Origin of the sequence: Acinetobacter sp. WCHAc060025 (assembly GCF_004209355.1) — a bacterium.
Classification (GTDB): domain Bacteria; phylum Pseudomonadota; class Gammaproteobacteria; order Pseudomonadales; family Moraxellaceae; genus Acinetobacter; species Acinetobacter wuhouensis.
In genome coordinates, this window is sequence record NZ_SGSX01000019.1 from 1 (window position 1) to 57,671 (window position 57,671).

General features: G+C 37.0%; 64 protein-coding genes (1 of these 64 running past the window's edge). 19 read left to right on the top strand and 45 right to left on the bottom strand.

Annotation, left to right across the window (positions count from 1 at the left end):
- Positions 1-915: carboxypeptidase-like regulatory domain-containing protein (locus EXE09_RS14855; RefSeq protein WP_130117780.1), on the bottom strand; the 915-nt coding region annotated here is incomplete at its 3' end.
- Positions 916-1,191: 276 nt separating this feature from the next.
- Here EXE09_RS14855 and dsbD point away from each other — a divergent pair.
- From dsbD to EXE09_RS14875, 4 genes are all read left to right on the top strand, one after another.
- On the top strand, positions 1,192-3,204 hold the full coding sequence (gene dsbD / locus EXE09_RS14860) for a protein-disulfide reductase DsbD (RefSeq protein ID WP_130117781.1): 2,013 nt from the start codon (positions 1,192-1,194) through the stop codon (positions 3,202-3,204).
- Positions 3,201-4,031 (top strand): TlpA disulfide reductase family protein, encoded by an 831-nt coding sequence (locus EXE09_RS14865; RefSeq protein ID WP_130117782.1) that lies wholly within the window; start codon positions 3,201-3,203, stop codon positions 4,029-4,031. The genes dsbD and EXE09_RS14865 overlap by 4 nt, the downstream gene beginning before the upstream one ends.
- A 48-nt stretch (positions 4,032-4,079) precedes the next feature.
- Positions 4,080-4,841, top strand: coding sequence for a thiol:disulfide interchange protein DsbG (dsbG, locus tag EXE09_RS14870; protein WP_130117783.1), 762 nt, complete (start codon positions 4,080-4,082; stop codon positions 4,839-4,841).
- A 300-nt stretch (positions 4,842-5,141) separates the two neighbouring features.
- On the top strand, positions 5,142-7,202 hold the full coding sequence (locus tag EXE09_RS14875) for an esterase/lipase family protein (RefSeq protein ID WP_130117784.1): 2,061 nt from the start codon (positions 5,142-5,144) through the stop codon (positions 7,200-7,202).
- A gap of 272 nt (positions 7,203-7,474) precedes the next feature.
- Here the strand turns inward: EXE09_RS14875 and hpaR are convergent, their stop codons facing one another.
- The 3 genes from hpaR to EXE09_RS14890 all read right to left on the bottom strand — a co-directional run bounded on the left by hpaR (position 7,475) and on the right by EXE09_RS14890 (position 9,350).
- Positions 7,475-7,903, bottom strand: coding sequence for a homoprotocatechuate degradation operon regulator HpaR (gene hpaR / locus EXE09_RS14880; protein ID WP_068973147.1), 429 nt, complete (start codon positions 7,901-7,903; stop codon positions 7,475-7,477).
- Between the two features lie 702 nt (positions 7,904-8,605).
- Entirely contained in the window at positions 8,606-8,980 is a 375-nt protein-coding gene (locus EXE09_RS14885; protein WP_130117785.1) for a hypothetical protein, read from the bottom strand.
- A gap of 31 nt (positions 8,981-9,011) precedes the next feature.
- Positions 9,012-9,350 carry a hypothetical protein gene (locus EXE09_RS14890; RefSeq protein ID WP_087553025.1) on the bottom strand — a complete coding sequence of 113 codons (339 nt, stop codon included), beginning with the start codon at positions 9,348-9,350 and terminating at the stop codon, positions 9,012-9,014.
- Between the two features lie 137 nt (positions 9,351-9,487).
- Here EXE09_RS14890 and EXE09_RS14895 point away from each other — a divergent pair, with 137 nt between their 5' ends.
- The 5 genes from EXE09_RS14895 to EXE09_RS14915 all read left to right on the top strand — a co-directional run bounded on the left by EXE09_RS14895 (position 9,488) and on the right by EXE09_RS14915 (position 14,200).
- Entirely contained in the window at positions 9,488-10,039 is a 552-nt protein-coding gene (locus EXE09_RS14895) for a LexA family protein (RefSeq protein WP_130117786.1), read from the top strand.
- Positions 10,040-10,116: 77 nt separating this feature from the next.
- Entirely contained in the window at positions 10,117-11,310 is a 1,194-nt protein-coding gene (locus EXE09_RS14900; RefSeq protein ID WP_130117787.1) for a winged helix-turn-helix domain-containing protein, read from the top strand.
- Positions 11,311-11,400: 90 nt separating this feature from the next.
- Positions 11,401-12,483: a tRNA (uridine(54)-C5)-methyltransferase TrmA gene (trmA, locus tag EXE09_RS14905; RefSeq protein ID WP_130113320.1), complete on the top strand. Its 1,083-nt coding sequence runs from the start codon at positions 11,401-11,403 to the stop codon at positions 12,481-12,483.
- Positions 12,484-12,735: 252 nt separating this feature from the next.
- Complete coding sequence (locus tag EXE09_RS14910) at positions 12,736-12,963, top strand: hypothetical protein (protein ID WP_130117788.1); 228 nt, start codon at positions 12,736-12,738, stop codon at positions 12,961-12,963.
- 142 nt (positions 12,964-13,105) lie between these two features.
- Positions 13,106-14,200 carry a hypothetical protein gene (locus EXE09_RS14915; RefSeq protein ID WP_130117789.1) on the top strand — a complete coding sequence of 365 codons (1,095 nt, stop codon included), beginning with the start codon at positions 13,106-13,108 and terminating at the stop codon, positions 14,198-14,200.
- Positions 14,201-14,208: 8 nt separating this feature from the next.
- Here the strand turns inward: EXE09_RS14915 and EXE09_RS14920 are convergent, their stop codons facing one another.
- From EXE09_RS14920 to EXE09_RS14945, 6 genes are all read right to left on the bottom strand, one after another.
- Positions 14,209-14,562, bottom strand: coding sequence for a YnfA family protein (locus EXE09_RS14920; RefSeq protein WP_068973153.1), 354 nt, complete (start codon positions 14,560-14,562; stop codon positions 14,209-14,211).
- 119 nt (positions 14,563-14,681) lie between these two features.
- Positions 14,682-16,958: an ATP-dependent Clp protease ATP-binding subunit ClpA gene (gene clpA, locus EXE09_RS14925; protein WP_068973154.1), complete on the bottom strand. Its 2,277-nt coding sequence runs from the start codon at positions 16,956-16,958 to the stop codon at positions 14,682-14,684.
- A gap of 9 nt (positions 16,959-16,967) precedes the next feature.
- Positions 16,968-17,384, bottom strand: coding sequence for an ATP-dependent Clp protease adapter ClpS (gene clpS / locus EXE09_RS14930; protein WP_068973155.1), 417 nt, complete (start codon positions 17,382-17,384; stop codon positions 16,968-16,970).
- Positions 17,385-17,405: 21 nt separating this feature from the next.
- Positions 17,406-18,149 carry a hypothetical protein gene (locus EXE09_RS14935; protein ID WP_068973156.1) on the bottom strand — a complete coding sequence of 248 codons (744 nt, stop codon included), beginning with the start codon at positions 18,147-18,149 and terminating at the stop codon, positions 17,406-17,408.
- Positions 18,150-18,228: 79 nt separating this feature from the next.
- Positions 18,229-19,278: an N-acetyl-gamma-glutamyl-phosphate reductase gene (gene argC, locus EXE09_RS14940; protein ID WP_130117790.1), complete on the bottom strand. Its 1,050-nt coding sequence runs from the start codon at positions 19,276-19,278 to the stop codon at positions 18,229-18,231.
- A gap of 150 nt (positions 19,279-19,428) precedes the next feature.
- Complete coding sequence (locus EXE09_RS14945) at positions 19,429-20,115, bottom strand: hypothetical protein (RefSeq protein WP_130117791.1); 687 nt, start codon at positions 20,113-20,115, stop codon at positions 19,429-19,431.
- Between the two features lie 166 nt (positions 20,116-20,281).
- On the opposite strand from EXE09_RS14945, the gene EXE09_RS14950 reads away from it, so the two are divergent.
- The 3 genes from EXE09_RS14950 (at position 20,282) to EXE09_RS14960 (ending at position 22,881) form a co-directional block, all read left to right on the top strand.
- A complete protein-coding gene (locus EXE09_RS14950) occupies positions 20,282-21,034 on the top strand; it encodes an HD domain-containing protein (RefSeq protein WP_130117792.1) in 753 nt (250 codons plus the stop codon).
- Between the two features lie 10 nt (positions 21,035-21,044).
- Entirely contained in the window at positions 21,045-21,863 is an 819-nt protein-coding gene (locus EXE09_RS14955; RefSeq protein WP_130117793.1) for an alpha/beta fold hydrolase, read from the top strand.
- 91 nt (positions 21,864-21,954) lie between these two features.
- Entirely contained in the window at positions 21,955-22,881 is a 927-nt protein-coding gene (locus EXE09_RS14960; RefSeq protein ID WP_130117794.1) for a hypothetical protein, read from the top strand.
- Positions 22,882-22,890: 9 nt separating this feature from the next.
- On the opposite strand, the gene EXE09_RS14965 is transcribed toward EXE09_RS14960, so the two are convergent.
- Positions 22,891-23,562 carry a SprT family zinc-dependent metalloprotease gene (locus tag EXE09_RS14965; protein WP_130117795.1) on the bottom strand — a complete coding sequence of 224 codons (672 nt, stop codon included), beginning with the start codon at positions 23,560-23,562 and terminating at the stop codon, positions 22,891-22,893.
- A 132-nt stretch (positions 23,563-23,694) separates the two neighbouring features.
- Positions 23,695-24,366, bottom strand: coding sequence for a ribose-5-phosphate isomerase RpiA (gene rpiA, locus EXE09_RS14970; RefSeq protein ID WP_087553036.1), 672 nt, complete (start codon positions 24,364-24,366; stop codon positions 23,695-23,697).
- A gap of 115 nt (positions 24,367-24,481) precedes the next feature.
- Here rpiA and ilvA point away from each other — a divergent pair, with 115 nt between their 5' ends.
- Positions 24,482-26,020: a threonine ammonia-lyase, biosynthetic gene (gene ilvA / locus EXE09_RS14975; RefSeq protein WP_087553037.1), complete on the top strand. Its 1,539-nt coding sequence runs from the start codon at positions 24,482-24,484 to the stop codon at positions 26,018-26,020.
- Between the two features lie 73 nt (positions 26,021-26,093).
- Here the strand turns inward: ilvA and EXE09_RS14980 are convergent, their stop codons facing one another.
- Positions 26,094-26,690, bottom strand: a complete 597-nt coding sequence (locus EXE09_RS14980) for a hypothetical protein (protein WP_130117796.1) — start codon at positions 26,688-26,690, stop codon at positions 26,094-26,096.
- A gap of 62 nt (positions 26,691-26,752) precedes the next feature.
- Positions 26,753-27,298 (bottom strand): hypothetical protein, encoded by a 546-nt coding sequence (locus EXE09_RS14985; RefSeq protein ID WP_130117797.1) that lies wholly within the window; start codon positions 27,296-27,298, stop codon positions 26,753-26,755.
- 225 nt (positions 27,299-27,523) lie between these two features.
- Here EXE09_RS14985 and EXE09_RS14990 point away from each other — a divergent pair, with 225 nt between their 5' ends.
- Positions 27,524-28,174 (top strand): potassium channel family protein, encoded by a 651-nt coding sequence (locus EXE09_RS14990; RefSeq protein ID WP_068973166.1) that lies wholly within the window; start codon positions 27,524-27,526, stop codon positions 28,172-28,174.
- An 8-nt stretch (positions 28,175-28,182) separates the two neighbouring features.
- Complete coding sequence (locus EXE09_RS14995) at positions 28,183-29,535, top strand: TrkH family potassium uptake protein (RefSeq protein WP_068973167.1); 1,353 nt, start codon at positions 28,183-28,185, stop codon at positions 29,533-29,535.
- A gap of 84 nt (positions 29,536-29,619) precedes the next feature.
- Here the strand turns inward: EXE09_RS14995 and zapE are convergent, their stop codons facing one another.
- Positions 29,620-30,768: a cell division protein ZapE gene (gene zapE, locus EXE09_RS15000; protein ID WP_087553040.1), complete on the bottom strand. Its 1,149-nt coding sequence runs from the start codon at positions 30,766-30,768 to the stop codon at positions 29,620-29,622.
- 104 nt (positions 30,769-30,872) lie between these two features.
- Positions 30,873-31,883, bottom strand: a complete 1,011-nt coding sequence (locus tag EXE09_RS15005; RefSeq protein WP_068973169.1) for an AraC family transcriptional regulator — start codon at positions 31,881-31,883, stop codon at positions 30,873-30,875.
- 152 nt (positions 31,884-32,035) lie between these two features.
- Between EXE09_RS15005 and EXE09_RS15010 the strand changes: the two genes are divergently transcribed.
- Together EXE09_RS15010 and EXE09_RS15015 are read left to right on the top strand one after the other, a co-directional pair.
- Positions 32,036-33,559 (top strand): flavin-containing monooxygenase, encoded by a 1,524-nt coding sequence (locus EXE09_RS15010; RefSeq protein WP_130117798.1) that lies wholly within the window; start codon positions 32,036-32,038, stop codon positions 33,557-33,559.
- 55 nt (positions 33,560-33,614) lie between these two features.
- Positions 33,615-34,523, top strand: coding sequence for a lysine exporter LysO family protein (locus tag EXE09_RS15015; RefSeq protein ID WP_130117799.1), 909 nt, complete (start codon positions 33,615-33,617; stop codon positions 34,521-34,523).
- A 106-nt stretch (positions 34,524-34,629) separates the two neighbouring features.
- On the opposite strand, the gene EXE09_RS15020 is transcribed toward EXE09_RS15015, so the two are convergent.
- From EXE09_RS15020 to EXE09_RS15030, 3 genes are all read right to left on the bottom strand, one after another.
- A complete protein-coding gene (locus EXE09_RS15020) occupies positions 34,630-34,839 on the bottom strand; it encodes a hypothetical protein (RefSeq protein WP_228256372.1) in 210 nt (69 codons plus the stop codon).
- 162 nt (positions 34,840-35,001) lie between these two features.
- Positions 35,002-35,697 carry an orotidine-5'-phosphate decarboxylase gene (gene pyrF / locus EXE09_RS15025; RefSeq protein WP_171478502.1) on the bottom strand — a complete coding sequence of 232 codons (696 nt, stop codon included), beginning with the start codon at positions 35,695-35,697 and terminating at the stop codon, positions 35,002-35,004.
- 88 nt (positions 35,698-35,785) lie between these two features.
- Positions 35,786-36,334, bottom strand: coding sequence for a helix-turn-helix domain-containing protein (locus EXE09_RS15030; RefSeq protein WP_068973174.1), 549 nt, complete (start codon positions 36,332-36,334; stop codon positions 35,786-35,788).
- 113 nt (positions 36,335-36,447) lie between these two features.
- Here EXE09_RS15030 and EXE09_RS15035 point away from each other — a divergent pair, with 113 nt between their 5' ends.
- Together EXE09_RS15035 and EXE09_RS15040 are read left to right on the top strand one after the other, a co-directional pair.
- On the top strand, positions 36,448-37,110 hold the full coding sequence (locus EXE09_RS15035) for an AzlC family ABC transporter permease (protein WP_068973175.1): 663 nt from the start codon (positions 36,448-36,450) through the stop codon (positions 37,108-37,110).
- A gap of 1 nt (position 37,111) precedes the next feature.
- On the top strand, positions 37,112-37,444 hold the full coding sequence (locus tag EXE09_RS15040) for an AzlD domain-containing protein (RefSeq protein WP_130117800.1): 333 nt from the start codon (positions 37,112-37,114) through the stop codon (positions 37,442-37,444).
- A gap of 93 nt (positions 37,445-37,537) precedes the next feature.
- Here the strand turns inward: EXE09_RS15040 and EXE09_RS15045 are convergent, their stop codons facing one another.
- The 26 genes from EXE09_RS15045 to murU all read right to left on the bottom strand — a co-directional run.
- Positions 37,538-37,903 (bottom strand): lipopolysaccharide assembly protein LapA domain-containing protein, encoded by a 366-nt coding sequence (locus EXE09_RS15045; RefSeq protein WP_068973177.1) that lies wholly within the window; start codon positions 37,901-37,903, stop codon positions 37,538-37,540.
- A 22-nt stretch (positions 37,904-37,925) separates the two neighbouring features.
- Complete coding sequence (locus tag EXE09_RS15050; RefSeq protein WP_068973178.1) at positions 37,926-38,228, bottom strand: integration host factor subunit beta; 303 nt, start codon at positions 38,226-38,228, stop codon at positions 37,926-37,928.
- Positions 38,229-38,387: 159 nt separating this feature from the next.
- Complete coding sequence (rpsA, locus tag EXE09_RS15055; protein WP_068973179.1) at positions 38,388-40,064, bottom strand: 30S ribosomal protein S1; 1,677 nt, start codon at positions 40,062-40,064, stop codon at positions 38,388-38,390.
- Positions 40,065-40,192: 128 nt separating this feature from the next.
- Entirely contained in the window at positions 40,193-40,882 is a 690-nt protein-coding gene (gene cmk / locus EXE09_RS15060) for a (d)CMP kinase (RefSeq protein ID WP_130117801.1), read from the bottom strand.
- Between the two features lie 11 nt (positions 40,883-40,893).
- Complete coding sequence (locus EXE09_RS15065) at positions 40,894-41,325, bottom strand: SRPBCC family protein (protein ID WP_130117802.1); 432 nt, start codon at positions 41,323-41,325, stop codon at positions 40,894-40,896.
- A gap of 106 nt (positions 41,326-41,431) precedes the next feature.
- Entirely contained in the window at positions 41,432-41,974 is a 543-nt protein-coding gene (gene tadA / locus EXE09_RS15070; RefSeq protein WP_130117803.1) for a tRNA adenosine(34) deaminase TadA, read from the bottom strand.
- A 5-nt stretch (positions 41,975-41,979) separates the two neighbouring features.
- Positions 41,980-43,101: an enoyl-CoA hydratase/isomerase family protein gene (locus tag EXE09_RS15075; RefSeq protein WP_068973183.1), complete on the bottom strand. Its 1,122-nt coding sequence runs from the start codon at positions 43,099-43,101 to the stop codon at positions 41,980-41,982.
- The gene (ung, locus tag EXE09_RS15080; protein ID WP_068973184.1) at positions 43,098-43,811 is read right to left on the bottom strand and encodes a uracil-DNA glycosylase; all 714 of its coding nucleotides are present in this window, start codon (positions 43,809-43,811) and stop codon (positions 43,098-43,100) included. Before ung ends, EXE09_RS15075 begins: the two co-directional genes overlap by 4 nt.
- A 72-nt stretch (positions 43,812-43,883) precedes the next feature.
- Positions 43,884-44,480, bottom strand: coding sequence for a 6-pyruvoyl trahydropterin synthase family protein (locus EXE09_RS15085; RefSeq protein ID WP_068973185.1), 597 nt, complete (start codon positions 44,478-44,480; stop codon positions 43,884-43,886).
- A gap of 223 nt (positions 44,481-44,703) precedes the next feature.
- Entirely contained in the window at positions 44,704-45,666 is a 963-nt protein-coding gene (gene gspK, locus EXE09_RS15090; protein ID WP_130117804.1) for a type II secretion system minor pseudopilin GspK, read from the bottom strand.
- Between the two features lie 49 nt (positions 45,667-45,715).
- Positions 45,716-46,327 (bottom strand): type II secretion system minor pseudopilin GspJ, encoded by a 612-nt coding sequence (gene gspJ / locus EXE09_RS15095; protein ID WP_130117805.1) that lies wholly within the window; start codon positions 46,325-46,327, stop codon positions 45,716-45,718.
- Positions 46,328-46,374: 47 nt separating this feature from the next.
- The gene (gene gspI, locus EXE09_RS15100) at positions 46,375-46,755 is read right to left on the bottom strand and encodes a type II secretion system minor pseudopilin GspI (protein ID WP_130117806.1); all 381 of its coding nucleotides are present in this window, start codon (positions 46,753-46,755) and stop codon (positions 46,375-46,377) included.
- The gene (locus tag EXE09_RS15105; protein ID WP_130117807.1) at positions 46,742-47,308 is read right to left on the bottom strand and encodes a prepilin-type N-terminal cleavage/methylation domain-containing protein; all 567 of its coding nucleotides are present in this window, start codon (positions 47,306-47,308) and stop codon (positions 46,742-46,744) included. Before EXE09_RS15105 ends, gspI begins: the two co-directional genes overlap by 14 nt.
- 5 nt (positions 47,309-47,313) lie before the next feature.
- Entirely contained in the window at positions 47,314-47,928 is a 615-nt protein-coding gene (locus EXE09_RS15110; RefSeq protein WP_130113297.1) for a TetR/AcrR family transcriptional regulator, read from the bottom strand.
- 72 nt (positions 47,929-48,000) lie between these two features.
- Positions 48,001-48,774, bottom strand: a complete 774-nt coding sequence (locus EXE09_RS15115) for a TatD family hydrolase (protein WP_130117808.1) — start codon at positions 48,772-48,774, stop codon at positions 48,001-48,003.
- A gap of 38 nt (positions 48,775-48,812) precedes the next feature.
- Positions 48,813-49,154, bottom strand: coding sequence for a PilZ domain-containing protein (locus EXE09_RS15120; RefSeq protein WP_130117809.1), 342 nt, complete (start codon positions 49,152-49,154; stop codon positions 48,813-48,815).
- 37 nt (positions 49,155-49,191) lie between these two features.
- Positions 49,192-50,172 carry a DNA polymerase III subunit delta' gene (locus tag EXE09_RS15125; protein WP_130117810.1) on the bottom strand — a complete coding sequence of 327 codons (981 nt, stop codon included), beginning with the start codon at positions 50,170-50,172 and terminating at the stop codon, positions 49,192-49,194.
- 76 nt (positions 50,173-50,248) lie between these two features.
- Positions 50,249-51,010 carry a 3-deoxy-manno-octulosonate cytidylyltransferase gene (gene kdsB / locus EXE09_RS15130; protein WP_130117811.1) on the bottom strand — a complete coding sequence of 254 codons (762 nt, stop codon included), beginning with the start codon at positions 51,008-51,010 and terminating at the stop codon, positions 50,249-50,251.
- Complete coding sequence (gene lpxK, locus EXE09_RS15135) at positions 51,011-52,030, bottom strand: tetraacyldisaccharide 4'-kinase (RefSeq protein ID WP_130117812.1); 1,020 nt, start codon at positions 52,028-52,030, stop codon at positions 51,011-51,013. It abuts the gene before it with no gap.
- Positions 52,031-52,036: 6 nt separating this feature from the next.
- Positions 52,037-53,767, bottom strand: coding sequence for a lipid A export permease/ATP-binding protein MsbA (gene msbA / locus EXE09_RS15140; RefSeq protein WP_130117813.1), 1,731 nt, complete (start codon positions 53,765-53,767; stop codon positions 52,037-52,039).
- A 3-nt stretch (positions 53,768-53,770) separates the two neighbouring features.
- Complete coding sequence (locus EXE09_RS15145) at positions 53,771-54,193, bottom strand: ExbD/TolR family protein (protein WP_130117814.1); 423 nt, start codon at positions 54,191-54,193, stop codon at positions 53,771-53,773.
- 16 nt (positions 54,194-54,209) lie between these two features.
- The gene (locus EXE09_RS15150) at positions 54,210-54,842 is read right to left on the bottom strand and encodes a MotA/TolQ/ExbB proton channel family protein (RefSeq protein ID WP_068973198.1); all 633 of its coding nucleotides are present in this window, start codon (positions 54,840-54,842) and stop codon (positions 54,210-54,212) included.
- Positions 54,843-54,875: 33 nt separating this feature from the next.
- Positions 54,876-55,766 (bottom strand): ParB/RepB/Spo0J family partition protein, encoded by an 891-nt coding sequence (locus EXE09_RS15155; RefSeq protein ID WP_068973199.1) that lies wholly within the window; start codon positions 55,764-55,766, stop codon positions 54,876-54,878.
- On the bottom strand, positions 55,763-56,545 hold the full coding sequence (locus EXE09_RS15160) for a ParA family protein (RefSeq protein ID WP_068973200.1): 783 nt from the start codon (positions 56,543-56,545) through the stop codon (positions 55,763-55,765). Before EXE09_RS15160 ends, EXE09_RS15155 begins: the two co-directional genes overlap by 4 nt.
- A 22-nt stretch (positions 56,546-56,567) precedes the next feature.
- A complete protein-coding gene (gene rsmG, locus EXE09_RS15165; protein WP_130117815.1) occupies positions 56,568-57,200 on the bottom strand; it encodes a 16S rRNA (guanine(527)-N(7))-methyltransferase RsmG in 633 nt (210 codons plus the stop codon).
- Between the two features lie 126 nt (positions 57,201-57,326).
- Positions 57,327-57,671 carry the 3' portion of an N-acetylmuramate alpha-1-phosphate uridylyltransferase MurU gene (gene murU / locus EXE09_RS15170; protein ID WP_130117816.1) on the bottom strand. The gene runs 348 nt beyond the window's last position, so the window shows 345 of its 693 coding nt (coding positions 349-693); its start codon lies off the right edge, out of view — the gene reads right to left on this strand; its stop codon occupies positions 57,327-57,329.

Sequence of the window (57,671 nt, forward strand, 5' to 3'; positions counted from 1 at the left end):
TGTTCCTGTTCCTGTTCCTGTTCCTGTTCCTGTTCCTGTTCCTGTTCCTGTTCCTGTTCCTGTAGAAGTATGACTATATTGTCCAATAATGTTAATTATTTCAAAATCATCTGCATCATAAACATCATTTGAAGCTACTTTTAACTCGATTTGCTCATCAGCTTGGAAATTTTGCAATGAAAGACAATATTGTGCGTTTGCATATTCGCCAGTTGTTGGACTATCCACAAGGCTTTTTACAACCTTTTGACCTGACTTAGAACTTAATTCAATTGTGTCGCTACTTGTAGACGATTGCACACCTTTTGCCGACATCGAAATACAGATTTGATTGTATTTCGACTTTTTATCAGCAGAATAAATAAAACTATCTTTCCAAGTTACCCCTGAAGATTTGACTTGAAATTTTGAATTAACACTACCACCAAAAGAGTCATTGCCTAAATGGATAACCGTTAGACCATTAAAGAAGATGACATCATTTTCCTGTAATACTGAAAGTTTTGGGTTGTTGCTATTGTCATTAGTCAATAATAATTTATTTTTATAATTCAGTATTAAAGCCGCAGGTTTATATCCTTCCGCAGTAATAACACCTGAAATATATTCTGGATAAACATACTCTTGTGGTGTTTTTAAAGTATATTTCCCAGTCTGATCTGAACGGGTTGAATATTCAACATTGTCTAAAGTAATGGCTATTTTTGCATTTTTAATTGGCTGGTTATTCTGATCTAAAACAATCCCTTTGGTATCATAACTATTGCTAATATCTTGGTTGGTTCCTTGTTCAATTTTCGTTGTATCAGAAGAACCTTTTGAACCTGAATTACTGTCTTCAGATTCACCACCTCCACATGCAACTAAACTGATCATAGAGGTAAATAATAGCGTCTTAATGAATGTATTTTTCATTTTCTAATCCCCTTTAAAATTATTTTTTAAATGTTATGAGTTTTCAAAATTGAAACATATTCCCCAAATGAGGGGGTCGCAAAGATTATGGATAAATGGATTTACCACAAAGCTGATTAAAATTTTAAGTATTGTTTGATTTTTAGATAACATAAATTTTATCTGCTAGGCGTTTTATCACTACGCTTCATCAGTTAACAAAGAAAAACCGAGAATAATCCCCGCTATATCTAAAATTATGGATAATAAGAGTAAATGCAGTAAAGAAATGGAATTATGTCGTTTAAAAAATTGATCAGTATAGGGTGTTTTACACTACTGGGGCTTAGTTCAATCAGTCATGCCAATTCTGATTTTTTACCACCTGATCAAGCTTTCCAGTTGTCGGTTGAGTCTATTTCAAATCAAAAAGCGCAATTGAAATGGACAATCGCACCGCATTACTACTTATATAACGATCAATTTAAAGTCAATTTAGAGCATAAATCGGTTCCTTTACATTTACCCAAAGGTCAAATCAAAGATGACCCTACTTTTGGTAAAACAGAAGTTCATTACGAACAGGTCAGCACCCAAATCAATGTAAAACCAAATGCGGATTATCAAGTGCTCTATCAGGGCTGTTCTGCGGATGGCTTATGTTATCCATTACAACGTAAAACGATTTCAACTGATGCAAATGGCTTATTTCCTCAAAATAGTTCATCAGCAAATCGTCTTTTAAATCGACTACCCAATGATAATAATTCACTTGAGCAATCTTCATCGAATAAAGTGAAGGTGCAGGATGCAAAGCAAGATCCAATCAAAAATGATTCCATTCTTGCTTCAGTTGAAGATAAAAAGCTCCCAGATGCACCTGTAAAATTGGATAGTATCAATTCACCTGCATCGTTAGAAGCAACAGATCAAAACCCAACTTCAAATGTGATTGCAACCAATAGCAATGAATCTGCGAATGTTGCTCAATCAATTGAGAAAAACATCAATATTGACAATACAACGTCATTACAATGGAATGATGACCAATCATTTTTTAAACTTTTATCAGAAGATTCTTTATTTTTAAACCTCTTAGTATTCTTTGGGCTGGGTATATTACTGGCATTTTTACCTTGCTCATTGCCGCTTATTCCGATTCTTTCAGGAATTATTATTAAAAATGCCAAAGGCTACAAAGCTGTTGCCATTGCACTCAGTTTTGTTATTAGCATGGCAGTGATCTACGCCATCATGGGTATTGTGGTCGCTGAAATTGGTTATAGCTTCCAACGCTGGTTTCAAAGCCCTTGGATTGTTTCATTATTTGCAGTTTTATTTGTGGTCTTAGCATTGAATTTATTTGGTTTATATCAACTCAATTTGCCACAATTTATCACCAACAAACTAAGCAATTTACAGAATAATCAAAAAGCAGGCACAATTTTAGGTGCGGTCGTTATGGGCGCGCTTTCGGCTTTAATCGTTGGACCATGTATGAGTGCGCCTTTGGCAGGAGCATTGTTATTTGTCTCGCAATCTCAAAGTGCTGTTTTAGGCGGATTATATTTATTTATTTTGGGTCTAGGGATTGGACTGCCCTTATTCATTGCCAGCGTTTTCGGCTCTCGCTTATTGCCAAAACCGGGTAAATGGATGGATCGCATTAAAGTCAGCTTTGGCTTTATTATGCTCATGGTTGCATTGTATTTCATTCGTCCAATGCTATCGACCACAATCTATAGCGCTTTATTTGCGTTACTGTGCTTAGTTCTTGCGATTTACTTATTTAATGCCCTGCGTGACAGTGAGAAAGTACTCAATAAAGTCATTCTGGCATTGATTGCAGTTGTGAGTCTTGTTGCATCATTTTGGAATATCCAACAAAGCTATGCAGCCTATCAGACCCAATATAGTCAAACAGCACATTTAACATGGAATAAAGTTTCTACAGCGGAACAACTCAATACTGCTTTAAATGATGCAAAATTAATAGGTAAACCTATCATTATCGACGTCTATGCAGATTGGTGCGTTGCATGCCAACCGATTGAAAAAGAAGTTTTTCCACAAGTCGAAGTACAAACCGCATTAAAAGATTTCACCCTGATTCAACTCGATTTGACCGAATATAATGAATCTCAAGATCTAATTTTGAAGCAACATGAAATTTTAGGTCCACCAACGATGTTATTTTTAAATGCCAATGCGCAAGAAATTCGTGGTTTACGTTTTACTGGGACATTTAATGCAAAACAGCTCATTCAGCAAACTGCTAAAATAAAAACTCAATTGAATCAATCGCCATGATCACGACCCAAGCGATTCACCTCGGACCGATCATGTTGCCTTGGAGCATCATGATTCTGGTGCTTGCGATTTTAATCAGTATTTTAGTCTGCAAGTTTTCACGTTCTTATTTCAAAGTGCCTGCAACACAATGGACTGTATTCAATGATTCGATTTGGTCTGCGATTTTGATCGGTTTGATTGCAGGTCGAATCGGCTTTGTTGCATTGAATTTTAGTATTTATTTAGAACATCCCTTAGATATTATTAAAATTCAGGATAAAGGCTTTCAAATTTATTGCGCACTCTTTGCAGCTTTGGCATGGATTTATTGGAAAAATCGAGCATTAACCAAGAAATTTTTAATCCTCGCCATGACTATTTTTCTCGTGGTTTTTGTTGCTGGACGTTTTATCCATCAGCAGATTCAAATGCAATATCAACAATTTCCTGAAGCGCATTTACTTAATCTTGAACAAAATCAAGTTGAGTTAACCCAATTTCTAGGCAAACCAGTCGTCATCAATCTGTGGGCGAGTTGGTGTCCGCCATGTCGTCGCGAAATGCCTATTTTAAGTGAGGCACAGAAAAAGTATCCAAATGTGCAATTCATTTTCATCAATCAAAATGAAGATGCGAAAACTGTGCAAACTTATCTACTCACTCATCAAGTCGATTTACACAATGTATTGCTTGATGCTAACGGCACAGTTGCTCAAAAAACTGGAATGTATGGTTTACCAAGCACCCTATTTTTCGATGCTCAGGGTCAATTGGTAGATTCGCATATGGGCGAAATCAGCCATGCGATGTTACAGCAACAAATTCAAAAATTAACTTCAAAATAAGCAAGTTTAATTCTTATCTTTTGGTTTAAATATGGAGCTATATTCACGATGAACCTAAAAAAATTGAGTCTATATTCACTCACTTCTTCACTCATGTTATTGATGAGTAGTTCTGTTTTTTCTGCCAATACAGACGTAATTAAAAACAAACTTGAGAAAGAGGGTTATCGCTTTGTTCAACAAATTGATGCCCCCGAGGGTCTTGAGGGTTGGACCGGTTACCGTGATGAATACCCTTCAACAGTCTTTATTTCTAAAGATCGAAAGCATTATATCGTTGGAGATTTATATGATGCTTCAGGAAAAAATCTTTCAGAAGAAGCGATTAACACTCACGTTAAAGATGCTGTCTTAGATGAAATTTGGAAAAGCCTAGAAAAATCAGCGTGGATTCAAGATGGTGACAGCGATGCTAAGAAAATCATTTATGTGTTTAATGATCCAAATTGTCCGTATTGCCACACCTTTTGGAAGCAAGCACGTCCATTTGTAGAGTCGGGCAAAGTCCAATTACGTCATATCTTGGTTGGTGTCATTCGTCCGAGCAGCAAAGGGCAAGCTGCAACTATTTTAAATAGTGCAAATCCTGCTGAAGTGTTTAAGCAACACAATTTAAATAATGGCAAAAATAAATTGGTTGAATTGAAAAATATGCCTAAAGATCTGTCTGAAAAAATAGATAATAATAACAAACTGATGGATAAATACGGTTTTTATGCAACACCAGCCATGATTTGGAAAGATGCCAAAGGTGAAATTCAAAGCCAACAAGGTGCGCCTAAAGACATCAACAAACTTTTAAATGACTAAATTTGAAGTAGATGAGTTCAAACAACTGATTCCTAAGTGATTCATTTAAATGATTGATCTGAATGGAAGATCAATTACAGTATATCTTCCATTCATTCCACACTATAAAACGGCGATGACTTAAACCATTCAAGCGCATTCGTAGCGATGATTCATTTAAAACTCAATACTGTAATAGATCAGCGTACACTCTTTTCATTTTAAATATAAAAACTGAATTTCTCCATGAAATATTTCGATTAAGTCGCACATTCAGCTAAAATAAAGCAACTGTAACGATTTTTGGGAATGTAGATTCACATGCCTCGCTTAATTAAATCTGATTCTTTAGCAGCAACTAAAACGTATTCAGCATGCTTAAAATTAGTTGCTTTAGAAACTCATGCATTTAAATTTAGCTTAAATTCATTATTCTTACGTCTATTTACTTTAGGTTTAGTTGCCAGCTTATCTGCCTGCCAAGTGGTGCAACTACGTGTTAATCAACTCAGTACCTCGCTTTCCAATAAAACGGATAACTATCTCACCCACCATCGTCTCAGTGAGGCAACACTCAGCTCTTTATACATCGTTGGGCAAAATTCAGACCGTTGCCTAAGCCAAGCTGATGAATGTATTTCCAATATTCAGGAAAATAGAACTTTAGAAAATGAGGATCTCTATGCCACAGCAAGTGAAATTTATTTAGCCAAAGCCTTACAAATTCAAGATCAACATTTATCAGCACTTAAACCACAACAAAATTTAGATAAAAATACGCAAGATTTTTTAAAACAAGAACTTTACTTGCTCGATAAAAGCTTACGTTATAGCTATGCTTATTTATTTAAATTACCGCAAAAAGCTGAAACACGACTATTTGACCAACGGCAATCTCAAGTTCGTACATTTTATAATTATGCATTATCACGATTGATCATCAGCCAATATTTACTCCATCCATCACCAACCTTTCCTGAGCAATTTAATATTGGAAATTCACAATATTCGCTCAATTTTGACCAATATCCACAACTCAAAAATATGCCTATTGAGAGTTTAAAGTCGAGTTATAATCTTAATTTTTCAGGTTTTTATGCGATTAATAGACAAGAAGGTCTAGGTTCAGAATTTGTTGTAGTAAAAGCAGAAACTAAACAAAATAAGAAAAATGAATTTATATTAAATCCTGAACAATACTACGCACATCAACCCAATGCTAATATTCATCGTGCCAAATATTTACCTGTCAGCACTGTTGCTCAACCGCTTGATTTCAAACTTACAGGTACACAAATCATCAATGGCGCACCTTTTAAAATTCAAATCCTCAACCCTTATCAATACCATACAACTGAAGTCAATTTAAAGCCTTATACCTTTACCGCCAATTATTCTGTGCCTTTTGGTTTATGGCTTTCTGAAAATAATCTAGGTTCTGCGGGCTATAAGACCCTATTGAATCGTGAACAAAATCTGATCATGCCACATTTATTCATGCTTGAACCCTATCAGCCGAATAAAAAAATTATTGTCATGATTCATGGTCTTGCCAGCAGTCCAGAAGCATGGATTGCACTGACCAATAACATCATGGGTGATAAGGTTTTACGTGATAATTATCAGGTTTGGCAGGTGTTCTACTCAACCAATATGCCTATTTTTGAAAGTCGTTTTCAAATCCATGCACTACTCAAACAAGCTTTTGCGACTACAGAACCAAATTCTGAATCAAGTAAAAATGCTGTGCTGATTGGACATAGTATGGGAGGCATTATTAGTCGTTTATTGGTCAGTGATCAAGATATTTCAACGCAAGCTATTCCACTGATGAGTGCTGCACAAAAGCATAAACTCGACCAAGAGCCAATCATCAAAGAACGATTTATTTTCCGTTCTTTACCCCAGTTTAGCCGTGCGATTTTTATTGCCAGCCCACACCATGGAACGCCTTATGCAGATCGTTGGTTTACCAACTTTGCCAAAAAAATTATTGTTCTTCCTCAGAATTTTTTCAATGCGATTGAATTTAATCAATCCACAACAGGAAATAAACATAATTTAAATCAAGGCTTAGCTTTTAATGGTGCAAGTAATCTAAGCCCAAATTCATCTTTTATGAAGCTGACTTCAGATATTTTGCCAAATCAAAAATTTATCTATCATTCGATTATGGGAAATCAAGTTAAAAGCCATGACCCTCAAAAAATGAATGATGGCTTTGTTCCCTATCTCAGTTCACACCTAACAGGTCAATCTTCGGTAAAAGTCATTCAAGGTGGTCACTCTATCCAAGAAACACCTGAAGCTGTTTTAGAATTACGTCGCATTTTACGTGATAATCTAAATGATTATAAAAACTATTTAGAATTAAATAAATAATTCAAACCAAATAGTGATTATAAATCAACCATATTTATAATCACTATATTATTTGATTAATATATTTTAAAATAAAAACTGAGAATTAAAAAAGGTTGACTATTCAATAATAGTCAACCTTTCTATTTATACCTCTCAGTATAAGAATTTTTTCATTTAAAATTCAAAAATATAGCTAAAAAATTATTTTATATATTTTCAAAAATAGATACTAAAATACAATAATAAATAATAGTCTCAAAAATTAATAATTTACAATCATCTCTTTATATTTAATTTAACACTTTCAACTTACACAAATCTTTAAGTAACACTAACAATTGTTGCATTTTTTCTTCGCCATATTGTTGTTGAATGTGTTGATATGATTCATTCATCTTAACAACTTGAGTTTCATAACACTTCTTACCTTCATTTGTAAGTTTAATTAAATATATTCGCTGATCACGATGATCCTTTCTTTTCTCTGTTAGCTTTTGATCACACATGCGATTAATTATTCCAGTTAAACTTGGTTTTAAAATACATGCTAAATCTGCAAGCTGATTACTTTCTAATTCATTATATTGATATAAAATACTAATAATACGCCATTGTTGTTCCGTTAAACCAATTTCATTTAAAATGGTTCTAAAATATGACATCGTCGCTTCTCTAGCCTGTAATAATGCTAATGTTAAAGTTGGTTCAAAAGATTTCATCCATCGCCCTATTTTAATAAATACTTAAGCTTTTATTTAATTAAACCATTTTATTATTTCCCAAACAATTATTGTGTTAATTAATACCAAAGACTAAATTTAAAAATAATGTGACAAATTTCACACAATTGATTAAAATATGATAATTAACACACATATTTATCAACAAATATTTTGTATTAAAAATAATCAACACTATATGAATAAAAAATATATGAAAATAAAATTATATAAATCAAAGAATTCTTTTCACCAATCCTCCAATTTATTAACCATTCATTATAATTATTATTTTTACAAAATTTCTAATATTTTATTTTTAAAAATTAAATTACATCTTAATTAATATGATTATGAGGACTCATTTTCATATTATTCATTGACAAGGTTAAATATTAACTTTTTTTATTCATTAATTTCAAAATTCCTATCCATTAATCCATTTTTAAAGTCTCTTATTTTTTAGCCAAAACAATTAAAAATTTTATTTTCAAAATTGAGCACTACAATTAAAAAACCCGCAATTAAGCGGGTTTAGGACGTCATCAATCAAGAAATTGATGATTAAAACAAACACAACTAAGACCAGGGAAAATCTAACAATGTATTGTTTTAATGGGCTTATTATTTCTTATTTCGCTCAATTTACCTTATCATTTTCTGCCAAAAACATGTCATTAACAGACAAAAATGCACTTTAAGTCACTTTGCAGCCTGATTTGCACAAAATACACCCACCGTCATACCTGACTGCGCCATACTTTGCTTTTGGCGATCTAAAAAATTATTGGCAATGATCAGCATCATATTCGCTGTATCCAAACCAATATTTTGCTGAGCAAGTTCTGCAATTGCCTGATAAGCCTCTAAACGTGAGCAAAATGCTCTGCGTTGTTCCGTAGCGTCTACCGCTACATTTTCTTCATCTAAAATATGTTTGGTTGCATTGACCTGATCCGTATACATCTGAATACGTTGATCAAATTGTGCTTGGCTTAATGTCTTTGAATGACTTTCTGCAACACATTGCACACTTAAAACAGCGCCACATAACCCTAAAACAATGCTACGTCGCATAAGATTCAACCTTACTGCAATAGACCGAACATTATATTGCATCTGCCTTCCAAACATCTTCGTATTCATCAGCATCGATCATAAAGCGGAAACCTTCTTCTAATGAAAGATAAGGAATTGCATCTGGGAAAATGTCTTCAAGTTCCTTCACAGTAACAATATCAAAGAAATCCTCGCCTTCTTCCAGCTCACCACCGTAAATAAACCACGCTACATTGTCAGCATCAGGTTTCTTACGCAAACCTACAATCGGTTCTTTGTTCAGTGTTTGTTTAGCAATGGCAACTAAATCCGTTTCATTGACTTTGATATAGCGTGAGTCAAATTCTTCACATACTAATTTCTGCTCTTCTACAAAATCTTGCAACATTTGCATTCTCAATCATTTGGATTTTGGATAATTGTATGCGGAGCTTTTGACAATCACAATAAATCCGACCAAAGAATCTTGCATGAATGGCTTATTTTGTTAAACTTGATTTTGTTACTTTTTCAAGATTATTGATCATGGATAAAATTTCAGACAATTCCTCTCAGTTGGTTGAGATCAAAACATGGTTGAAATCAAACAAAATAACACCGTCAATTCGGTCAAAATATGCGATTGATGATTGTATTTCTGGGTATGATCTACATCTTATTCAGGCACACAGTAAAATTGAAATTCCCTATCCACTTGAATCTGTTGCAGCAGGTTTTCCCTCTCCTGCACAAGACTATATGGAAAAGCGCATTGATTTAAATGATCATTTGATTCATAACCCTGTGACGACATTCATATTAAAGGTCAATTCTTTATCTATGAAAAATGCAGGCATTGAGGTCGGTGATGAAATTTTAATTGATCGTAGTTTAGAAGCAGAACATGGTGATATTGTTTTGGCACTGATCAATAATGAATTTACCGTAAAGCGTTTTATGCAGACCAAATCAGAACATGGTATACCTGATATTTGGTTAAAAGCTGAGAATCCTGATTTTCCTGACATTCACCCACATAGCGAAGAACAAATTATCATTTGGGGTGTCATTACCTGTATTTTAAAGAAATTAAAATGATCAAAATAGATTGGTATAGAAAATAACTCAGTGTGTTTTCAAGAAAGTACTCTTTGTTCTTATTCAGGATTAAATAAATGAATGATTTGCTTCGACAATTGGCAATATCCCAACAAGGTTTAACTACACATGCGAAATTCAGTCACGGTTTAGAGGGAACTCGCCAAGCGATTGAACATCTTGGTTATGTACAAATCGATACCATTTCAGTGATTGAGCGTGCGCATCATCATGTGCTGTGGAATCGAGTGCCAGACTATCAAACAAATACGCAAAGCAATCATTTAAACCAATTGGTTCAACAACAGCATATTTTTGAACATTGGTTTCATGCAGCTTCATACTTGCCGATGCGAGATTATCGTTACGTATTGCCCTACATGCAATCCATTCGCAATGGTCAACATCGTTATTTTGGTCACGGTGATAGACATTTAATGAAAGAAATACTGGCGCGCACTAAAGCTGAAGGCAGTATTCGACTGCGCCATATAGATTCAAAAAATAAGCAAAGTTCGGGTGCTTGGTGGAATAGCAGTCTGGCACGGCGTTCAATTGATCAGCTTTTCATGCAAGGCGATTTGATGATCTCTGAACGTCATGGCATGGAAAAGGTCTATAAACTGACTGAACACTGCATTCCTCATAATCTGAATTTAAACATGCCAACACTTGAAGAATATGCGCGCTATCTGTTTGATACAACAATGAGAGCACATGGCATATTTACATGGAAGCAACTCATCCACTTGAAAACAGGCAAAGACTTCCGTGAAGCGATGCGTAAAATTGTCAATGAACAACTCGATGCAGGAATCATCACCACTTTAGATCAATTTGGTTATGTGAATAAAGACAGCCAAAACATATTTATTCAAATGAATGCGTTAGAGCTTCTCAAACCACTTGAATTAAAAGTGAAAATTCTTTCACCTTTTGACAATTTGGTGATTCATCGTGAACGATTAAATGCCTTATTTAAATTTGACTATCGCTTAGAATGCTATGTTCCTCCAGCTAAACGAGTCTACGGTTATTTCAGCCTACCTATTTTATATGGTGATCATATTGTTGGCCGTATTGATTGCAAAGCACATCGAACACAGCAGCGTTTTGAAGTAATCAGCCTGCATTTAGAACAAAATTATTTTAAAGACCATACACTCGATCAAGAGCATTTTATTGACACGTTAAATATGGAAATCCAAAACTTTGCTATATTTAATCAATGTCCTGACGTAGATTTCAATCTTAGTAAAGTATTTAAATAATTTACACTGGATTGATAGGAATCAGGTGTCCATTTTTCCCTAATTTTGCTACCATCTGCACTGCTTAATTCCAGTGTTTTTCTGACTTCTATGACTTCATCTTATCAACAACAGCTTGATGCCAAAATTGAACGAATCCAAACTCAATTTGCAGAATTTAATCCACCATCATTAGAAGTCTTTGCTTCACCTGAGCAAAACTTTCGTATGCGTGCAGAATTCCGTATTTGGCACACTGAAGATGATATGTTCTATGCCATGTTTGAACGTGATGAAAATCAACAAAAAAGCATCGTCCGCATTGATGAATTCCCGATTGCAGACAAAAGTATCAATACTTTAATGCCGATTTTATTGGATGAAATCAAAGCCAATCCGATTCTGTCTAAAAAACTTTTTGAAGTTCATTTTCTCGCAACGCTGAAAGGCGAAATGTTAGTTTCATTGGTATATCGTGCACCACTCAATGAAGAATGGGAAGCCCTTGCTAAACAGCTTGCAGAAAAACTGAATGTTAAAATTATTGGACGTAGCCGTGGGGTTAAATTGGTACTGTCTGATGAATTTGTGGTCGAAGAATTACAAGTTTTTGAGCGTAAATTTCAATATAAACAAATTGAAAGCAGTTTTACTCAACCAAATGCGCAAGTTTGTCAAAAAATGTTGGAATGGGCATGTCAGTCAGCTGAAGGCTCAAATAAAGACTTACTCGAACTTTACTGTGGGAATGGTAACTTCACCCTACCTCTATCGCTTAAATTCAATCGTGTACTGGCAACTGAATTGGCTAAATCATCAGTCTATGCAGCACAATGGAATATTGAACAAAATAACATTGAAAATATTCAAGTTGCACGTTTATCTGCTGAAGAATTTACCCAAGCTTATAATGGTGAACGTGAATTCCGCCGCTTAGAAGAAGCAAAAATTGATATTCAAAGTTATGACTTCGATACTGTTTTTGTTGATCCACCACGTGCTGGTATTGATGATGACACTTTAAAGCTTCTACAAGGTTTTGATCGTATTCTTTATATTTCATGTAATCCTGATACTTTACATGACAATTTAAAAACCTTATTGCAAACTCATAAAATCACAAAATTTGCCATGTTTGACCAATTTCCGTATACACACCATGTTGAATCAGGTGTGTTGTTGGAAAAGATTTAAACAATTTATTTCCGATTATTTCAGAGTCATCATACTGTCTAAAATGTGCAGTATGATGATAAAGAAATTATCTATCGATATATCATTAAGTTATAAAGTATTAAAAATTTAATATTCTGCCAAACCGTTCAAAAGTTTTTTTGTAATCGAAAAATTCAGCGTAAAATCCGACTACATGAAAATCCCCTATCTTGTATTTATATTTAAAACAGTTATATTCCGTCTTATGTTAGGTTATATGTGAAAGGCTCTATGAGTTTTTGGCAAAAGCTGTTTGTGGCAGATCAACAGCAAAACGAGCATAAAAATCAAATTGCTTGTATTGAAAATGATTGCTCTTGTAAATCCGATGATCAACTTCTCGCAGCACTGTTGAAAGCAACAGATGAGGATGTGATTAAAGGGATTAGAAAAGTACTGGTATCGCGAGGTTTCAGTAAAAAAGAGTTAACCCAATTGCAGCATCCACCGATTCAATAGGATGGATGACCACTAAAAAAGCATTCAGTTTACTGGATGCTTTTTTTATTACCATGTTATGATCTGATCAACCCATAATTAATCATAAGAAGTTATTCGTTTTATAAACACTATGAAAAAAACAAAGACTCTCCTTTTGTTTATGGCAATATTCCTCATCAATGGCTGTAGCAATCACCAAGATCATGTAGATATTCAATTAGACCTGTATTCATCTTATGGAACGATGACTCAACAAAAGAAAAATGCAATTTTGAGTGAAACTCAAATCGCACAAGCAAATTATAAATCTATAGTTGTTATTCCAGGAATTACAGGCTCACTTGAACGATGTGGTTTTTTGCAACTCCCTTGTCTAACGAATGATTTTATTACCCAAGAAATCAAGGGATCTGTTAACCCTCAAACACATTCTATTTCTTTTAAAATTCCAGAGCATATCAAATGGTTATACAAGTTAGAATCTATCGCTTATTCATTACCCAATCTTGATCAGAAATCCTCTGATTCCTTACCTGGTCATCAATTAGAGATTCGTCGCACGGATGCTTTAGATATTTATATACGGCAACAACAAGCTGTTTCAGTAGGTACAGCATACGAAGGCTTACAAGGCACACTTACAATAAGCTCAAAGGATTTCGCTGAATTTCAATATGTTCCAGATGTCATTGCTTCAGATAATCAAAAACCACCCTATCATTTTGCACGTCATCATACCTACGCGGGATATATGGATAATGCAAACATTCGGACTATTCCAAATGCACAAACTTTTGATTCCACAGAAAAAATTGCAAAAAGTATTCCAAATATTGAAACTGTTTACGAAGCAAAGAAATACACGGCTGAATTAGATCATCAATTTTTTGAAAATTATGTGATCCGTGCAAAACTTAAAGAAAATGAAACTTGTAAGGCATATGGTGACTTTGAATATAACCTGTTTTATATCAATCAAAAATTAGTCAACTTAAAAACAGTAATAACGGATATGCAAGATTGTAAAACACATTACCGCAGTTTCAGTCGATTTGAAAACGATCAAATTGAACATTACGATCATGATATTAATGACAATAAGACCAATCAGTTTAATTATGCAGAATGGAATTATCTGTGCCCAAAAAAGATAGAGTCACGCCTAGGTAATTGTGAATTAAAAAAACCAAGTACAAAAGATATTGATGATCTAGAAAAAAATGCACGCCAAGTTAAACAATGGTTTAGTACATAAAGTAATATTTATCGGACCAAACCATTCGGCTGCAATATAATCAATAAAGCACCAATCAATACGACACCACCACCGAATAAGTCCCATCGCGTCAAACTGACCTGATCGACAAATCTTAGCCACATCAATGCAGTGAAAATATAAATTCCGCCATACGCTGCGTAAATTCGCCCTGAAGCTGCAGGATGCAGCGTCAATAGCCAAACAAATACAGCTAAACTCAATACCGTTGGAATCCACAACCAGTGGCTCTTGTTTTGATTGAGAATCAGGTATGGAAAATAACAACCTAAAATTTCAGCAATAGCTGTCGCTAGAAATAATAATATCGTTGTAACGATTTTAGTAAATTGAAGTTCCATAACCATCCATAAAACATTGATTCAATAAACTTGGGAGCAAGTTGATGAATAATACACTGGTAAAATAAATAACCCGTGATTTACACGGGTTATTTTATACAACTTAATTTCAATTAATCTTAAGCAGGTTCAGCCGTTTGATCTTCAAAAACTTCCAAAGACAGACCTACAGCTTTGCCATCTTCTTTCTTCACAGTCACAGCAACATTTCCACCATGATCAGCAAGTTCACCGAATAGGATCATCTCAGCAAGTGGTTTCTTCAAGTGTTCTTGAATCAAACGTTGCATCGGACGAGCACCCATCAAACGATCATAGCCATTTTCAGCCATCCAATCACGTGCCGCTTGATCAACTTCAAGTACTACTTTCTTCTCGTCTAACTGTGCTTGTAGCTCAGTTAAGAACTTATCAATCACAGATTCAATTACAGAAGTTGGAAGCGCTTTAAATTGAATCACACCATCTAAACGGTTACGGAATTCTGGTGAGAATGCACGTTTCATTGCTTCTTGGTTGTCATTACTATTGTCTTGTTCAGTGAAGCCGATACTAGTACGAGAAATACTTTCTGCACCAATATTGGTCGTCAATACAATGATCACATTACGGAAATCAGACTTACGCCCATTATTATCCGTCAATGCGCCATGATCCATCACTTGGAGTAACAAGTTAAACACATCTGGATGCGCTTTTTCGATCTCATCGAGCAATAATACACAATGCGGATTTTTATGAATCGCATCAGTGAGTAGACCACCTTGATCATAACCGACATAGCCTGGAGGCGCACCAATCAAACGAGAAACAGCATGACGCTCCATATACTCAGACATATCGAAGCGGACAAACTCTACACCTAACAATTTTGCCAATTGCTTAGTGACTTCTGTTTTACCGACACCAGTTGGACCGGCAAATACAAAACTACCGACTGGTTTATCAGGTGCTTTCAAGCCTGCACGAGATAATTTAATTGCTGATGATAATGCAGTAATCGCCTCATCTTGACCAAACACCACACGTTTAAGATCACGCTCAAGATGTTCAAGTACAGACTTGTCATCTTTGGACACAGTTTTCGGTGGAATACGTGCAATCTTAGACACGATGTCTTCAATATTTTCAACCGTAATTACGGTATCGTCTTGTTCAGCTTTTAAACGACGTTGCGCGCCTGCCTCATCAATCACATCAATCGCTTTATCTGGTAAGAAACGATCGTTAATAAATTTAGCTGAAAGCTCAACTGCCGATACTAAAGCGGCATCATCATATTTCACATGGTGGAAATCTTCGAACTTAGTTTTCAATCCACGGAGAATATCAATAGTTTCATTAATTGATGGTTCATTCACATCAATCTTTTGGAAACGACGAGACAAAGCATGATCTTTTTCAAACACTTGACGATATTCTTGGAAAGTCGTTGAACCGATACAACGTAAAGTCCCATTTGCCAATGCAGGTTTGATCAAATTCGATGCATCCATGGTACTGCCCATACTTGAGCCTGCACCAATGATCATGTGAATTTCATCAATGAATAAAATCGCTTCAGGTTTCTTTTTCATCGCATTTAAAAGTTGTTTTAAACGCTTTTCAAAGTCACCACGGTATTTTGTACCTGCAACCAGTGCACCAATGTCTAAGCTATAAACTTCAGCATTCGCAAGTGGTTTCGGTGCTTTACCATTGACAATTAACCATGCCAAACCTTCGGCAATCGAAGTTTTACCGACACCAGGATCACCTACAAGCAATGGGTTATTCTTACGACGACGGCAAAGAATTTGCGCAGTACGCTCAATTTCTTTTTCACGTCCAATCAAAGGATCAGTTTTACCTTTTTGCGCTTCAATGTTGAGATTAAGCGTATAAAGTTCGAGTGGCCCTGCATTTGCAGATGCGCTCGCTTCACCTTCTAAATCTTCAGATTCTTCTTCAACATGAATTTCTTCTTTACGCGCACCATGTGATAGATATTGAGTCAAAGTCAGACGATTGATTTGATGACGTTTCAATAAGTAAACCGCAAAAGAATCACGTTCAGAATACATTGCAACAAGTACATCTGCACCTTCAACTGTGCGATCACCACCGCTCGATTGAACATGGAAAATTGCACGTTGCAAAATACGATCAAAACTTTCAGTTGGATGAGGAGCTTGGTCGCTGTTCTCACCTAATTTAGGGGTATGTTGCTCTACATATTCTTCTAATTCTTTGCGCAAGCTGATGATTTCAGCACCACATGCCTTAAGCGCATTTACTGCTGAATCGTTATCCAGTAAAGCTAATAATAAATGTTCAACCGTGAGGAACTCATGTCTCTTTTGACGAGCCATGCTAACAGCCAAACGGAGCGAAACTTCTAATTGACGACTGAGCATGAAACCCCCTTATTCTTTTGGCTCAATCTGACAAAGTAATGGATGACCTTGAGATCGAGCGTAGTTATTTACTTGGTTGGCTTTTGTTTCCGCGATGTCTCTTGGATAAACGCCAGCTTCACCTTTTCCTTCATAATGTACTGTTAACATTACTTGAGTAGCTTGGTCAAGATTCAAAGCAAAGTATTGTTGTAAAATTTCAATAACAAAGTCCATTGGTGTGTAATCATCGTTCAATAAAAGAACAGAATACATCGGTGGACGTTTTATTTCGGGTGGTGCTGTCTGTATTGCAACATCACCTTGATCATGGTCTGAATCTTCTGAATTGTTCACACGAGTACTCAAATGCCAATCTACATAACCTGAATCATTAAACGATGATTTCACTTCATTTAAACTCATTTGACGCTTCTTAGTTCGCATATTTTTCAAAGTACTTATGATTTATTGAGAATTGGCTTCAGCTTGTGGTACTTCAGCTGCAAATGCTGCTGAACTATCGACAGGCTTTCCACGTGACCAACTGAAACGTTTAATGACTGGTGTAGCACCATTTAAACGCACTTCAATGAATTGAGGGTTAAAGCCTTTCGGCATTGTCCAACGTCCTGTTAGACGCTCATAATCGCTGAAATTATAATTCGCATCTTCCAAAGGAACTGTTAACACTTCAGTTCCACTAATTAAGCGAATTTCAACCGAACCTGTTGCACGCTTTGGGCTAACTTGAATCAAATCCAATTGATATTCATAGGCATTTTCTGGTAAAGGTTTTACTGCAATGTTTTGAATCATTAGACTCAAACCACCACGTTGTTTTAACACTTCACGGTAAATCGCACTCATAACATCACCTTGCGCTTTTGCCGCATCGGATTTATTCAGTGCTTCAGTCAAATCATTCGAGTTTGATACAGCGACATCACGTTCTTGCACAGTTGCATTTAAACTTTTATTTAAATTTGCCAGCGTGGCTTTTTGTTGTTTTACCACTTCTACCAATTGCTCTGCGTCTGCATCAAAACCAACAGCTGTCAAACCTTGGCGATGCCCAACTGTATAACCTAAAAGCGTACTTCCTGCGCATAAAATGACTCCACCGATGATCAGCGGCATATTACCTTGCATAAAAGATTTTTTCGGCGTTTGAGTTGGTTCTGACGCGGTGTTTGTTTCTGTGTTCTGCATCGTCATCTCTAAGTAATGATAGAATCAAAACACACATTTAACCGCAAAGTTAAATGTGTGTGAAGTTATAAAGCGTTTTTTATGGTAATAATCCGATGCCTTGTAAGCCAGCATCTTCAGCAAAACCAAACATTAAATTCATATTTTGTACAGCTTGCCCTGCCGCACCTTTGACTAAATTATCCTGAACCGATAATACAATCAACTTTTTCGGTTGCGGTTTGTACAGTGCAATACGCAACTGATTTGCACCACGCACAGAGCGCGTTTCAGGTGAACTGCCTGCTGGCATCACATCGACAAAAGTTTCATTGGCATAGAATTGTTCATAAAGGCTTTGTAAATCTGCTGCATCACCTTCATCTGTCAAGTCGATATAAATCGTACTCAACATACCACGAATCATTGGCACTAAATGCGGAACAAAAAGAATGTGGTCAAACACACCTTTTTGACCTGAAATATTTTCAAGTGCTTCAACAATCTCAGGATGATGACGATGTCCTGCAACGCCATAAGCTTTGAAATTATCAGCATTTTCAGAGTAAATCATGCCTAAACTTGCTTTACGCCCTGCACCTGAAACGCCTGATTTTGCATCAATAATAATGCTTTCAGGTTTAACCAATGTTGCAGCTTGTTTAAATAATGGTGCTAAACCCAATTGCACTGTGGTTGGATAGCAACCTGGGTTACCAATCACTTTAGCATTTTTAATTTTGTCACGATTCAGTTCAGACAAACCATAGGCTGAATCTTTTAAAATCTCTGGGCAAGCATGTTGCATGCCATACCATTTTTCAAACTGTTCTAAATCTTGCAAACGGAAATCAGCAGCTAAGTCGATGACTTTGCTATTTGCCGCCAAAAGTTCTTCGGTATGCTTCATCGCTACACCATGCGGAGTTGCAAAGAAAACCACGTCGCATTTTTTGAGTTCATCAATATTTAAATCTGAATATTTAAGCTCGGTATGTCCACGTAAGCTTGGGAACATATCATCAACACGGCGACCATCTTCAGTACGTGATGTCAGTACATTCACTTGTGCATTTGGATGTCGTAGTAAAAGACGCAATAATTCAACGCCTGTATAACCCGTTCCGCCGACAATGCCTACTGAAATCACGTGCTTTACCTCAATTCAAAAGTATCCATTTTGTAGCCCCATAGTATGACAGGAAGTTTTGGTTTTCTAAACTGTTTTACTTAGGTTTGAGTGTATTTCATGATAATTTTAAATACAGATACTCTAAATTTGTAGGATGCAATTATAATTTTATAAATTCTTAAATAAAAACATCCAAACTTTGATGAATTGATAAACGATCAAAATAAGCGTCGCATATTTTATTGTATTTTTTAGGTATATCAATAAATTACCATCCTTTCTTATACTTTTTGCAAACTGTGTTGAATAAAATACATAAAAGAATAATATCAAGGTAAAAGAACTACCAATGATACTCATGACGAATTTAAATTTTGCATTATTTAAATGTGACTGAGATTCATAGGGCAAAACAGACACTTCAATTTTTATTTTTTCATGTCTCGAATTTTCATACACTAAACCTTTTATTTCATAAACAATTTTGTACCCATCCTTTGGGTGTCTTTCATAAAGTTCTATATGAGTAACGCGCTTATTTTTATCTAAAAAAGCATCACAAACTTGCACATTTTTTCTTTCAACGACTATACCAGCGCAATCAAACCTTGAGAAAACCTGAAAGTCCTTTATCAAAGACAGATTAGTGATATTTTTAGCTTCAATTCGATCAATTTCATAACTCACATCCTGCGGAACACGATATGTTTTCAGCTCATAATATCCATCCTTAATCAATACATATTTTTCTTGAGTTGGAAAAATAAATATTGTCCAGAAAACAACCCATTGAACAATCAACAACCTTATAACTAAAGTGCATAGTTCCTTTAATTCCTCATCGAACTTAAACAAAAATTTCTCTTAATATTTATTATCATTAACAATATTTTAGCCTAAATTCTCTTTACGAAAAATGCTTTTCTTTTATCACATTCCTCTATGACCTTGTATTGTCAAAATTTCCATGCATAATAAATTAGAGCAATTACTCTAATTATAAAAATAGGAATAATTCAACATGATTGGATCACGTGAAGGGATGACTTTAAGCAATGGTAAACTCAGCTTTAAAGAAAAAGTACAATTGATCAAACAAGTACTTGTTCCTGCAACATTAAGCTATAGCAAAACATTTTTAAAACAGCCTGAAAACGCACAACGATTTGAACTCAAAAATATTCATATTCCAGATACAGCAATTATCAAAGAAGCGATTGCTGAACTTGATAGCACTAATCACCAAGCCATTATCAATCATTCATGGCGCAGTTATATTTGGGGCGTTGCGATTGCACAAAGTAAAAATTGGCAATTTGATGAAGAAAGTTTACTGATCGCCAGTCTGATGCATGATGTCGGTCTAGCAGATCATCAAACACAATATTCCTGTCAATGCTTTACTTTGGAAAGTGCCTTACGATCTGAAAGCTTATGTGCTAAACATGATTTTCCACAGGATAAAACCGACAATGTTTCCAATGCGATTTGCTTACATATGAATGGCTATTTAGATGAAAATAATCAACATTTATCCAAAGAAGTGTTATTGCTACAAAAAGCTACTTCATGCGATGTAGTTGGCACTGATTTAGCTTTATTTTCCACACAATTTAAAGATGAAGTTTTAGCTCAATATCCACGTCATCATTTCAACACTCAATTCAAACGGCTATTAAAAGCAGAAGTAAAAAGAAATTCTCAATCTCGTACTGCATTGATGAGTAAACTAGGGCTTCCAATGATGATTCAAATGAATATTTTTAAAGAATAAGGATCAGCTCATGTCACATTCTACCTTAACGCAAAAAATGATCCATTTTGGACAATATCCGATTGTTGTTGATGTTCTTTCACATCCTGAAAATCAACACACTTTGATCATCCTTCCTGCACTTGGCGTTTCGATCAATAAATATGAAAAGCTAACTGCATTATTTGCTGAAAATGGATTCAATGTGGTGATTGCAGATTACCCTCATTGTGGACGTAACCAACCACTTGTTTCTAAAGATATTGACTATGGTTATACAGACTTACTCAGTGACTTTATCCCTCAACTTGAACAAATTTCTCTGGAAATCTGTCATCAAAAACCGATTCTATTCGGACATAGTTTAGGTGGTCATCTGGCAACACTATATGCACAACACCATAATAATAAAGTCATTGGTATTGCGACTGGGAATATTGGTTTGAAAAACTGGGATGTGAAAGGCAAATTCAATATTTTAAAAGCTACGGCAGTGATCAATGCGATGATTTTAAAAGATGGCTTTTTTGCAGGTTATAAAATTGCGTTTGGAAATCGTGAAACAAAGGCATTGATGCGAGATTGGTCGAAAGTCGTGCTTACTGGTAATTATAAACACATTATTGGTGCTGAAAAGATCGTTGAAAATGATGCTTTATTTATTCATTTACAAGGTGATGATTTTGCCCCAATGAGTTCAATGCTTGGTTTAAGCCGTTATTTTAAACAGCCGAAAATTGAAACTCTAGACCTAACTCAGCAGCTTAAAGGCAATCAACATGCAGTTTGGATTAAACAGCCTGAGGAGGTGGTGGAGTTGATTAAGGGATGGGCAAAGAGTAGTTTCTAACAATAATTTTACAATTTAAGTATCATTTTGTTTTCAAATGCTTATTTAGCAATTAGAATATTAGGTATTACTTATAGCTCATAATATAAATATGGCAACGTCAAAAGCAAATAGTGAAACTCAGCCGACTCAAACAGCTACAAATAACGATTGTTTTATCATTATGCCTATTGCTGATCATCCCGATTATAAAAGTGGTCACTTCAAACGAGTCTATGAAGATATTTTAGCTCCCGCATGTCAAGCCGCAGGATACAAGCCTGTTCGTGCAGATGATGTTACTCAAGCAAATTTAATTCATTTAGACATATTACAAAAATTGCTTGAATCTCCTATGGCGATTTGTGATTTAAGCACAAGAAACCCGAATGTTTTATTTGAACTTGGGTTACGACAAGCTTTTGATAAACCAACGATATTGGTCCAAGAAGTTGGAACACCTAAAATATTCGATATTAATATGTTTCGTTATACAGAATATCGTAACGGCTTAGATTACAGAGATGTATTATCTGACCAAAAAGCCATCCAAAAAGTCTTAGAAGAAACTAGAACTGCTGTTAATGAAGGTAAAAGCGTTAACTCCATTATCAAATTGCTTTCAATTACTGCACCAGCTAGCCTTCAAGATTCATCAAACTTTGAAGATAAAGAATACTTCAATGTATTGATGTCTGAAATTGGTAGCCTTAAAAATGCGATCTACTCAAATAAACAATCATTATTTAAAAGACAATTAAAACAACAAGAATCCTCCTTAATCAATGGTATTTTTCACTATAACATATACTTCTCAAAGAACACTTCATTAAAAGATATTGAGTTTTTCGCAGAAATTCTGAAAATACAATACAATATAAAAACAATTAATGTTAATGTCCATCCTCAACCACCTAATAATCAAAGTTCAACTTCGATATCCATGTCTTCTTATACAGAAATACCTGAAACTGAATTAATTGAATTTGCGAATATCAATAATATTAGAGTTTTGAGTATTGACGAACTACCCTTTTAAAATTTTATATTACCACCACCACGGCATCACACCACTTTTTAAAATTTTACGATGGTTTTTATAATTCGTATCATGTTTTTCAACTTCTGACCAGAATAAAGGACTATGATCGAAATGCTGCGTATGTGCTAACTCATGTACGCAGACATATCGTGTAATTGCCTGATCACAAAGCACCAAAGCACTATTCAACATAATATCATGTTGAGCAGTACAACTGCCCCAACGGGTTTTCGGCTGACGAACACTACATTCACCAAACTTTAAACCTGTTTCATCACTGACGTGTTGTAAGTAGATCGGCAGATAATGCTTTGCATAAGCGATCACAAAAGCTTTTAAATAACTTTCAGGCTGACGATCACTAATCAACAATTGATGATTTTTCGCATCGAAAATATAAGAATTTTTCTGTGTTTGATAAGTGATTTGCAAAGGCTGTTCTAGATTAAATAATTTTAATTCAGCTGGCAAAGTTCGATTTAATTGCCCTGCTTTTTCTTGTTGCTTTTGCCAAGTTTCTATCATCCATTGTTCAGACTCTGCTAAAAAATCTTGAATCTGGCGTTTGGTGCAAAACTTTGGAACAGTTAATTTAATTTGAGTGGGTTCAACTCGTAAACGTAATCGAGTTGCTCGTGCATGATGAGTGATTTGAATTTCAGGGAGGTTTGGGGTCATTTTGTGCTTTTATTGAAATTTTATATAAATCCCCCTCAGTCCCCCTTTGATAAAGGGGGAAGCTCCATTGAAAACAAATGAACGGAGCTTAAGCCCCTCTTTTGTAAAGAGGGGTTTGGGGAGATTTGAAAATTAAACCGCAGTACGCTCTTCAATACCATTGTCAGTCGCAACAACAGCAATATCCGCTTTATTAATCGCGAAAATACCGTTACATACCACACCAGGAATATCATTCAAGGTCTTTTCTAACTCTAAAGCATTCAAAATATTTAAATTGAATACATCCAAGATTACATTGCCGTTATCCGTTACCACACCTTCACGATAAACAGGATCTCCACCAAGAGATACGATTTTACGTGCCACAGCAGAACGTGCCATTGGAATCACTTCAACAGGAAGTGGAAATTCACGTCCAAGTTGCTCAACCCATTTAGAGTCATCCACGATACAAACGAATTTTTTTGCAATTGAAGCCACAATCTTTTCACGCGTTAAGGCAGCACCACCGCCTTTGATCATGTGCATGTGACGATCAATTTCATCTGCGCCATCCACATAAGCATCTAAACCGCCTACATGGTTCATATCAACCACTTCGATGCCCAATTTTTTTAAACGTTGTGCAGTTGCTTCAGAACTTGCCACCGCAGCTTCAAGTTGTAGCTCAGGTAAAAGCTCGATGAGGAAATTCACAGTACTGCCTGTACCTACACCCAAAATGCCCCCTTTTGGTAAGTGTTTTAAAGCAGCTTTGGCTGCTGCTTGTTTTTTCTCATCTTGGGTAGCATAAAGACTCATGACATCTCTCAATAAATTTTCAAATTTCTGCACATTTCGCATAATTTTAAATCGCAAATGCGCAGGGGTTTGTTACAATCAATGCTCATTTTAAACTGTTATATGGAAAATTAACATGCTGTCTCGTTTGGTTCGACAAATATTACAGGCAACGGTCTATGACGTTGCGATCGAAACCCCACTCGAAGCAGCGCCACGAATTAGTGAAAAACTAAACAACAACATTCGCTTCAAACGCGAAGACTTGCAACCTGTCTTTTCCTTCAAACTGCGCGGTGCCTATAACCGCATCAGTCAATTACCGAAATCTCAGTTGGAACGTGGCGTTATTACTGCTTCTGCGGGTAACCATGCACAAGGCGTGGCACTATCTGGTCAAAAGTTGGGTATTACCGCCATTATTGTGATGCCAAAAACCACGCCTGATATTAAAGTCCAAGCTGTAAAACGTTTGGGCGGTCAAGTTGTTCTACACGGCGATTCTTTTGATGTTGCCAATAAATATGCAATTCAACGTGCTGCCGATGAAGGCATGACCTTTATTCCACCATACGATGATGAATTGGTCATGGCAGGTCAAGGGACGATTGCCAATGAAATTTTACGTCAATGGCGTGATGTCGATTATGTATTCGTCGCCGTTGGTGGTGGTGGTTTAATTGCAGGTGTCGCTGCGTATTTAGGTGATGTTGCACCGCATGTTAAAGTCATCCCTGTGGAATATGATGAATCAGCATGCTTAAAAGCCGCTTTTGAGCAAAATGAACGTGTGATTTTACCTACCGTTGGTTTATTTGCAGATGGTACAGCCGTTGCACAAATTGGTGAAAAACCATTTGAAGTGATTCAACTGCAAAAATCAGATAACTCAGGTCCAATCGTTGAACGTGATGTTGTACTTGTGAATACCGATGAAATTTGCGCTGCGATCAAAGATACTTATGACGAATGTCGTAGCATCGTTGAACCATCGGGTGCAATGGCTTTAGCAGGGATTAAAAAATACGTTGCTGAACATGGTTTAGAAAATAAAAACATGGTGTCGATTGTTTGTGGTGCAAACATGAACTTTGACCGTTTACGTTATATCGCAGAACGTACTGAACTTGGTGAACGTAAAGAAGCGATTTTTGCTGTGACCATTCCTGAAGAAAAAGGTTCATTCCTCAACTTCTGCCGTGCCTTACAAGGTCGTAACATCACTGAATTTAACTACCGTGCGAGCAGTTCTTCTGCGGCACAGGTTTTTGTGGGTATTAGCTTAAAATCAGGTGACAAAGAACGTCATGACATTTATGAAGCGCTAAAAATGCATTATGACGTAGATGATTTATCTGATGATGAAGTGGCTAAACTCCATATTCGTTATTTGATTGGCGGTCATGCAGACATTGAAAATGAACGTCTATTCCGTGTTGAATTCCCTGAGCGTCCAGGTGCATTGCTCACATTCTTAGAACGTCTAGGACCAACGCATAACATTACCCTATTCCATTACCGTAACCACGGCGCAGCAGAAGGACGTGTTTTGGTGGGCTTGGATGCAGAAGATGCTCAACAAAATCCAGATGGTTTAATTGAAACATTAGAAACGATCACTTATCCATATCAGGAAATTACCAATAACTTAGGTTATCAGCGTTTCTTAAAATAAATTTGTCTTTCAATGTATCTCAGGCTCTTGTCAAATAGAGTTTGAGATAACTAAGTATTTTTAACTTGAACTATCAATCATCATCTGACAAAAAACTACTCAAATTGAATGGTTTAAATCGTTCGTAATATTCGATAGATGGACGCGATCCAATAAATTGCTTACGAAATAATTTTATAAATTGTGCTATTTTTTTCGGTTGATCTGGTACAGCCATCCAAATCTGTTCAGATGCGTAAATCAACAACATTCGATAGCCGTGCTTTCTCACCTCGTTGTAAATTTCTTCCAGAACGATATCGTAAACATGGCTTCGTAAAGCATAAAAATTACCAATTAAATCTTTATATTTTTCATAATGTTCAAATAATGGTGCTGTCCTCAACTCGATCCTATTTTGTATTGCATCAACATCTACATTTAAATCCTGAAATAAAGCACAAACCTCAATACCATTATCAAAATGCTGATCACGGTCAATACTTAAGAAATACCCACGATATTTATATTCTTGAAGATCATCTTCAGTCGTAGGCTCAGTAATATCTTGAGGAGATAACCAATAATAAAAAGTATCAAAATCCCTTCTCGTTTTTTTCTTTGGAATTTTCAGCGACTCCAACTCTGGAAACCACGCTTGTAAGAGTTGATATATCTTTTTATCATCCATTGTTTGTTCAATTTAAAAAAGAAAATAAAACTATACTTTAAAAAACCTCAAAGAATCAAATATTAAGTCGATCTTGAGCAATCGAATAAGGCATAGTGTTCAATACTCACGTCTTGATCATGAAATTGTTTATTAAAATGTTTACAGAATTTTTCAATCTTATGGTCTTGGTTGGGTACAAGTAACCAATGATAGTCTTCAGCATAGATCAGTAACAACTCATAATCATGTTGCCTTGCAACTTTTAATATTTCTTCAAAAACAATGTCATAAACTTGATCTTGTACATTGTAATAACGCCCTATTACTTCTTTATGTTGTTCATAATGCTCAAATAGAGGTTTTGTGCGCTCGCGTATTTGAGTCTGAAGATTCGAGCTATCAACTGCATATTCATGGAAAATCGCACTTCTCTCAATTTCATTTTCCTGAAATTTCATTCGATCTATTTTCATTAAATAGGCACGAAATCGCCCACCAAACTTTTCAGCTTCAAGCCAATCTAGAAAAACGTCAAAACTTTTACGATTTTTCTTTTTGGGAATATCTCTTTGCTGCAACTCAGGAAACCAATGATGCAGGATTTTGAAAATTTTTTTATCGTCCATTTTTTCTACTTACATTCCGCCATGACTTGGCATAGATCTATTTTTGCTTTGATTTGTATATTACGGGGCAAATTTTAAGTTTTTATGACGTCTGCTTGAGTTTTTTTACATTATCCAACTTTATTCTTCGTTTTCAGATTGGCGACGCAATCGTTTAAATATAAAATATATAAAAATTGAATATGATAATGTCACACAAATCTTGTGCATTGATAAGGATTTAAAATGGCACTGTTTGCTGTCATCGGTTTAGGTAGTTTTGGCGAAGCGGTTGCATTAGAGCTTACTAACTTAAATCACGATGTGATTGGTATAGATACACTGAAAAAAAATGTAGAAAATATTGCAGATCAAATTAGTCATGCGGTAATAGCAGATGCAACAGATGAACATGTCCTAGAAGAACTGAATGTCAAAAACTGTGATGCTGTTGTTGTTGCAATTGGTGATGACATTGAAGCCAGTATTTTATGTGTACTTCATCTAAAAAATTTAGGCATTGATAAAATATTTGTGAAAGCAAAATCTAAGTCACATCATATGATTTTGTCACATCTAGGGATTACTAAAATCATTCACCCTGAAGAAGACATGGGAATTCGCATCGCGCAGAATCTGAGTTATCCGATGGTTCGACGTTATATGGCGCTGAATAATGATCGCTATATTGTCAAAATTGAAATTGCTGCAAATCTACAAGGTGCTCAGTTCCAAACGGTGATGGAAAATACACCTGAAATTAAAACACTATTACTACAGCGTGGCTCTCATGTACTTTATGAGATTGCACCTGGAACCATTTTACAAGAAAAAGATATTTTGATTTTGGAAGGCCCTGTAGAAATGTTAAGACAATTTTCAATTCGTTTCTTATAGTTGTTGCTATGCGCCTATCTAGAAAAGAACTGATCAATAAAAATCATAATCGCATTAATCTCAGCCCACCGAGTTTACTTGCCTTAGGTTTCTTAAGCTTCATCGTCATTGGGACATTGTTGCTCAAACTCCCTTTTTCCCATAAAGGTGACTTGTCATGGCTTGATGCCTTATTTACCGCAACTTCTGCTGTGACAATTACAGGCTTGTCTGTGGTCAATATTGGCGACTCGCTGACGACATTTGGACAAGTGGTGGTCATGCTCCTCATCCAATGTGGTGGTTTGGGTTTCATGACCTTTGCGATCTTGGCTGCACTAAGTCTTTCATCCAAAGTTGGACTTAAACAGCAAATTATGGCGCAAGAAACCATCGGGCAAACCAGTTTAGCCAGAGCAACATTTACCGTAAAAGGAGTTTTCCTCTACTCACTGTTCTTTGAAGCAATAGGTACAGGGATCTTAACCATGGCATGGTCAAACTATTATGACCTTGATCGTGCTTTCTTTTATGCCTTGTTTTATAGTATTTCAGCGTTTAATAACGGTGGATTCTCGTTATTTCCCAATAGCTTAATGAGCTTCTCTGACCAATACATGGTCACATTGACGATTAGTTTGCTGTATATCATCGGTGGTATTGGTTTTGTCGTACTAATGGATATTAAACGTGCCAAACGTTGGAAAAAACTTTCAACAAATAGCAAGTTAATCCTCTCAACCATTGCAGGTTTAAACCTATTTGCATTCATTGTAATTTGGTCGATAGAAGCATCGAACCCTTTAACACTCGCACCGATGTCCGTGGGTGATCAGGCTTTAAATGCATGGTTCCATGCCACAGTACCACGTTCATCAGGCTTTAACAGCTTAGAAGTCAGTAGCATGACCAATGCCTCAACGCTTATCACGATGGTGTTGATGTTTATCGGTGGTGGATCGCTCAGTACCGCAGGTGGGATTAAAGTCGGTACATTTATCATCATGATTTTAAGTGTGCGATCTTTCCTAAAACGTTCATCTGAAATTACAGTATTCGGTCATTCTGTCTCACACCAAGCCACTTTTAAAGCACTGGCGGTCATTTCTATCACATCATTACTCATTCTCATTGGTTTCTTTACCCTGTTGGTTTTAGAGCCGAATAAGAAATTTTTAGACTTATTATTTGAAGCCGTTTCCGCTGCTTGTACCGTTGGTTTATCACGAGGCATCACTGAAGATTTGCATGCAGGAAGTCAAATTGCTTTGATATGCTTAATGTTTGCAGGTCGTTTAGGTCCTTTAACACTTGCATATTTGATTGCGACACCAAATAAAAGTCGTGTTAGTCATCCCAATACTGAAATTCAAGTGGGTTAATCTAAATCATTTATACATAGAAAAAGCGACCTCATTAGGTCGCTTTTTAAATCAATTACTTAGCAATCCACATTGCTTAAGTGTTTATTCTACTGCCAACTCACTATCACCTTTGATCAAGCGGTGTTCAGACTGTAAATACTCATCTGACTGCATTTCAAGTAAACGCGAACGAGTACGCTCAATTTCAAAGGCAAGTTTTTCACCGTCGTAGATCTCAATAATTGAATCTTCCGAAGTCAGTAATAACTTCACGCCACGGTCATAAAACTCATCAACCAAATAAATAAAACGACGTGTTCCCTCAGAAAGTAAATCTGTTAAATGCGGTACATTACTCACTAAAACTGTATTATAAATATTGGCAATTTCAATAAAATCAGACGGGCTACGTGGTTTTAAACACAATTCACGATAGTCACACCACAATACATCTTCAGTATGCCCGAGTGTTTCAACAACACGATTATTAATATTAATCGGTTCTTCCGAGACCACTTGAGAAGTGGTTAAAGCGGTAAAACGCTTTGCCATCCACACTTTATTGTCATCACTTAATGGCGATTTAAATAACTGTGCTTGCTTCAAAACACGTAAACGGTAGTCCACACCTGCATCAACATTCAAAATCGCGCAATGAGTTTTCACCATTTCAATGGTTGGAAGAAAACGATCACGATGGATGCCATTTTTATACAAACCATCTGGAGCAATATTTGATGTTGCCACCAATGTAATGCCACGGTTGAATAACTTTTGGAATAAATCGCTGAGAATCATTGCATCTGTCACATTCGACACAAAAAACTCATCGAAACAGATCACCACAGCATCTTTATAAATTTGGTCTGCCACAATATCTAACGGATTACGTTGACCTGATAACTTATTCAACTCTTTATGAACAAACTGCATAAAGTGATGGAAATGCATACGTGTTTTACGACGAAATGGTATCGAATCAAAGAATTGATCCATTAACCATGTTTTACCACGCCCTACACCACCCCACATGTAGACGCCTTTTGGTGCTGTTTGACGACGGAAACGACGAAATGCCTTTTTCGATGCTTTATAGCGATTAATCAACTCTTGCCAGACACGCTCTAACTCATGCACAGCTTCAGCTTGCGCATCATCTGGTAAAAACTGCCCAGAGGATAAAGCTTTGGCATAACGCTCAGCAGGTGATACAGGAGTAAACGAGGTAGGATTTGAATTGTGATCAGACATATGGTTTTGTTACTTTTAAAGGCTAATGGAAGTATAGCGAATATTCATTTTCGATAAATAAAACTTTGGCATTATTATGTACATAAATTACATATCATCACCAATTATTTACCATATTGACGTGGGCTTTGCCCAAACCAACGTTTAAATGCATGATTAAATGCTGCTGGTTCAGAATAACCCAACAATTCAGCAATCACCTCAATTGAATATTCTTTATATTCAATTAAACGGAGTGCCTTGTTCATAATGAGTTGTTCGCGAATCTGTTTATAACTGGTGTTTAACTGTTGTAACTGATGACGTAAAGTTCGCTCAGGAATACTCAATGCCTGAGACACTTCTGCCATCGAAGGGATAATGCCCTGTTGTAATTCTAAATAATCATTTACACGTTGAATCAAAGGTGCAATCTTTTGTTCTTCTGCATTTAAACGTTCAATTTCAGCAATACACTTAGCTTCATAAACACGATGCGTAATCAGATCAGCAGATGGAATCGGCAATTGCACTACATCTTCATTCATCCAAAAAGCTGCTTTACTGCAACCAAAATGTAGATCTGCACCATAATAGTCATGGAATTGCTTTAAGGTTTGAGGATCTTGTGGTTGCTGAAAAGGCAATTCAATCCGAATACTTGGAACTGTTAATCCCATCATTCTATAAATATCATCTAAGAACTTATAAGTCCCTGAAATTTCACATTGCGCTCGCAACAACCCCATTTCAGTGTCGAGATCAACAGGTGCATAAGTCAATGCAACTTGATGGTTCCCCTGTTCTAAACCCAATACACCATATAAATAGGTCAAGCCTTGATATTGAATACCATTTTTAATTGCATCATTTACAGTACGACTAGTGACCAACAGCATAAGCAAAGGACCATAACCTGCCAAAGAATAATGCTGCCCAATGAACAAACCTTTTTCAGGCGCAACATCAACACCGACAACTTTAAGAATATCCCATTCTAAACTTGGATGAATGATTGAACTTGGATCAAGTGCATCAGCTTTAATTCCAATACTGGCAAGACGTGAATCCACATCGATTCCTGCATTACGCATACCATGAATTAAATACATTAAACCGAGGATTGATCGCTTCATTTTTTCAACATTTCATTTTTACACAGATGTTTTACTACAAAGACCAAATATTGAAAATTGCCGAATATATCAATTTTTCTGTCAGAGCTATCATATTCCAAATCAATAAAAGTCGATATTCTAGGCAAAATGAAAAATTAGAGTAAATAAAAATGGACGATATCTCGACGAATGTTGTGAAAACACAAACCACACAAGTCGCAATCATTGGTTCTGGTTTTGGTGGTTTAGCTATGGCTATTCGACTCTTACAGGCGAATATTCACGATTTTATTATCCTCGAAAAAGCCGATGCGGTTGGTGGCACTTGGCGTGAAAATCAATATCCTGGTGCTGCATGTGATGTGCAATCACACATGTACTCTCTATCATTTGCACCTAAAACCGATTGGTCTAAGCGTTATGCAGAAGCACCTGAAATTTATGATTATATTCAAGATTTAATCCATGACTATGATTTAAAAAAATATATTCAGTTCAATCAAGAAGTCGTTTCAACCCAATATGACGAAGATCATTTCAATTGGCATTTAACTTTAAAAAATGGACAAAAAGTTGATGCTCAATTTGTTGTATTCGCCTCAGGGCCTTTACATGTGCCACAAATTCCAAACATCAAAGGCATAGAAAAATTCAAAGGTGAAGTATTTCATTCATCACATTGGAACCATGATTATAATTTGAACCAAAAGAATGTAGCATCAATTGGTACAGGTGGTAGTGCGATTCAATATATTCCTGAAATTGCACCCAAAGTCGAAAATCTATATGTATTTCAACGTACCCCTGCTTGGGTGATTCCACGTGACGAACGTGCCTATAATGCCTTAGATAAAAAATTATTTAATCGTTTTGAATGGTTTAGAAAACTACACCGTGCTCGATTATATTGGTCAAATGAATCCCGAGTTGTTCCAATTGTCAAACCTGCTGCCATGAAATATATGCAAAAAGCTGGTGAACTCTTTATCCGCTATCAAGTCAAAGACAAAGCTTTGGGCAAAAAACTCACCCCAAATTATGTGATGGGTTGTAAACGTATTTTAGTATCAAATAAATATTTCCCAACTTTTAATCGTAAAAATGTCGAGTTAGTGACTGATGCAATCCAAGAGCTGACCGAGAATGGTATCATCACCAAAGATGGTAAAGAGCGTAAAATTGATTGCTTAATTTATGGTACAGGCTTCATTACAGACCCTCGCATCTATTTAAAATCATTTGAATGCTATGGTGAAAATGGGCTTGAACTGAAAGATGCGTGGAAAGATGGAGCTGAAAGTTTCTATGGCGTGTGTACCAAAGGTTTCCCTAATTTATTTCAACTATTAGGGCCAAATACAGTGCTTGGACATAATTCGGTTATTTTCATGATCGAATCTCAGGTCAATTACATTTTACAATTGATGCAAATGGTAGGAAAAACCAAGACCCAAGCCATCGCAGTCAAAGCGAATGTTCAAGACCAGTTTAATGAAGATGTACAAAAAAAGCTTGAAGGCACAGTTTGGCAATCTGGTTGTGTCAGTTGGTATCAACAAGATGGAGGAAAAAACTTCTCACTTTGGCCAACGTATACTTGGAAGTTTTGGCTACAAACCCGTAAAGCCAACCCTGCTGATTATCGCCTACTAGGTACAATGTCACAAAGCAAGAAAAAATCAAAAGCTGCTTAGGCTACACTTTTAATTCAGCTATAATAGATAGGTATTCATTGCCTATCTATTTTTCATGCAATCTCTTTGGCTTATATTCCAACTTTTATTCTGCCTTTTTCTAGGTTTTATCCTCGCTCGCCGTATTCCGCAGAGTGTTGAAAAAATTGCTTTTAAAATATTACCTTATTTTACTTATGTGCTACTTATTGCAATTGCGATTGAGTTTTCTCAAACTATTCATAATATTGCCAGCCCTGCGCAAATTTTAACAAGTTCAATCACCATCGCTCTAACAACGTCCATAGGTGCTTTTTTGTGCTGTTATTTGCTATTTAAAGCAATCGGTTACCAACCCTCTCAGGGGAAAGTGTCTGCTGAATTGTTAATCGGTTCATTACTGAATATCAGCTATGCATTTATTGCTCTTGCCGCTGGCTATGGCGTGGCTGAACTTGCGCACTCTTTCCAATTCCCATTACATGTCAGCACGTGGCATTTATTATTGGTATATATGTTACTGATCGGGTTAGATTTAGCCTATTCACCTTTAGACAAGTCTTGGCTCAACTGGAAAATCATGCTTGTTCCTTTAGCATGTATCATCGGGTCTTTACTGGGTGCGGTTGCAGCATTTTTTATGTTAAAAAATATCAGCATGCAAGACCTTGTTATGCTTTCACAAGGTTATGGATTTTACTCAATGACAGGTATTGTGATCACAGAGTTAAAAAATTCTCACTTGGGGAGTATCGCTTTGATGAATGATTTATTCAGAGAAATCTTTGCTATTTTATTTATGTATATTATCGGTTGGCGCTATCCACGCTCTGCAATTTCTTCTGCAGGAGCAACAGCCATGGACGTTACACTCCCTATGGTTAAACAAGCCTGTGGTAATGATTTTATTCCACACGCAATGGTCAGTGGCTTCGTGCTTTCAGTTCTTGCACCTATTGTCGTCAGTGTCTTGGCTGCCTTATAAATGCTGAAATAATAGAATGGAAAGGAATTATCAAAACTTGATCATTCCTTTTTTATTCAAAATTTCGTAATTTCAGAAGTTCTATAATCTCGTAAATATGACTGTACTAAAAATCTATATCAAGACCACTCAGCAAATCTCCTACAGCATCTAAAACAGTTGAGCCCAATTCCACAACATCAATTCCAGAAGTCCAATCACTTTGCTGATTTTGTTGCTCTTCCTGTTCCTGCTCTACGTTTTCTAATGATGCAACATGATCAACTTGATTAACATCACTTTGTACTGGTATATTTTTTTCAGAATCAGTAGACATTATTCACCCAAGATTAGCTTATTATTAAAAAGTTATTCTGATCAGCACAATATAAAAAAGCTCTCCAATTGTCTACTCAATTGAAAAGCTTTTTAAGCAACCCAATACATCAACTTTAACGATGCATTTGAATTTTGAATGTCAAATAACAAGCAGACTAAATTACAAAGTCGCTAAAATATCTTTCAAAGTCTGACTTGGATTTGCTGATTGTGTAATCGGGCGACCAATCACCAAATGCGTAGAACCGTCTTGCATCGCTTGGTTTGGTGTCACAATACGCTTTTGATCATCTGCATTTGAACCTGCTGGACGAATGCCTGGCGTTACTAAAGCAAAGTCTTGACCCAAATCTTGACGTAACATTTTCGCTTCTTGTGCAGAACATACGACTCCATCCAAGCCGCTTTCTTGAGTCAATTTAGCCAAGCGCTTAACTTGCTCAAAAGGTTCAACGTCTAAACCAATATCGCGTAAATCTTCACGCCCCATAGACGTTAACACAGTTACAGCGATCAGTTGAGTCTTGTAATTTCCTGCTTTTAAACGTTCAACACAAGTTTCCATCATCTTACGACCACCTGATGCATGTACATTCACCATCCATACACCCATATCCCCAGCAGCGCATACAGCTTGAGCCGTTGTATTTGGAATATCATGGAATTTAAGATCTAGGAAAACTTCAAAGTTACGATCATGTAATGCTTTAACAATAGAAGAACCTTCATGAGTAAATAATTCTTTACCCACTTTTAAACGACAAAGTGATGGATCAAGTTGATCAGCAATTGTTAGGGCGTCATATTGGCTTTTTGCATCTAAGGCAACAATAATACTCACAGATCTCAGTTCCATCACATAAAATTGGGCACATTATAAAGCGATTAACTTAAGCATAAAACCAACTTTGTCAAAAAACACAGGATTAACTCTACAAATTGTATTAGCGTTGCTCAGAAATCAAAATTGCACGCGTATCAGGTTCTAAAGCTTCAAATATATGTGCTTGATCTGCAGGATAGGACATATAATCCCCCGCTTTTAAAGTTTCATAACTATTCGTTAAACCTACTTTGGCTGACCCTTGCATAATAATAATATGTTCTACACTACCCGTAGGATGTGGTTGACTACAGCGCGGTTCACCTGGCTGAGTCGTTAAAATATAAATATCGCGTCTCGCATTGGGCGGGCAAGTCGCTAACAAAACAGCTTGATAATGTGCGACCTCTGAAGTAACCGAAGCTCCTTCTCCATAACGAATGACTTGTGCAGACTGAGTTTGTGTTTCTACTAATTTCGCAAAAGGAATATTTAAGGCTACGCATAATGCCCATAAGGTTTCTAAACTTGGATTACCTTGTCCAGACTCAAGCTGTGAAAGCGTAGATTTGGCAACTCCTGCACGCCTAGCAACTTCTCCTAAAGATAATCCAGCATTTTTCCTTTCTCTCTGCAAATTTAATGCAATGGTTTCTATCGGTATCGACATTATTCTTCCAAAAAATACAATCGTTCGATTTGACGAACAAAAACAAACACTCTAATATAAAAAACACTTGTTTGATATAACGAACAATTCAACAAATAACTAGGTTGTGCCAGATGAAGTATAAAGAATTTATTAAATTACCCAAGCCCCTGATTAAATCAATTGCAATCATTTGTTTTGCAACTGCACTCATCGGTATGTCACTCGGCTCACTAGCTGTAACGTACCATTTACCTATTTGGATACCACTACTACTTTCGAGTTTAGTTTTAGCTGGCGCTGCTGAATTTACCTTTATTGGCATGATTGCTTCTGGCAGTAGTCCAATTACAGCCGCCATTGCAGGTCTATTCATTAACTTACGTCATCTACCTTTTGGTTTAGCCATCCAGCATTTTATTGAAGATAATAAGTTCAAGTACTTAGCAACACATATCATGAATGATGAAAGTGTATTATTCGGTTTAACGCAACCCACTGATGAGCTTAAACGGTGTGCTTATTGGTTATGTGGCATTGGAATTTTATTCGCTTGGCCAATTGGTGTTTTAGCTGGCTACTTTGCTGGAAGTCATTTTGCTTATACAAAAATATTGGGAATAGACACCATTTTTCCAGTTGTATTGTTTGCTCTAACCTTTAAGTCGCTAAAGCAAAAAGAGACGCGTCAATCAGCAATGCTTGGCGCTGTAATCAGCGTGGGTACAGTCCCATTTTTGCCTACAGGTATTCCAATCTTAATGTCTCTTTTTGCTCTATTGGCAAGGAGAAAATAATATGAATCAATACTTCATCATTTTTATTGGCATCATGATACTTGCTTTAGGCACTTATTTAATTCGATATTCTGGACTTGCCTTTCACCAATATTTCTCAATCAGTAAACGACAAGAGCAGTTATTTAACGATGCAGCAACTACTTTACTATTTTCTATTGCAGTATTAAGTACTTTTTTTGAAGGTCGCATATTTACAGACTTTGCTAAAATAGCAGGCGTATTGGTTGCATTGTATTTAATCTGGAAGAACTATTCACTGATTAGTATTATTCTGATCGCAGCATTGGTCACGACAATGTGTAGATTTATACAATTAAACTATAGTTTTTAAATTGCAGCTTTTAAATTTCAACTTCTAAATTATAGCTTTTAAAATGCAAAAAGCGCCTAACCATGACAGTTAAACGCATTTTTAGCATACAGATTAAAGAGGATTAGAATTCTTACTTTCAGGTTGAATATCTAACACCGTCTTTTCATGACGTGCATTTGCAGCGGCTTCAGCGGCAGCCAACTGTGCAGTCTGAATTTGTTCTTTACGGAGATGATCAATATCTTTTCGTAAACGTTTAATTTCCCATGCATTTTGAAAAACACGGAAAATTTGTACACCTAACAATAATCCCAAAACAATTCCTAGGACTAAAGTTAATAAAAGCAATAATCCCAAACGCATTGCTGGTACTTGAGTAAACAATAGATCTACTGGCAGTTCAGCTGGATTTTGTAGGACCAATGCTAAAGCATAGCCAAAGATTACTAAAAGTAATGCAACTAAGAAATAGCGCATAATCACCCCATTCGAATTTTACTTATTGTGCAGATTCGTTTACTGCATCACGTAGTGCTTTACCTGGTTTAAAGTGAGGTACAGCCTTTGCTGCAACTTCAACTGATTTACCAGTTTTAGGGTTACGACCTACACGTGGTTCACGGTGGTGTAATGCAAAGCTACCAAATCCACGGATTTCAATACGATCATCAGCAGATAATGATGCAATCATTTGATCGATCATTATTTTAACAGCTTCTTCGACTAAAGGCTCTGCTAAATGCGGGTTTTTTAGAGCAATTCTTTCTATTAAGTCAGACTTATTAAGTGCTTCAGTTGTCATTTAAGACCTCATTAATTTTAATGCTATTTGACATACACTAGATAATATCCTTTTTAAATACAAAAAGGTAGCGCAGTCATCATATACTACGCTACCTTTTACAGTATTTGAATAAAAAATATTAATTAATTACATTAAATAATACTTCTTAACAATAACTTAGTGGTTCATTTGAGCTTTAATCAAATCACCAATAGTCTTAGGACCATTGTCTTGACCGTTTGTAGCAACTTTAAGGTTAGCTACAGCTTCTTTCTCTTCAGCTTCGTCTTTCGCTTTGATCGACAAGTTGATAGAACGTGATTTACGATCTACGTTGATGATTTTCGCTTCAACTTCTTGACCAACTTCTAAGAATTTAGTTGCATCTTCAACGCGGTCGCGGTTGATTTCAGATGCTTTCAAAGAAGCTTCAACTTCGTCAGCTAACTTAATAGTTGCGCCTTTAGCGTCAACTGCAGTTACTGTACCTTTAACCAACGCACCGCGTTCGTTAGCAGCTAAGAAGTCATTGAACGGATCGCTGTTCATTTGTTTGATACCAAGGCTGATACGATTGCCTTCAGCGTCAACAGACAAGATAACCGCTTCAACAGTGTCACCCTTCTTGTAACGACGAATTGCTTCTTCGCCTTGTTCGTTCCAAGAAATATCAGACAAGTGAACTAAACCATCGATACCGCCTGGTAAACCGATGAAGATACCGAAGTCAGTGATTGACTTGATCGTACCAGAAACTTTTTCACCTTTGTCGTGAGCTTTAGAGAACTCTTCCCATGGGTTAGCACGAGTTTGCTTAATACCAAGAGAAATACGACGACGTTCTTCATCAACTTCAAGAACCATAACATCAACTTCGTCACCGATCTGAACAACTTTAGATGGGTGGATGTTTTTGTTAGTGTGATCCATTTCAGAAACGTGTACTAAACCTTCAACGCCTTCAGCAATTTCAGCGAAACAACCGTAGTCAGTTAAGTTAGTTACACGCGCTTTAACGATAGAACCTTTAGGGTAACGGTTCATGATCGCTAACCATGGATCTTCGCCAAGTTGTTTAAGACCTAGTGAAACACGGTTACGTTCTTTGTCAAATTTAAGTACTTTAACAGTAACTTCTTGACCCACTTCAACAACTTCTGAAGGGTGTTTGATGCGTTTCCAAGCCATATCTGTGATATGTAGAAGACCATCAATACCGCCAAGGTCAACGAATGCACCGTAATCAGTAAGATTTTTGATAGTACCAGTAACTGTTTGACCTTCTTCCAATTGAGAAAGAAGCGCTTCACGGTCAGCTGAAGATTCAGCTTCCATAACAGCACGACGAGATACAACAACGTTGTTACGTTTAGCATCAAGTTTGATTACTTTGAATTCTAACTCTTTACCTTCAAGGTGAGTTGTATCACGGATAGGACGAGTGTCTACCAATGAACCCGGTAAGAATGCACGAACTGGACCGATGTCAACAGTGAAACCGCCTTTAACCTTACCAGAGATAACACCAGTAACGATTTCGCCGTCTTCAAAGATTTTTTCAAGTTTAGTCCAAGTTTCAGCACGTTTTGCTTTTTCACGTGATAAAACTGTTTGACCCATACCGTTGTCAAGCGCTTCAACAACAACATCAACTTCGTCACCAACGTTTACTTCAAGTTCACGTTGTTCGTTTAGGAATTCTGAGCGTGCAACAACACCTTCAGATTTAAGGCCAGTGTCAACAGTAACCCAGTCAGAGTCGATGCTAACAACGATACCTTTAATAACGGCACCTTTGTCGATATTGAGAGTTGATTCGCTTTCTTCAAAGAGGGCTGCAAAAGATTCGGTCATGATATACCTAGTAAAGTCAGCGGTCTTGGATCAGACAAGGCCGGTTTAGTTAAGCATCTACATAGTCCATATAAAACTGATCAAGCTATGCTTTTGCTGATTTTAAATAAAATTTAAAACAAAAATAGTTATTTAGCTAAGTGTGCATCGACATAATCAGTCATCAGTTTAAACACTTCATCAATGTTCAATTCAGAACTATCAATGATATAAGCATCTACTGCTGGCTTGAGTGGCGCGACTGTGCGCTCCATATCTCGCTTATCTCGAGCTTGTATATTCGCTAAAATGTCGCCTATTTTAACATCCAGCCCCATCCCCTGCAACTGTTTTACACGGCGTTCGGCACGTGACTCTGCTGAAGCCGTCAGATAAATTTTAGCTTGTGCTTGAGGAAAAATAGAAGTTGCCATATCACGACCATCTGCAACCAAGCCAGGCGCTTGTGCAAATGCGTGCTGACGATCAACCAAAGCTGCTCTAAGTGCAGGGATTGCAGCGACTTTTGAAGCAAACTCACCCACTCTTTCGGTACGAATCGTTTGCGTTACATCTTCACCATCGAGCAAAATTGTAGTTCCGCTTTCGGTGCTTTTAAATACGATGTCTAAATTTGTTGCAATTGTAACGCCTTGTTGAAGCACAGACTCATTATCTAATGTATCCAATAAGCCTTTTTGATGTAATGACAACCCAAGCAAGCGATACAAAGCGCCTGAATCTAAAAGATGAAATTGATAATGGCTTGCAAGTTTCGCTGCAAGTGTACCCTTACCTGAACCACTTGGCCCATCAATTGTGATAATTTGAATTGTCATTGAATTTCCAATTAAACCGTCTTAGCAAGTTTCTTAAAGCCAAGTGTAATCGCTAGTTTAAGCTGTGCAAGTATTAATTTGCTTACAAATGGTGCACGTGCTTGTAATTCGATCGTATAATCGACACGTGTTTTGTTCGATGCAAGCTCAGTAAATTCAATAATACCAATATGATGCTTAATCAATGGGTTCTTAATGAGCTTATATTCAATGCGCTTATTTACATCTAAAAGTGTGATTTCTTCTTGAAGTGGCTTAATCGGCCCCAAGCCCATACGACGCACTGAACCCAAACCATCCGGACGTTCTGGATCAGCCGAATCTTTAACACGTACCACTTGAATTGGCGCAAAAGCAACATTATAAGTTGCATGTTTAGATAACAAATCAAAGACTTGATCAATTGGTGCATTAAACTCTTGTTTTACTTGAATCGAATTCATTTTTAATACCCTTAATTTTTAAGCTTTAAAATTACAAATCATAAAAGCATTCTTGTGAAACATTTTTGACAATACACATTGTCAATAAAATCATCTGTATTCTAGTTCATTTTTGAATCAGATTAAATTGCATTTGTAGCTTCTTCATCTGTTTTTTTTGTTCACGACGCATTTTAAAAAAATCTGAAAGTTGGCTTGAACATTGTTCATTTAAACATCCACCTTCAAATTGAAAAATATGATTGTAATAACCTGTATCCAATAATTGACGACTACTGACTAATGAACCCGCCTTGGGTTCAAATGCACCAAAAACCACACGTTTGATACGCGCATGAATCAAAGCACCGACACACATCGTGCACGGTTCTAAAGTCACATATAAGGTCGCATCATCAGGCAAACGATAATTTTCAATATTTTGGCATGTATTTCGGATTGCTTGAATTTCAGCATGTGCTGTTGGATCATGCTGACAAATCGGTTGATTAAAGCCCTGTCCAATCACTTTATTTTGACTGACTATGATTGCACCTACAGGAATCTCCCCCATAGAAGCAGCAAATGCAGCTTGCTCGAAAGCTAGCTGCATCCATTGTTCATCAATTTGCTTTTGTTGATCTTGCGGATCAAACTCTTGTTCAGACATATCGCCTAGATAACACCGTATTGACGAAGTAATTCATTCCAACTTTCAATTGTTGTTACAGGAGGATTTTTCGCAAGAATACCCGCTAAAGTGAGTGTTTCAACTTTATCCCATTCAGGAGATAGATCCTTATCAACCAAACGTGCACGAACACCTTCTACAAAATCAGGATGACGAATTTTCCAATCAGAAATTTGGCGTTCTAATTCAAACACTTCAGCCCATGAGTGTACTTGACGCCCCCATTGCCATAACAACCAAGTGATTGCCGCAGTACTCGGTGAACCTTTTTGTAAATTTTCACTTGCTTGACGCAACCAGTCACTACGCGCATCACTTAAACCAATAATGGCTTCATAATCGTGTTCAAAATTAACACCGCGACAAACACTGTGAATCACATCCAAAGAGTTTTGTAATGGTCCTGGCGATACTGGTCGGTGCATACCATTCAAAGTATCATCCAAAGCACGAAAGTCTCCAGCTGGATAATGCCCCCAATCAATATCTAACAACTTCTGTAAAACAGTATCACGCTGTGCATCACAAATATGCGTCGCCCAACCAATTCCATAACCGCCTGCAGCAGTCATGATTGAACCCGTTAATCCGGTAAATAAGCCAATCGGACCACGATCTGCTAAGAAACGCGTTGCACCAACATCTGGATAAAGACCAATATTCACTTCAGGCATAGCCAAACGTGAATAAGGCGTGACTAAACGGAACGGTGCAGCCATGAATAGCCCTAATCCACCGCCCATCACATAACCTTCACCCCATACGACAATTGGTTTTGCATAGTTATGCAACAACAAATCTAAATCATATTCTGTGGTAAAGAACTTATTGGCTGTTTCAACTTCATTATTGATCACCAATTGGCGAAGCTTACGTACATCCCCGCCCGCACAAAATGCTTTTGGTGTGGTTGAATCTAACCAAATTGCTTTGACCGTATCATCATGATGAAAATCCTCAAACAGTTTCAGCAACGCTGCAACAATAGATTCATCAAGTGCATGAAGCGACTTAGGACGATTTAAGCGAATGATTCGCCATCCATTGTTCGCTTCTTCAATAATCAGATCTGGGTGATAGTCATTTGTATCGGGAGAATTTGTCATGCGTCCAGCTGCCAGTCAATCGGCTCAATGCCATTTTGTTTAAGGTAATTATTCGTTTTCGAAAAAACTTTACAACCAAAGAAACCACCGCGGTTTGCTGCTAAAGGAGATGGGTGTGCAGCTTTTAAAACCAGATGTTTAGTTTGATCAATGCGTTGTCCCTTCTTCTGAGCATAAGCACCCCAAAGTATAAATACAATATGCTCTTTACGCTCATTCAACACATCAATTACATAGTCAGTAAAATCTTCCCAACCACGTTTTTGATGTGAAGTCGGTTGCCCTGCCTCAACAGTTAAAACACTATTCAGCAAAAGCACGCCTTGTTGTGCCCACTTGGTCAAATCACCATGACGAGACACAGGAACACCTAAATCAGTGTTCAATTCATGAAAGATATTACGCAATGATGGAGGTAATGCAAGCCCTCTTTGCACAGAAAAACTCAAACCATGCGCTTGATCAGGTCCATGATAAGGATCTTGACCCAAAATCACCACTTTCACATGGTTTAGTGGCGTGGTATCTAATGCATTAAAAATAAGTGAACTCGGTGGATAGATCGTCTTATTTGCATTTTTTTCTTCAAGCAAAAAAGATCGCAAAGCATCCATCTTTTGACCCAGTAAAAACTCAGCCAATTCATTTTTCCAACTTTGATCTAACCGAACTTGATTTAATTTTGTTTGTTCAGGTTCAGACAACTGCATTAACTTTCATCCTAAATTTCTACATCCAATAAAACATATACAATATTTGTGAATTTACGCAGAATTCACAAATTAAATTTTAACTTGCAAATCCACTTCAGGGTTTTGAAATTGAATACCTTGTTTCAATTTTTCATACATCTCTGAATCAGACCATTCTGCTTGAACTTGTTCAGAGAAAATAATTTGATCTAAGCTCAACAACCCCATTTGCTCATTTTCAATATCTTCAATAAAGCTTTGCGCATAACCTGTATCCGTTTCATGCACAATTACAGAATAAACTTCAACATCGCCTTCACCATTTTGGGTAATGGTTGACTTGAGCACTTGTTGCGCTAAATAGAAGAAAACACGCGAAAATTGTTCTGCCGATGGTGAAACAGGTAAAGCCACCCAACGCGCACTAAACGTTTTACATGCTTGAATATATTCAGGGTTATCATCTTGCCAAAAGCAAATTGCATGATCAAAACTGTCAAAAATTTCTTTAATCACACCTTTCAACAGACCAAAGTCATACACCATTTGACCATGATCAAGTTTTGAAGCTTTGAGCAATAATTCAACTTTATAGCTATGCCCGTGGATAGATCGTTTGCAACGATCTGACGTGCAATTCCGCACGATATGTGCATTTTCAAACTTAAATAACTTACGAATTAACATGAGCCAAATTTTATAAACAAATCGGTAATTAATTTCGATTATAAAGCAAAACTCAATTCCTGAGCATTAAATTTAGCGTTCAATGCAATAGGCAAAAAGGATAATTCGATTTTCAGTTTAATTTGAGTCTATTTAATGCTAAAAGTAAAATAAACCTACCTTTCTACAACCCTGCATTAATAAACATATTCTATATAAATTCAAATATTTACATGGATTTTATTTAAAATGGCGCAAGACTCCGTGCATAGATATAGACTTGTCCTTGATCATTACGCACTAAATGACTGGTAAATTGACGCTTGCGTTCACTTAACATGACTTCAATTTTGGCTAGAAAATAATTTGTTTTCACATCAAATAAAGCATCTTTACTTTTCACTGCGAAAGATTCAGCGACCAATGTATCAAACGGTGGCATTTTCATCAGATCATTTACATTTGCAAAGTATTCCATTTTTTCTTGTCTGGCATTTAATGCTGTTTGTATTGTATTGACATCCAACTTTTCATCAATCGCAGCCAAAACCATGGCTGGTGCAGTATTGATATTAATTTTAGTCGCAATATCGGGTAAGGCTGAAATATAAGGTGCGATTAAATCAAACTTTTCATTTTCAAAACCACGAACCAGTTTTAACTCATCCACACTCATAAACTTGCGATTTGCTGCCAAATAAGGATTTGGTAAACCTTGATAGTAACTATCCTCAGCACCCATTGCACCTAGCGTGTCTTTATCTGGATCTTCCCAGTCAATCACCGCTTCAACAATCTCTGCGGGCAATCCAACTCTGACCAACAGTTTTGAGAAATACGCCTGAGCTTGTGGATTTGGTTTTCCTTCTTTATCTACCAAACTATTTAAATTGAATTTTCCTGATTCATCTTCAAGTGTGCCAGAAACATAACCATCTTCCACAGGAAATGTAGGCATTGGTTTTGCCCAAGTCTCTTGCAAATAATCTGCTTCTTTACTGGTTTCTGTATCTTGCGCTAATAATTCTGAATAAAATGCCTCTGCACTTTTCGCATAAAACAGTGCTTGGCTCTGACGTTTTAAAAATGCTGTATTTTCATTGGTTAAATTTTGACGTTTTGCAATAGTTGCAGCAATAATGGTCGCAAGTGCGACCATCACCAAAATCGTAATGAGTGCGATACCTTTTTGCTGCTTAAACTGCATAAATATTTGACCTCAACAATCATCACCATCACATCAGTATGGAAAATAATTAATTATCCTTTTTATCCTGCAAATAATCTGTATTGAGTAAACTCAATACCCACTCATATTCAACATCCCGAATTGTGACTTTCATCAAAATCCCGCGTGGCAGTTGTCTCTCGTCTTTTATATCCCCATCAGGCCAGCGATCAGTCTCATTGGGATTTAAAATTTGAATTTGATATTGATCCACATCGGAAAGTAAAACACTCGACAAAGGCTGATCTGAACGGATTCGGTTTAAATCTGAATATTTTAAGCGATATATTTTTTTATCCTGTCCATTATAGACATATTCCACACGCTCATAAGGCGATAAACCTTGCTTCAATGGATCAGAAACACCTGATTTACTAAATGCTAACTTTTGATTGTCCAAACTCAATGCAGGTTCAATTTCATCACCATTTCGTGCAGAAACAGGCACAATTTGCAATGTATCACGTTGTATTTGTTGATATGCGCCCTGTAGTTGCCCAAGATTTTCTTCATGCATTGCATTACGATCTTTGACTTTAATCAGATAATCAAACACTTTCCAACCTAGTGCAGAAAGTACAGCGAAAATAGCGATCGCAACCAATAGTTCAACCAGTGTAAAACCTGATTTTTTTTGCATCTTCATCATAGATGTCTTGGACGTCGACTGAGTTTTATTGATCATTATTATTCTTTAATCACATAATTAAAAAACACCATATTGGTAATTCCTGCTTCGACTTTACCTGCATCAGCATCAAATAAACTGACTTGTACATCTATTTTCTGCACCAAAGGGCTAATCGTCGCTTCTGCTTTTTTATCAATCTGCCACGTCTCGCCTTGTGCCGTAATTTGTTTTGATGCTGTCCCAGTTAACCTTTCATGGTTAATGATCATCCGAGAAATTTCATTCTGCGCAACAAATTGTGCTTTGGTTCTTAAAATCGAATTGGCGGTCGATTGGGTATATTGCATCGCTACTTTGGTTAATGCCATCGCCGCCACGGCAAAGATCGCCAAAGCGACCACAACTTCGATTAAGGTAAAGGCTTTATTTTTCTTCATCGACTTTACCCAAATAATCAACACGTATCACATCACCGACTGGCTTCTGCTGATAGTACATTTGAATCGTGGCTGGTTTTGCTTCACCATTTCCAAACCAAATCAACTTCGGTGCATTATTTCCTAATAATTCAGCATTATTGGCATTTTTAAATTGATGATCTTCTGTTTGAACCGATACGGATACCTGATCAGGAAATGTCCGTTTTTGAAATTCTGGTACAGCTTTCCACGGCGTATTATCAATCACACGTCCGGGTTGTTGCGTATTTTGTTTTATCGGAATGTATTCAACAATACCATACTGTGCCTGTGCAACATCAGTCGCATTTTGAAAGTCTAAAGCATAGATCCGTGATTGATCATTGGCCTCACGATTGATTTGTTTTAAATCCAATAATAACATTTCACGAGCTTGCATGGCTTTACGCTGATCTAAGCCATCTACATTCAAAACAATCAGTGAAGCAACGATGCTAATAATCACGATAACAACCATCACCTCAATCAAGGTAAAACCTTTTATATGATGAGGAAATGGCATGCGTTTCATCAGGCTTAAGCAACCTGCTCTGTGGCTTGTTGATGTTTTGGCATTGCCAAAGCTTGATCAATCAAAGCAACTCGGAGTGTATCTCGACAGCCTAAATAACGCTGATAAAAACTTGAATTGAGAATCGCTGCACCACCATGGGTAATCGACCAAATCGAAGCCAAATAATCTCGAACCGACATCGCACTCTGAAGTGATTCTAAATAGCTTTCCGTCATGCGAATAATCAAACGTAGACGCTGTTTTCGTACTTGATACAGCTCATTAAATAAGAGATGAATACCAACACCCGTGGTCGATAAGCGCTCTTCAATCTGGTGAAATAACACAGCACGTTCAGGATGGTGTAAATGATGTAACATGAAAAATGCCAAATGTTCTGGAAAGGCCTTTTCTGAATCGCGTACCATTTCCAATAACATACGCTCATTGCGAATGATCAATAAAATATAGAGTTCATCTTTGCTTTGAAAATGCTTATACAATGTTCCTTTTGCGAGATCTAACTCCGCAGCCAGTGCATCCAAAGTCATTCCCGCTTCACCATTTTCCAGAAGCAACTGCTCTGCGACTTGAAAAATTAAAGCTTCTCTTGCTCTAAATTGAGCCTGTCGATCCATCTTCACCAGTTAAACTCACTTATTTTATCCGTTAACGCGATGTGTCTATATTCAAATACTGACTGGTCTTAATTACTGTTGTTTAAGTAGATTTTCAAAATTTTGCGTGGTAATGAAAGCGATCTCCTCAAGCGTTTTATCATATACATCACTTAAGGCTTTGGCTACATAGGGAACGTATTTGGGTTCATTAGACTTTCCTCTATAGGGCATCGGCGCCAAATAAGGACTGTCTGTTTCAATCAATAGTCGATCAAGCGGCACTTGCTTTGCCACATCACGTAAATCTTGCGCATTTTTGAAAGAAACAATTCCTGAAAAGGAAATGTAATATCCACAATCTAAAACGGCTTTTGCCGTTTCCCAATCTTCGGTAAAGCAATGCAGAATCCCATGTGTAGATTTTTCAGCGCGGATAATATCCACCGTATCATGCTTCGCTGAACGGGTATGAACAACAACAGGTTTTTTAACAATTTGAGATGCGTGAATATGACGCGCAAAACATTGTTTCTGTTCTGGAATAAAATCAGTGCTATGAAAATAATCCAGTCCTGTTTCACCCAACGCCCATGCCTTTTCAGCTTGTGCAAGTTCAACCAACTTTTCAACGCTTGCGCGTTGCATCACCGCAGGATCTTCACACGGATGCACGCCCACGCTATAACCTACATCTGAATGCCGTGCAGCAATTTCAGAAAGTGCGATATGATCATCCAAATCTACAGAAATACCCATAAACTTAGATACACCACCTTCCCTCGCTTGTTGCAATGCAGCATCTAAATCACCTGCATAAGGTTCGAGGTTTAACATGATCAAATGGCAATGTGTATCTACAAACACGGTATTTCCTACTTGGTTTAAATAAAATAAATAACAACTTACATGGTAAAACTAGGTCGATCTGAAGACGCACTACCTGCAAGCAATCTTTCTACTTCTATCTTGTAAGCAACACCTTTTTCACCTGACAATTGAATGGCAAAACCCTGAGGTTTCATCCCATTTTGCTTTGGAGAAATCCAAATCACTTTACCCGTCAATGGAATTTTTTGCGATTGATCAGGCAAACCCGCCAAGATAAAAACTTCATCACCCATTTTCACAGGGTTTTTAGAGGGTACAAACAAACCACCACCCGTAATAAATGGCATATAACTGGCTTGTAACGTTGCATGATCCGCTATATTGACTTGGATCAAACCGCCCATACGTGGTTGCATAATCATCTTCCCCTTAATTCATTTTAATACGTCGTTTTTATGTCACATTCATTAATTGAATCGACAATTGATCAATAATTAGATTTGTTTGTACATTTTGATCAACTTTTAACTTGGCTTGTTGTAAATCAGCATAGATTGAAAATAATTTCTCTAAATTATATTGATCTACCATTCCACTAAAATCTAAATCTAGATTTTTTACAGCTTGATTCAGCTTGACACAAATTATATCTGACAACAAGTATTCAAACATCTGGATGAAATCAGAAAAATTGAGTTCTTTATTCCATTTCGTTGCAAACTGCAAAGGCATACTTTTTTGATGGACTAGCTTTTGCCAATCTTGCAAAAATGCTGCACGACGATTAATCCAATCCAACGCCGCTAATTCAATCGCTTGCAATGGCATCTGATTGGATAAATTCATCAGTAAATTAATTTTAGCATGTTGCTCAACAGGTAAATGCTGTTGTAAATATTCTAAAGATTGCTCAGGTAAAATACGATCCATCGCAAAATGCTGTAAACGACTGCGAATCGTTGCTGGAAGCTTTAAATAATGATCTGCAAGAAGAATGATTAAGACCCGCTCACCTGGCTCTTCTAATGTTTTCAGCAACGCATTTGCCGAAGCAATATTTAAAGCTTCGGCAGGCTCAATCACAATCACGCGCCAACCATCTACCGTTTGTTGCACAAATGGTAATAAATCACGGATCTTCTCGATCTTAATTTTCGCGTTTTGCTTCTTATTCTCTTCATCGGTGGTGATATTGACATAGTTAGGATGGGTATCCGATTTAAGCCACTGACAACTACTGCACTCACCACAAGCACCTTGTGGTTGCTTATTTAAACATAAAACCCATGACAAAAAGTGCTGTGCAAATGCATGTTTTCCACAACCTTTTTTACCATAAAATAATAATCCATGTCCAAGTTGTGGGAAGCGACCAGTTAAAGTCTCCCACGTCTGTTGTTGCCAAGGATAAACTTGAGAATTTTGAGCATCCATCAACTGATTATCCCTACGCCAAATTTAAAACCAAATACCAAAGTCAAAAAACACTCTATCAATGCACGACAATCTATCATTCAAATACAGAAACATCTAAAGCATTTAAACGATCTAAATCCGCTTGCGTATCTACCCCTGGCGGTAAATTTACTTGTGCAATATCAATCGCAATACGATGACCATTTTCCAAAACACGTAATTGCTCAAGACTTTCTAGGCTTTCCAATGTACCCATATCCCAAGTCACATATTCTTGTAGAAGTTGCACACGATAAGCATATAAACCTAAGTGACGATATGCATTTGAATGTAAAGCATGTTCAGCAAGTTTTGCACCTTCACGATCATAAGGAATCGGTGAGCGACTGAAATACAATGCCTCATTAAATTTAGACATCACTACTTTGACAATGCTGTCGCGTTGAAATTCGTCGATTTGATGAATAGATTCACATAAAGTCGACATTGAACAATTCGGCTTTTGCTCTAACAATTCAGCAACTTGTATCACCAACTGTGCAGGCAATAACGGTTCATCACCTTGTACATTGACAATAATATCTTGTGCATCCCAACCTTTGATTCGAGCGACTTCACTCAAACGATCTGTGCCCGACGGATGATTCGGATCAGTAATTACAACATCCACACTTTCTGCACGACACACCTCTGCAATACGCAGATCGTCGGTTGCCACACAGAGATCATCAAAACCTTGTACTTTACGGGCTTGATCAACCACACGTAAAATCATTTCACGACCATGAATTTTTAGTAGTGGTTTTGCAGGAAGACGTGAGCTTGCATAACGCGCTGGAATTACAATATGTTTCATTTAATAACCTTGTATTAAATCAATACCAAGTTGGGTTAACTGTTGATTGAGTACTTGATAACATTCATCTGACAAAACTGCTTCGACTGGAACAACCCAGATTTCACGATTGAATTCAGGGTGCTTTTTCAATAAAGGTAACAGTTTAACTGCATCCTTCTCTGTCGTGATAATCGGATTGGTATCTTCAAACTGCAAATCATCAATCTCATAATCATAATGATCTGGAAATTCATGACATTGAAACTGATCGACACCCATTGATTCTAGTGTCGTATAAAAACGCTTCGGAAAACCAATCCCCACCACAGCATAATAATCTTGTTTAGGGTCAAAGGTTTCAGACTGATCAAAAAAAGGATTAAGCAAGTATGGTTCAGCCACTTCTAAATGCATATTGAGCGCTGATTTTGGAGCGTGCGCATGCTCAATCACTGTACCCTGCGCTAAACGACTTACAGGTTCACGCAAATAGCCTTCTGGCAATAGTTTTTGATTACCTAAACCACGATTATTATCGAGAACAATCCATTCGATTTGACGATCCAAAGCCCAATGTTGTAAGCCATCATCACTGATGATCAAATCCAATTCATGCTGCTTTAATAATAATTCAATACTTTCTTGACGATTTGAACCCACTACCATCGGCACATCCGTAGACTGTACAATCAAACATGGCTCATCACCAACGGTATCTGGTACAGAATCTAAAGTAACGAAAGCAGGAAAAGGGCCATTTCCGCCATAACCACGACTGATTACACCAACACGTACTTGATTGGCCTGTAAATATTTAACCAACTGGATTAACAATGGTGTCTTACCACTACCACCCACAGTAATATTCCCAATGATCATGACGGGTACTGGTGCTGTGTAAATGCTCTTAAAGCCTTTTTTAAAAAGGAACTTATTTACACTAAAACCGAATTGATATAACCATGACAATGGGCGCAAGACAATCAACCACTTGGATTGTTTATTCCAAGCATCTTGAATGGTTTGCGCAATAGACATATCAGATTATTCCTCAAAATTGCGTTCATGCAATTGATAATATGCTCCATGCTGTGCCAAAAGTTCAGCATGTGTACCTTGCTCTATGATACGCCCTTTATCCATAACCACAATCTTATCTGCATTTTCAATGGTCGAAAGACGGTGTGCAATCACAATCGTGGTTCTATTTTGATCTTGCATCGCTTCATCAAAGGCTTTTTGAATAAAGTGTTCAGATTCATTATCTAAAGCACTGGTTGCTTCATCTAAGATTAAAATCGGTGCATTTTTCAAAATTGCACGTGCAATCGCAATACGTTGACGTTGACCACCTGAAATACTCTGACCTTGAGCACCAAGTGGCGTATTATAGCCTTGTGGTAAAGCCATAATAAAATCATGTGCATAAGCCGCTTTAGCTGCTGCGATAATTGCATCATCGCTTGCACCTTCGGATTGCCCATAGGCAATATTCTCACGTACAGTACGATCAAACAGTACCACTTGCTGATTCACCATCGCGACTTGCTTACGCAAGCAACTCAATTCAATATCATGTATCAGATGATCGTCCAAATAAATTTGCCCTGCGCTAAACTCTTGGAAACGCACCAACATATTGACCAATGAAGACTTACCTGCGCCTGATCTACCCACTAAGGCAATGGTCTGACCCGCTTGAATATTTAAGGTAAAATCATCAATCGCTTTCACTTGATTTTTATAAATCAAATCAACATGATCAAATTTAATATCACCTTTTAATTTCGGGGTCAAAGCGCCTGTATTAGTTTCTTGAGGAAGATCTAATAATTCAAATACCGAATGCGCTGCCGCCATACCACGTTGCAGTTTTTCATTGATATCTGTTAAGTTCTTAATCGGCTTCGCAAGCAAACCTGCTGCAGTAATATAAGCGACAAACTCACCCGCAGTCGTATTACCTAGAATCTGCGGACGCAAAGCCAGCCAAATAATAATACTTAACGCTACAGCCATGACCAATTGAACCAGTGGACTATTGAGGTTTTGCACCACCACCATTTTCAGGCCACGTTTTAAATTCTCTTGCGAAGAGTCATAAAAACGCTTTTGCTCGCTCTCTTCACCTGCAAAGCTTTTAACTACAGCTTGACCATTCACGGTTTCTTGAACAATGTGGTTGACATCACCCATCGTGTTTTGCACTTGGATGGATAATTTACGCATGCGTTTGGAAGCTTTACGTACCAATAAACCAATGATCGGTAAAAAGATAAAAATACATAGGGTTAAACGCCAATTGGTATAAAGCAAGAAGCCCAATAAACCAATTGTGATCGCACCATCACGGATCAATGTCTTTAAGGATTCAGATGAAGCTGCTGTTAACTGCTCCACGTTATACATGATTTTGGCTGTGATATGACCAGATGAATTATCTAAATAATACTGTGATGGCAATCGAATGAGCTTAGCGAAAACTTCTTGGCGAATACTAAAAATCAGATTTCGTGAAATAACTGCTGTGTAATATCCACCCATGAACAAACCTAAGCCACGGAAGAAAATCAACAAGACAATTAAAACAGGAAACCAATCAAGATCTGCACGACTACCTTTTTGAATTGCATCAATAATAAATTGCAATAACTTTGCCACGGACATTTCTGTCACAGCATTGATACCAAATCCAATAACAACGAGTAACGCAATTCCCCAATACGGTTTAAGGTAGGATAAAAGGCGTAGGTAGACCTTAAAGTCTTGATTCACTGATTAATAACCTCGAGATGGAACTTTAGTACTGATATTGATATTCACAAAACCAAGCTGCCCAGCCACATCCATGACACGAATAACATCTTGATGGGTTGCTTTCGCATCAGCAGCAATCACAAACATGAGATCCCGCTTATCATCTGATGCTTGCTTAATCGCAGTACTTAAATCGACAGTTTCTTTGCTTGAAAGCGCCTGTCCGTTTACAGCATAGTGACCCGTTGAGTCTACCATGACTTCGATTTTATTTTTATATTCTTTTGGTGGTACACCTTGTGCATCGGGTAAAGATAGATTAATACGACTTTGCTGATTAAACGTCGTCGTTAATAATAAAATCACCAAGATAAACAATAAACAATCAATCAAAGGTGTGAGATTGATATGAATATCTTCTACCGTTTTTCGTTTAAATTTCATGTGACACCCCGAGTGCTTAACCCACTTTCTTCTTATTTTGATCTAGGTGCTTTTGAAAAAATAATGCTGCATGAAACAAGGTTGATTGTTGTTCCAACTCAGCCACATACTCTTGTACCAAACGCTGAAAATAACGATAAGCAAATAACGCAGGAATCGCAATCAGCATCCCCGCTGCCGTAGTAATTAACGCTTTAGAAATCCCTGGAATCATCATGGTTGGGTTACTCGCAGAACCCAAGTCAATCATTAAAAATGACTCAATAATCCCGATCACCGTTCCCAACAAGCCCAATAAAGGCGCAACCGCACTTAATGTCCCTAAAAAGTTGATATTTTTTTCTAAATAACCAATCTCACGAGAAGCTGTTGCTTCCATCTGCGCACGTGCATATTCTTCACCTTGTGAGTAGCTATCAATACCATCCTTGAAGATATAGCCTAATGATGATGAACGAGCAGATGAATTACGCTCTAACTCATCTAAGACATCATCAACACTGCGCCCTTTTTCTAACATTAGTGATTTAGGAAGAACTAAGGATCGTTTTAACCGTATAAATCGTTCAATAGAAATCGCAACGGTAAAAATTGAACATAAAACCAATGGCAGCATCAACCAACCGCCAGCTTTGACAAGTTCCCACATCCCTAGTTCCCCCAAAAAAATATTTATTAAAAATTATTGTTCTGCTAAACAGATATTTAAGATTCCATCCAACTCATCCAATGAGTTATAACTAATCACAAGTTTTCCTTTTCCTTGCTTATTATAATCCAACTTTACACTTGCACTAAAACGCTCAGACAGTTTTTGCGTCAATTGCTGTACATCGGGTGCTTGCGGATCTTTGGCTTTTTCTTGCTTAGGTGTATTCCAATCGCGCACCAATTGTTCGGTTTGACGAACGGATAAACTTTTTTCAATCACGATTTTTGCAATTTGCAATTGATCTTTGGCTTTCAAAGTCAAAATTGCACGTGCATGCCCCATGTCCAACTGACCTTGTTGCATCAAATCTTTAATTTCATCTTCAAGACTGAGTAAACGCAATAAGTTACTCACCGTGGTACGGGCTTTACCAACAGTATCCGCTATTTCCTGATGACTTAAACCAAACTCTTCATGAAAACGTTGTAAAGCCAAAGCTTGATCAACTGGGTTGAGATCTTGACGTTGAATATTTTCAATCAATGCCAAAGCAATCGCAACTTGGTCAGTCAAATCACGCACAATTGCAGGAACTTCCGTCAAGCCGGCTAACTGTGCAGCACGCCAACGTCGCTCACCCGCAATAATTTCATACGGTGTTTCATCATTCTCGATTGGACGAATCACAATCGGCTGCATCACACCATGCTTTTTAATCGACGCTGCGAGTTCTTGTAAATCTTGCTCATTGATAAAACGACGTGGTTGATATGTACCACGCTTTAGTTGATTGACATCAATTTGTTTAAGCTGACCATGATCTAGCGCCTGAACTTCAAGCTGTAATTTTTCTTTTTGGATTGACCCTAATAACGCATCTAAGCCACGACCTTTAGCCAAGCCTCTTTTTTTTACGGTCATGCTTTATTTCCTTTTTTCACTTTACTCTTTTTCAACATTTCAGCCGCTAAATTTAAATATGCAATTGCACCTTTAGAGCTTTTCTCAAAATAAATAATCGGTAAACCATGTGCAGGCGCTTCAGCCAAACGCACATTACGCGGAATCACTGTATCATAAAGCTTCTTGCCAAAATACTGCTCTAACTCTTCAGAAACATCACGTGTCAAAGCGTTTCGAGCATCGTACATGGTACGAAGTACACCAATAATTTCAAGTTCAGGATTTAACGCTTGCTGAATTTTATCAATGGTTTGAGTTAAATCTGCCAAACCTTCCAAAGCATAATATTCACACTGCATCGGAATCATCACGCCATCTACAGCAGCCAAAGCATTAACAGTAATTAAGCTTAAACTTGGTGCACAATCGACGATTATATAATCAAAATCTTTTTCAACTTCACGCAAAGCTTTACGCAAAATGAATTCACGTCCTTCTTGCTCAGCGATTGCCAATTCAACACCCGCTAAATCACGGTTTGAACCTAAAACTTTATAACCAACTTCTGCTTTGGTGATTGCTGTTTCAATCGGTACCTCACCCAATAACACATCCGTTACAGAATAAAGTAGATCATTCTTTTGAATGCCTGACCCCATCGTGGCGTTACCCTGGGAGTCCATATCGACCAATAAAACACGCTTTTTTAATACGGCTAAAGAGGCAGCCAAATTTACTGCTGTCGTGGTTTTACCTACGCCACCTTTTTGGTTTGCGATTGCTATAATTTGAGCCATGGTAACCCCAACCTTCTGGTTTTTAAATCTGTTTTAATAAAAGTAAATGACGTTGTTCGTCTAATCTTGGCACATGCAATTCAACGATGTCACAACTGAACTTATCTTTCAATTCAGTAATTTCATCAGAAGGAACTAAACCTTTCATTGACGCAATAATACTTTTTTCATGCATATAGGGTTGTGACGCTGCAACAAAATCTGTGAGTGAGGCAAATGCACGACTGGTAATGACATCGAATTGCCCGAGTTCATTGATGCTCTCTTCATTTTCTACACGCGTCTGAACTGCGACGACATTTTTTAGTTTTAAATCTGCAATAAATTGTTTAAGAAAACGAATTTTCTTACCATTTGAGTCTAATAATACACATTGGCGCTCAGGTTGACATAATGCAATGATCATCCCAGGCATACCACCGCCAGTACCAATATCGAGCAAACGACCTTGTGGTAAATCATTTAAAATACTTAAACTATCCAATAAATGCTTGACTAACATTTCTTTCGGATCACGAATGGCTGTTAAGTTATAGGCTTTGTTCCACAGCACGAGCGCATCTTGATACTTCAACAGTAAACCAAGCGCTTCATCACTCAAATTTAAGCCAAGCTTTATACTGCCTTGCTTTAACTCTTGAAAAAATGGATGCATGATCAATAACATCTCAAAAAAATTTGTATGAAGTATACCGATTTCTAGCGCGTGGAACAGTAGTTAATGATGAGTTAATATGCACTTAAGCATGCAGATTCATACTTAAATGCACAGTTTCATACATCAACTGGCATAAACACCCTGTCTAATTTGCAAATCTAAAGCAGTGAGACGCTCAGGTGTACCGACATCTACCCATGCTGCTTGCATTTTTTCGGCTGAAATTTTTCCATCTAACATACCTTGTTTAAACAAAGGCAACATTGGACGTTTACCAGCTTCTAAACCTTTAAACATTTTTGGAGAATAAACAGCAACACCACTATAAGTCAGATTTTCACCCTCTACGTTTTGATCAAAGGTATAAGCACGACCATTAGCCAAGGTAAAGTCACCATTTGGATGCTGTTCAGGATTTTGCACGAAAACCAAGTGGGCTAAATCATCACCTAATTTCACATCGAGTAA

Bases quoted from the DNA above. Each gene is read 5' to 3' on its own strand.
- dsbD (WP_130117781.1), top strand. From the start codon at position 1,192: ATGTCGTTTAAAAAATTGATCAGTATAGGGTGTTTTACACTACTGGGG.
- EXE09_RS14865 (WP_130117782.1), top strand. From the start codon at position 3,201: ATGATCACGACCCAAGCGATTCACCTCGGACCGATCATGTTGCCTTGG.
- dsbG (WP_130117783.1), top strand. From the start codon at position 4,080: ATGAACCTAAAAAAATTGAGTCTATATTCACTCACTTCTTCACTCATG.
- EXE09_RS14875 (WP_130117784.1), top strand. From the start codon at position 5,142: ATGCCTCGCTTAATTAAATCTGATTCTTTAGCAGCAACTAAAACGTAT.
- hpaR (WP_068973147.1), bottom strand. From the start codon at position 7,903: ATGAAATCTTTTGAACCAACTTTAACATTAGCATTATTACAGGCTAGA.
- EXE09_RS14885 (WP_130117785.1), bottom strand. From the start codon at position 8,980: ATGCGACGTAGCATTGTTTTAGGGTTATGTGGCGCTGTTTTAAGTGTG.
- EXE09_RS14890 (WP_087553025.1), bottom strand. From the start codon at position 9,350: ATGTTGCAAGATTTTGTAGAAGAGCAGAAATTAGTATGTGAAGAATTT.
- EXE09_RS14895 (WP_130117786.1), top strand. From the start codon at position 9,488: ATGGATAAAATTTCAGACAATTCCTCTCAGTTGGTTGAGATCAAAACA.
- EXE09_RS14900 (WP_130117787.1), top strand. From the start codon at position 10,117: ATGAATGATTTGCTTCGACAATTGGCAATATCCCAACAAGGTTTAACT.
- trmA (WP_130113320.1), top strand. From the start codon at position 11,401: ATGACTTCATCTTATCAACAACAGCTTGATGCCAAAATTGAACGAATC.
- EXE09_RS14910 (WP_130117788.1), top strand. From the start codon at position 12,736: ATGAGTTTTTGGCAAAAGCTGTTTGTGGCAGATCAACAGCAAAACGAG.
- EXE09_RS14915 (WP_130117789.1), top strand. From the start codon at position 13,106: ATGGCAATATTCCTCATCAATGGCTGTAGCAATCACCAAGATCATGTA.
- EXE09_RS14920 (WP_068973153.1), bottom strand. From the start codon at position 14,562: ATGGAACTTCAATTTACTAAAATCGTTACAACGATATTATTATTTCTA.
- clpA (WP_068973154.1), bottom strand. From the start codon at position 16,958: ATGCTCAGTCGTCAATTAGAAGTTTCGCTCCGTTTGGCTGTTAGCATG.
- clpS (WP_068973155.1), bottom strand. From the start codon at position 17,384: ATGCGAACTAAGAAGCGTCAAATGAGTTTAAATGAAGTGAAATCATCG.
- EXE09_RS14935 (WP_068973156.1), bottom strand. From the start codon at position 18,149: ATGCAGAACACAGAAACAAACACCGCGTCAGAACCAACTCAAACGCCG.
- EXE09_RS14950 (WP_130117792.1), top strand. From the start codon at position 20,282: ATGATTGGATCACGTGAAGGGATGACTTTAAGCAATGGTAAACTCAGC.
- EXE09_RS14955 (WP_130117793.1), top strand. From the start codon at position 21,045: ATGTCACATTCTACCTTAACGCAAAAAATGATCCATTTTGGACAATAT.
- EXE09_RS14960 (WP_130117794.1), top strand. From the start codon at position 21,955: ATGGCAACGTCAAAAGCAAATAGTGAAACTCAGCCGACTCAAACAGCT.
- EXE09_RS14965 (WP_130117795.1), bottom strand. From the start codon at position 23,562: ATGACCCCAAACCTCCCTGAAATTCAAATCACTCATCATGCACGAGCA.
- rpiA (WP_087553036.1), bottom strand. From the start codon at position 24,366: ATGAGTCTTTATGCTACCCAAGATGAGAAAAAACAAGCAGCAGCCAAA.
- ilvA (WP_087553037.1), top strand. From the start codon at position 24,482: ATGCTGTCTCGTTTGGTTCGACAAATATTACAGGCAACGGTCTATGAC.
- EXE09_RS14980 (WP_130117796.1), bottom strand. From the start codon at position 26,690: ATGGATGATAAAAAGATATATCAACTCTTACAAGCGTGGTTTCCAGAG.
- EXE09_RS14985 (WP_130117797.1), bottom strand. From the start codon at position 27,298: ATGGACGATAAAAAAATTTTCAAAATCCTGCATCATTGGTTTCCTGAG.
- EXE09_RS14990 (WP_068973166.1), top strand. From the start codon at position 27,524: ATGGCACTGTTTGCTGTCATCGGTTTAGGTAGTTTTGGCGAAGCGGTT.
- EXE09_RS14995 (WP_068973167.1), top strand. From the start codon at position 28,183: ATGCGCCTATCTAGAAAAGAACTGATCAATAAAAATCATAATCGCATT.
- zapE (WP_087553040.1), bottom strand. From the start codon at position 30,768: ATGTCTGATCACAATTCAAATCCTACCTCGTTTACTCCTGTATCACCT.
- EXE09_RS15005 (WP_068973169.1), bottom strand. From the start codon at position 31,883: ATGAAGCGATCAATCCTCGGTTTAATGTATTTAATTCATGGTATGCGT.
- EXE09_RS15010 (WP_130117798.1), top strand. From the start codon at position 32,036: ATGGACGATATCTCGACGAATGTTGTGAAAACACAAACCACACAAGTC.
- EXE09_RS15015 (WP_130117799.1), top strand. From the start codon at position 33,615: ATGCAATCTCTTTGGCTTATATTCCAACTTTTATTCTGCCTTTTTCTA.
- EXE09_RS15020 (WP_228256372.1), bottom strand. From the start codon at position 34,839: ATGTCTACTGATTCTGAAAAAAATATACCAGTACAAAGTGATGTTAAT.
- pyrF (WP_171478502.1), bottom strand. From the start codon at position 35,697: ATGGAACTGAGATCTGTGAGTATTATTGTTGCCTTAGATGCAAAAAGC.
- EXE09_RS15030 (WP_068973174.1), bottom strand. From the start codon at position 36,334: ATGTCGATACCGATAGAAACCATTGCATTAAATTTGCAGAGAGAAAGG.
- EXE09_RS15035 (WP_068973175.1), top strand. From the start codon at position 36,448: ATGAAGTATAAAGAATTTATTAAATTACCCAAGCCCCTGATTAAATCA.
- EXE09_RS15040 (WP_130117800.1), top strand. From the start codon at position 37,112: ATGAATCAATACTTCATCATTTTTATTGGCATCATGATACTTGCTTTA.
- EXE09_RS15045 (WP_068973177.1), bottom strand. From the start codon at position 37,903: ATGCGCTATTTCTTAGTTGCATTACTTTTAGTAATCTTTGGCTATGCT.
- EXE09_RS15050 (WP_068973178.1), bottom strand. From the start codon at position 38,228: ATGACAACTGAAGCACTTAATAAGTCTGACTTAATAGAAAGAATTGCT.
- rpsA (WP_068973179.1), bottom strand. From the start codon at position 40,064: ATGACCGAATCTTTTGCAGCCCTCTTTGAAGAAAGCGAATCAACTCTC.
- cmk (WP_130117801.1), bottom strand. From the start codon at position 40,882: ATGACAATTCAAATTATCACAATTGATGGGCCAAGTGGTTCAGGTAAG.
- EXE09_RS15065 (WP_130117802.1), bottom strand. From the start codon at position 41,325: ATGAATTCGATTCAAGTAAAACAAGAGTTTAATGCACCAATTGATCAA.
- tadA (WP_130117803.1), bottom strand. From the start codon at position 41,974: ATGTCTGAACAAGAGTTTGATCCGCAAGATCAACAAAAGCAAATTGAT.
- EXE09_RS15075 (WP_068973183.1), bottom strand. From the start codon at position 43,101: ATGACAAATTCTCCCGATACAAATGACTATCACCCAGATCTGATTATT.
- ung (WP_068973184.1), bottom strand. From the start codon at position 43,811: ATGCAGTTGTCTGAACCTGAACAAACAAAATTAAATCAAGTTCGGTTA.
- EXE09_RS15085 (WP_068973185.1), bottom strand. From the start codon at position 44,480: ATGTTAATTCGTAAGTTATTTAAGTTTGAAAATGCACATATCGTGCGG.
- gspK (WP_130117804.1), bottom strand. From the start codon at position 45,666: ATGCAGTTTAAGCAGCAAAAAGGTATCGCACTCATTACGATTTTGGTG.
- gspJ (WP_130117805.1), bottom strand. From the start codon at position 46,327: ATGCAAAAAAAATCAGGTTTTACACTGGTTGAACTATTGGTTGCGATC.
- gspI (WP_130117806.1), bottom strand. From the start codon at position 46,755: ATGAAGAAAAATAAAGCCTTTACCTTAATCGAAGTTGTGGTCGCTTTG.
- EXE09_RS15105 (WP_130117807.1), bottom strand. From the start codon at position 47,308: ATGAAACGCATGCCATTTCCTCATCATATAAAAGGTTTTACCTTGATT.
- EXE09_RS15110 (WP_130113297.1), bottom strand. From the start codon at position 47,928: ATGGATCGACAGGCTCAATTTAGAGCAAGAGAAGCTTTAATTTTTCAA.
- EXE09_RS15120 (WP_130117809.1), bottom strand. From the start codon at position 49,154: ATGCAACCACGTATGGGCGGTTTGATCCAAGTCAATATAGCGGATCAT.
- EXE09_RS15125 (WP_130117810.1), bottom strand. From the start codon at position 50,172: ATGGATGCTCAAAATTCTCAAGTTTATCCTTGGCAACAACAGACGTGG.
- kdsB (WP_130117811.1), bottom strand. From the start codon at position 51,010: ATGAAACATATTGTAATTCCAGCGCGTTATGCAAGCTCACGTCTTCCT.
- lpxK (WP_130117812.1), bottom strand. From the start codon at position 52,030: ATGTCTATTGCGCAAACCATTCAAGATGCTTGGAATAAACAATCCAAG.
- EXE09_RS15145 (WP_130117814.1), bottom strand. From the start codon at position 54,193: ATGAAATTTAAACGAAAAACGGTAGAAGATATTCATATCAATCTCACA.
- EXE09_RS15150 (WP_068973198.1), bottom strand. From the start codon at position 54,842: ATGTGGGAACTTGTCAAAGCTGGCGGTTGGTTGATGCTGCCATTGGTT.
- EXE09_RS15155 (WP_068973199.1), bottom strand. From the start codon at position 55,766: ATGACCGTAAAAAAAAGAGGCTTGGCTAAAGGTCGTGGCTTAGATGCG.
- EXE09_RS15160 (WP_068973200.1), bottom strand. From the start codon at position 56,545: ATGGCTCAAATTATAGCAATCGCAAACCAAAAAGGTGGCGTAGGTAAA.
- rsmG (WP_130117815.1), bottom strand. From the start codon at position 57,200: ATGCATCCATTTTTTCAAGAGTTAAAGCAAGGCAGTATAAAGCTTGGC.